Origin of the sequence: Mycolicibacterium llatzerense (assembly GCF_025331195.1) — a bacterium.
Taxonomy (GTDB): Bacteria; Actinomycetota; Actinomycetes; order Mycobacteriales; family Mycobacteriaceae; genus Mycobacterium; species Mycobacterium llatzerense.
This window is the reverse complement of record NZ_LXOV01000013.1, coordinates 57672-115342: the sequence shown is the minus strand read 5'-3', so window position 1 is coordinate 115342 and position 57671 is coordinate 57672. Positions and strand designations below refer to the sequence as shown.

Sequence of the window (57671 nt, the reverse complement as noted above, 5' to 3'; positions counted from 1 at the left end):
AGATCGTCTCGGCCGCGGTGCGGTTGCACGAGGCGACCGCCAAGCTCGAGCGTCCGCGCTTCCTGACGCAACCGCCCGCCGTGCCATGGAGCGACGTCGACGTGTTCATCGCCGCCGACCGCGCCGCCTGGGAAGACCGTCCGCTGCAGTCGTTGCCGCCGGGTGCCCAGGCGGTGCCGGGTACCTCGGATGGCCGCCGTTCGGTCGAACTGATCAATCAGCTTGCGTCCCTGCGCAAGCCGACGCGCAACCCGAGCCAGCTGGTGCATGGCGACCTCTACGGCACGGTGCTGTTCGCCGGCACCGCCGCGCCCGGCATCACCGACATCACGCCGTACTGGCGGCCGGCATCGTGGGCCGCGGGTGTGGTCGTGGTGGACGCGCTGTCGTGGGGCGAGGCCGACGACGGTCTCATCGAACGCTGGGCGTCGCTGCCCGAGTGGCCACAGATGCTGTTGCGCGCCTTGATCTTCCGGCTCGCGGTGCATGCCCTGCACCCGCGGTCGACGGCTGCGGCATTCCCCGGTCTGGCCCGTACTGCAGCCTTGGTGCGACTGGTTCTCTAGCCGGCTCGCCGGCATTCGAATGGCAGCGTGCCCCGTTCGGTGAGAAAGTTACCTCGCATGACGGCTGTTGAACCCACCACCGGCGGAACCTACCAAGACAGGATCGTTGCGGTCGAACCCGGCGGCAACGAGTTCATCGCCGAGGCGGACCGGCACGGCAAGCCGAGTCAGCTGTTCTGGACGTGGACGTCACCCAACATGGAATTCGCGACGGTGTTCGTCGGCATGCTGGCCGTCCTCGCGTTCGGCATGAGCTTCTGGCAGGCGGTCGCCGGGATCATCATCGGTACCGGCCTGGGTGCCATCGCGCACTATTTCCTGTCCGCGCGTGGACCCCTGCACGGCGTGCCGCAGATGGTGCTGGGACGAATGGCGTTCGGGTTCAAGGGAAACGCACTGCCCGCGACGTTGATGTCGATCACCGCGGGCGTCGGCTGGTTTGCCACCAACAGTGTCAGCGGTGCGTTTGCCCTGTCCACCCTGTTCGGCTTCGGACCACTGATCGGCCTGATCATCATCGTGTTGTTGCAGACCGCGTTCGCGTTCTTCGGCCACAATCTGGTGCAGGCGTTCGAGCGCTGGTCGTTCCCGGCGCTCGTCATCGTCTTCGGCGCGGCATCGGTGGGAATTTTCGCGCACGCGGATCTGGGTGCGCCGGCGCCGTCGGGCGGGGTCGGCGGACTCGGGGGCTTCCTGCTCACCGTCGGTACCGCGTTCGGTTACGCGGCCGGCTGGACCCCGTACGCCGCGGACTACACCCGCTATTTGCCGTCGGCGGTGTCCACATTCGCGACGGGGTTCTTCGCCTCCACCGGGTTGTTCGTCTCATGTGTGGCCCTGGAGATCGTCGGGGCGGCATCGACGACGGTCGGCGCGGCGAGCCTGGGCAATCCGACCGGGTCGTTCACCGCCGAGCTTGCGCCGTGGCTGGCCAAGGCAACCCTGTTGGCCATCGCGGTCGGTGCGATCGCCGCCAATGCGCTCAATGTCTATTCTGGGGCAATGGCTTTCGTGACCATCGGGATCACGCTGCCGCCACACATCGCGCGGGCGCTGGTGACCGTCTTCTTCGGCGTGGCCGGTTTCCTGATCGCCTGGTGGGCGTTGCCCGATGCCGCGCACAGCTATGAAGCGTTCCTGCTGGTGATCGCCTACTGGATCGGCCCCTGGCTCGGCGTTGTCTTCGCCGATCAATATCTGCGCCGCGGGCAACAGATCGCCGGGTATCTGTACGACCGCTCGTACTCGAACTGGCCGGGGTTGTTGTCCTTCGCGCTGGGGCTGGGACTGTCGGTGCTGTTGTTCTCCAACCAGGAGAAGTTCGTCGGCTATATCGCCCAGGCGGTGCCGAAACTCGGCGACATCACCTTCTTCGTCGGCTTCGTCATCGCGGGTGCCGCGTACCTGGTGCTGTGTCGAAAGAAAATCTCCGCGGAACGCGCCGCCATATGACCCCTGAGCAGATGCTCGACGTCGCGGTCGCTGAAGCGCGAACTGGGTTGGCCGAGGGTGGTATTCCGATCGGTGCGGCGTTGTTTCGAGCCGATGGCGAACTCCTGGGTGCCGGCCACAACCGTCGGGTGCAGAACGATGATCCCTCGGTGCACGCCGAGACCGACGCGTTCCGTGCGGCCGGACGTCAGCGCGGCTACCGCTCGACCATCATGGTGACGACGCTCTCGCCGTGCTGGTATTGCAGCGGCCTGGTGCGGCAGTTCGGCATCGGCGCGGTGGTGATCGGGGAGGCCCGCACGTTCCACGGAGGTCATGATTGGCTGGCCGAACATGGTGTGACGGTCACGGTTTTGGACGACGAGCGGTGCGTGGCGATGATGGCAGAGTTCATCAGCGCCAGTCCCGAATTGTGGGCGGAGGATATCGGCGAATGAGTGTCATTGCGACAGTGGACATTTCCCGCTGGTATGCCGGCGGAGCCGAGGCTGATGCGTTGGCCGCCGAAGTCGACGGGGGTTTGCAGCGAGCCGGTTTCATCGTGGTCACCGGTCACGGGGTGGACCAGGGATTGGCGGCTGCGGTCCGCGCGGCCAGCCGGGAATTCTTCGCGTTGTCCGACGAGGTGAAGCGGCGGTACTCGGTGCCGGTCGGCGGACACGGCTGGATCGGCCCGGGCGCCGAGGCCAACGGTTACGCCGAGGGCACCGAGACGCCCCCGGATCTCAAAGAGAGTTTCAGTCTGGGCGCGGAGACATCGACCGGGGATCCGGAGGTGGATCGAATCTGGTTCGCCCCCAACGTATGGCCCGCGGAGGTGCCCGCGTTGCAGACGTTGGTGGATGAATACACCGCCCAGATGCGCCGGCTGTCCGACGATCTACTGGCTCTTTTTGCACACGCGCTGGGGTTGCCGGCGAATCCTTTTGCCGCGCTGGCAGATCGGCCGACGTGGACGATGAACATCAACCACTACCCGCCGGTGAGCGTGGTGGGTGAACCCGAGCCCGGGCAGTTCCGGATCGGCCCGCACACCGATTTCGGCACCGTCACGGTGCTCGACCGGGAGCCGGGCGCCGGCGGGCTACAGGTGTATTCCGACGCCGGGGGCTGGGAGGACGCCCCCTGGGAACCCGGAGCGCTGACGGTGAATATCGGGGACCTGCTGGAGTATTGGAGTGGACGACGCTGGCCGTCCGGCCGGCATCGCGTGCTGCCGCCGCAACCGCACGCACCGGAAGAAGACCTGGTGTCGCTGATCTACTTCTACGAAGCCAACCACGATGCGCTGATCACCCCGTTGCGGCCGCCCATCGGTGCGGTGCCCGGGCTGGCGCCGGTGGTCTCCTCGGAGTTCATCAAGGAACGGTTGGACGCCATCACCGTCGGGTGAGTCAGGCCTGGGACTGCTGGAGGTCAGGCGTCTCGAGCATCAGAACTCGTGCCGATACTCCCGCAGCGGAACCCGACCGTCGACCGCCAAAACCCCCTCGGCACGCAGTCTTTCGAGTTGCCGCGTTGCGAGATGGGGCGCCGGCCGGCCCGCCGCGGTGATCACCCGGTGCCACGGCAGGTCCGAGGAATCCGTCCGCATGATCCAGCCGACGATCCGCGGGCTGGAAAGCCCTGCGGCATCCGCGATATCGCCGTAGGTCGACACCCGACCGGACGGTATCGAGGCGACGAGGTCTCGCACCACCTCCACCTGCTCCTCCGTGACCGCGGCCATGATCAGACCAGGTGTCGCCGGATCACATCGGCGGTTTCGGCGGGCATGGCGTGCGGCACCATGTGGTCGCAGTCGAATTCGGCCAGCTCGAAGTCGGCGCCCAGCCGTGCCTGCAACGCGGACACCAGCTCACCGGTCACGTACGCCGGGTGGGTCTGCTTCGCCAGCACCAGCGTCGTCGGTGTGCCCTGCTGCGGCAACACAATCGGGCGGGCCAGCTCACTCCAGTACGACATCATGGCGGGCAGGCTGATCCGCCAGCCGACGCGTCCGCCGGGCAGGGCGACCAGGTGCTCGTCCAGGTCGCGTTCGAGTTCCCCGGGGTACTTCGCCGAGACCTCGCCCCACGATCCGTTCACCTTCTCGGCGTGCGCCTCCTGCCGGTCCGGGTAGTCGGGGGACCCGAGCATGGCGTCGGCGATCTCGCTCATCCAGCTGCCGTCCAGCCCGGTCGCGGGGTCCAGCAGCACCAGGCCCGACACCAGATTGGGGTGGGCGGCAGCGAGATTGAGCGCTATCGCGCCGCCGAACGAATGGGCCACCACGACCACCGGACCGTCGGCCTCGTCGTGGAGCAGAGCAGCCAGGGCCGCCACGTTCTCGTCGATGTTCCACGGCGCCGCCCACGACGAGTGACCATGTCCCAGGAGATCCGGTGCCAGCACGGCATATTCGGGCAGGTACCCGTCCGCCAGGGTCTGCCACCGCTTTCCGTGGCCGGTCAGGCCGTGCAGGGCCAGAATCTGTGCCGGCCGCGCCGGTCCGTAGCGATACACCTGCAAGCTCACCGCAATGATGCTGCCAGACGCTGGGCCCCACTGTCGCCGGACACTGTCTTCGGCGCAACTTGTCGTACCCCCGTGGTTGCATTCCGTGCATGGCCGCCCCGCACTCCGCACTCACCGCGCCCAGCTCGGTTAATGCCCTGACCGAGCCCGGGCAACGTGGTGTGGTGCGGGTGCTGGGCGGCCCCGGAACGGGCAAGACCGAACTGCTGATCCGCACTGCCGCAACGCATATCGCGGCTGGGACCGATCCGGAGTCGGTGCTGCTGCTCACTGGTTCGGCGCGCCTCGGCAGCCGGGTCCGCGGCGCCATCACCTCGGCCCTGCTCGGCGATTCCGGCCAAGTCACCAGGGAGCCGCTGGTCCGCACCCTGCACTCCTACGCGTTCGCCGTGTTGCGGCAGGCCGCGCAGCGCGCCGGCGACCCGCCGCCGCGGCTGATCACCAGCGCCGAGCAGGACGGCATCATCCGCGAGCTCCTCGCCGGTGATCTCGAGGACGGCGACGATGCCGGGGTGGACTGGCCGCTGCACCTGCGTCCGGCATTGGCCACCGCCGGGTTCGCGACCGAATTGCGGGACCTGTTGGCCCGCTGCACCGAACGTGGCGTCGACCCCGCGGACCTGCGCCGGATCGGCCGCAGGGCCGGACGCCCGGAGTGGGTGGCCGCGGCCCGGTTCGCGCAGGTCTACGAGCAGGTGATGCTGCTGCGCAGCGCCGTCGGCATGGCCGCCCCGCAGGCGACGGTGCCCGCGCTGGGCGCGGCTGAACTGGTCGGCGCCGCACTCGAGACCTTCGCCGTCGATCCCGCGCTGCTGGACGCCGAGCGCTCCCGCATCAAGCTGCTGCTCGTCGACGACGCGCAGCACCTCGATCCGCAGGCCGCGCTGCTGGTGCGGGTGCTGGCGGCCGGCGCCCAGCTGACCGTGATCGCCGGGGATCCGAGCCAGACGGTGTTCGGTTACCGCGGCGCCGAACCGACGCTGCTGTACGGCCCCGAGGACCAGCCGCAGGTGGTTCTGACCGAGTCGCATCGGTGTGCACCCGCGGTGGCCGGCGCGGTCACGGCCGTGGCGCGGCGGCTGCCCGGCGTGGACGCGTCACGGACCCTGACGTCGGCGACGACGGACGACCTCGGCTCGCTGACGGTGCGCGTGGCGGGTTCGCCGCACGCCGAATCCGCTCTGATCGCGGACGCGCTGCGCCGCGCGCACCTGGTCGACGGGGTGCCCTGGTCGCAGATGGCCGTCATCGTGCGCTCAGTGCCGCGGGCCGGGACGGCGCTGGCCCGGGCGCTGACCGCTGCCGGGGTGCCGGTGCAGCAGCAGGCCGACACCACGCCGCCGGCACTGCATCCGGCGGTGGGCGCACTGCTCACGGTGCTGGACTGCGTCGCCGACCAGCTGACCGGCGACCGGGCACTGGCCTTGCTGACGGGGCCCATCGGCCGGGTCGACCCGGTGTCGCTGCGCCAGCTGCGGCGCGTCCTGCGCCGCGCCGACGGCAGTGGCCGTGAGTTCGGCGAGCTGCTGACCGAGGCGCTCACCGCCGGCACCGAACGCACGTTGCCGGATCAGCTGGCCCGGCCGGTGCGCCGGGTCCGCGCGGTCCTCGACGCGGCGCGCCGGGCGGCGACGGCCGGCCAGGACCCGCGGTTCGTGCTGTGGCAGGCCTGGCACACCAGCGGATTGTCGCGCCGGTGGCAGGCTGCGGCTGGGCGCCCGGGTGCGGCCGGGGTCGCCGCCGGCGTCGATCTGGACGCCGTCACCGCGCTGTTCGACACCGCCGACCAGTACGTGGCCCGCACCGCGGCGGCCTCCCTCACCGGTTTGATCGACCACGTCCGGGCCCTGTCATGGTCGGGTTCGACGCCGGAGCGCGCGGAGGCCGACGAGGTGGCCGTAGTCAGTGCGCATGCCGCGCTGGGGCGGGAATGGGATTTCGTGGTCATCGCGGGCCTGCAGGAAGGGTTGTGGCCCAACACCGTTCCGCGTGGGGGCGTGCTCGGGACCCAGCAGCTGCTCGACGTTGTCGACGGCGTGGGTGACGTTCGTGGCATGTCGGCCACCGCGCCGCTGCTGGCCGAGGAACGGCGGCTGCTGGTCGCCGCGCTGGGCCGGGCCCGCAACCGGGTGCTGGTGACGGCCGTCGACAGCGACAACGGTGATGAAGCGCTGCTGCCGTCGACCTTCTTCGAAGAGCTGGCGGCGCTGGCCGGCGGTACCGACCCCGACACCGACGAGCTCCCGGTGCACGCGCCCGCCGTGCTGTCCCCGTCGGCACTGGTCGGCCGTCTGCGGTCGGTGGTCTGCGCCCCCGACGGCGCGGTCGAGGAGTCCGACCGGCTCTGTGCGGCAGCACAATTGGCGCGGCTGGCCGAGGCCGGGGTGCCGGGCGCCGACCCGGCGCAGTGGTACGCCAGCACGGAGCTGTCCACTGCCGAGCCACTGTGGTCCGGGGACGACCACGTCGTCACGGTGTCGCCGTCGACCGCGCAGACCCTGACCGACTGCCCGCTGCGCTGGATGCTGGAGCGGCACGGCGGCAGCGACGGCCGCGATCTGCGGTCGGCACTGGGCTCCCTGGTGCACGCCCTGGTCGCCGACTCCGGTCGCAGCGAGGCCCAGCTGCGCGGCGAACTCGAAAAGGTTTGGCAGCACCTACCTTTCGACTCGAACTGGTACGCCGACAACGAGCTGGAGCGGTACCGCGCCATGCTGGACACCTTCACGACGTGGCGGCAGGAGAGCCGCGCCGAGCTCACCGAGGTCGGCACCGAACTCGAGGTCGCCGGGGTGATCGCCGATGCGGGTCCGCAGGTGCAGGTGAAGGGGCGCATCGACCGGCTCGAACGCGACCGCGACGGACGCCTCGTGGTGGTCGACGTCAAGACCGGCAAGAGCCCGGCCACCAAGGCCGATGCCCAGCAGCATGCCCAGCTCGCGCTGTATCAGCTGGCCATCGCGGAAGGCATTGTGCCGCAGGGTGATCAGCCGGGCGGCGGCCGATTGGTGTATCCGGCCAAACCTGCCAAGGCGGGCGCCACCGAACGCGAGCAGGATCCGATGGGGGAGACGGCGCAGGCGCAGTGGCGGCAGCGGGTCACCGACGCCGCGGCGGCCACTGCCGGGCCGCAGTTCGTCGCGCGTGCCGGCGCCGGCTGTGCCACCTGCCCGGTGCGGGCCATGTGCCCGGCGCAAGGTACGAAGGGTGGATGCCCGTGACGTACAGCCCCGCCGACCTTGCCGAGACGCTCGGGCTGTTCACCCCCACCGACGAGCAGGCCGCGGTCATCGCCGCCCCGCCGGGACCGCTGGTGGTGATCGCCGGCGCCGGCGCGGGGAAAACCGAGACCATGGCCGCGCGGGTGGTCTGGCTGGTGGCCAACGGCTATGCGACCCCGTCGCAGGTGCTGGGGCTGACCTTCACCCGCAAGGCGGCCGGGCAGTTGCTGCGCCGCGTGCGTACCCGGCTGGCCCGCCTCGCCGGTTCGGGCCTGTTGCCCGGCGTTTCGCTGGCCGACGAGCACGCCACCGTCAGCACCTATCACGCCTTCGCGGGCACCCTGCTCCGCGAGTACGGGCTGCTGCTGCCCATCGAGCCGGCCACCCGGCTGGTCACCGAAACCGAGATGTGGCAGTTGGCTTTTCGGGTGGTGTCCGATTTCCCGGGGCAGCTGCACACCGACAAGTCCCCGGCCGCGATCACCCAGATGGTGCTGCGCCTGGCCGGTCAGCTGTCCGAGCATCTCGTCGACACCGACGCCGTGCGCGACACCCATCACGAGCTGGAACGGCTCATCCTCACGCTCCCGGCGGGACCGGGTCAGCGCGGTGGGCCCACGCAGTGGCTGCTGAATCTGCTGGCCACCCAGACCGAGCGGGCCGAGCTGGTGCCGCTCATCGACGCGGTGCACCAGCGGATGCGGGCTGCGCAGGTGATGGACTTCGGTACGCAGATGTCCGCGGCGGCCCGCTTGGCCGAGGGTTTCCCGCAGGTCGGCGCGCAGCTGCGGGAGCGGTATCGCGTGGTCCTGCTGGACGAATATCAGGACACCGGGCATGCCCAGCGAGTGGCGCTGTCGTCGCTGTTCGGTGGCGGCGTCGACGACCGCCTGGCGCTGACGGCGGTGGGGGACCCGATCCAATCGATCTACGGCTGGCGCGGCGCGTCGGCCACCAACCTGCCCCGGTTCACCACCGACTTCCGGCTCTCGGACGGCTCGCCGGCCCCGACCCTGGAATTGCGGACCAGCTGGCGCAACCCACCGCGGGCGCTGAAACTGGCCAACGAGGTGTCCGCCGAGGCCCGCCGCCGCAGCGTGAGCGTGCGCGAACTGCTGCCGCGGCCCGGTGCCGAGCCGGGAACCATCCAGTGTGCGTTGTTGGATGACGTTGTCGCCGAGCGTGATTGGGTCGCCGATCACCTGGCTCGCCGGTACCACGGTGCCGCCGCCGCGGGTGACCCGGTGCCGACGGCCGCGGTCCTGGTGCGCCGCAACGCCGACGCCGCGCCCATCGCCGAGGCGCTGAACGCACGCGGGATCCCCGTCGAGGTGGTCGGTCTGGCCGGGCTGCTGGCCATCCCGGAGGTCGCCGACGTGGTCGCGATGCTGCGTTTGGTCGCCGAGCCGACCGCCGGGGTCGCCGCGATGCGGGTACTGACGAGCGCGCGGTGGCGGTTCGGTGCCGCCGACCTGGCCGCGCTGTGGCGCCGCGCCTCGGAACTGGATGTGCCCGACGCCGCGCGTACGTCCGGGTCGGCCGCCGAGCAGGCCGTCGCCCACGTCGCCCCCGACGCCGACCACGCCTGCCTGGCCGACGCCATCAGCGACCCAGGTCCGGCCGACCGCTACTCACCCGAAGGACACCGTCGGCTGCTGGCCCTGGCTGCCGAGCTGAGCCAGCTGCGCGCGCACCTGCATCAGCCGCTGCCCGACCTGGTCGCCGAAACGCGTCGGGTCCTGGGCATCGACGCCGAAACCCGTGCGGCCAGTGGGGTTTCCGAGGGCTGGCGGGGTACCGAGCATCTCGATGCGTTCGCCGATGTGGTCGCTGGCTACGCCTCGCGACCGGTCACCGACGCCGATGCGTCCGCACCCATCGCCGGACTGCTGGCGTATCTGACCGCGGCCGCCGAGGTCGAGAACGGGCTGGCGCCGGCACAGGTGACGGTGGCCTCGGACCGCGTGCAGATCCTGACGGTGCACGCCGCCAAGGGGCTGGAGTGGCAGATCGTCGCGGTTCCGCACCTGGTTGCCCGGGTGTTCCCGTCCACCGCGTCGCAGCGCACCTGGCTGACCGACGCGGGCGACCTGCCGCCGTTGCTGCGCGGCGACCGCGCCGAGTTGTCCGAACACGGGGTGCCGGTGCTCGACACATCTGACGTCAACGACCGGAAGATGTTGGCGGACAAGATCGCCGGGCACAAGGCCCTGCTCGATCAGCGGCGCACCGATGAGGAACGCCGCCTGCTCTACGTGGCCCTCACTCGCGCCGAGGACACCCTGCTGCTCTCCGGGTACCAGTGGGGGACGACGGCCGCGAAGCCGGCCGGGCCATCCGACTTCCTCACCGAGATGCGCGACATCATCGAACGCGCGGCCAATGACGGCGACCCCTGCGGCGAGATCGAGCAGTGGGCACCCGCACCGCCCGAGAGCGCCGTGAATCCGTTGCGCGACAGCGTCGTCGAATGCGCATGGCCCATCGACCCGGCTGGTGCCCGCCGCGGTGACGTCGACCGGGGCGCGGCCCTGGTCGCGCAGGCGCTCACCGCCACTGCCGATGAGGACTTCGACGACCGCCATGGGTGGTCCGCCGATGTCGATGCCCTGCTGGCCGAACGCGCACGGATCCAGGAGCGCGGTCCGGTCGAGCTGCCGCCGCAGCTGTCGGTCAGCACGCTGGTCGATCTGGGCAGCGACCGATCCGGCGCGCTGCAACGGCTGCAGCGCCGGCTGCCGTCGCGCCCGGACCCGCAGGCACTGTTGGGCACCGCGTTTCACGACTGGGTGCAGCGGTACTTCTCCGCCGAGCGGCTGTTCGACCTCGACGACCTACCCGGTGCGGTCGACGCCGAGCTGGGGCAGGCCGTCGCCGACGAACTGGCCGACCTGCAGGCCGCGTTCGCCCTGTCGGACTGGGCCGCCCGCACCCCGATCGACATCGAGGTGCCGTTCGACATGGTGATCGGCGACCGCGTGATCCGGGGCCGCATCGACGCGGTGTTCGCCGACGCCGATGGGGGCTACACCGTGCTGGACTGGAAGACCGGCGATCCGCCGACCACCCCGGAAACCATGCGCAACAAGGCGATTCAGCTGGCGGTGTACCGGCTGGCCTGGTCGTCGATCCAGGGCGTACCCGTCGATTCGGTGCGGGCAGTCTTCCATTACGTGCGGGCCGGGCAGACGGTGGCACCCACCGACCTGCCCGGCGCCGACGAACTGGCGGCGCTAGTGCGCGTCGGGTGAGTTGCGGTAGACCTTGAGCGCCTGGGTCACCATCGGCACCTGCAGCGGCAACCGGGCCAGGGCGGCGATGCGGGCCGGCCAGCCCTTCGGCCACCACAGCCGAACCATGTTCACGTTTCCGGGGAACACCGCGACGAACAGCGCGGCAGCAGCCAACGCGCCCAGCCGGCGGGTGCGCGGAACCAGCAGTGCGGTACCGACGGCGACTTCGGCCACGCCGGAGCCGTACGTGTAGAGCCGGGGACTGCCGGGCAGTTCCTCCGGAATGATCCCGTCGAAGGGCTTGGGCGCGAGGAAATGCAGTGTGCCCACGCCGAGCAGCAGCGCGCCCAATCGATACGCGGGGGCCTGGCTGTGGGTGGTGTTATCCGAAGTGCTGGGGGCGGTCATGGTTACATAGTGCTGTGCTGAGCCGTCCCGTGGTGAGCCTCTGCCAGATATTGGCTCGTCGTGGCTCGCGTTAGATTGTCGCGGCGCATGGCCGCCATGGAGCAGAACCTCACCAGCCGTCAGAACGCGGATCTGGTTGACGTACTGCAAATCCCGGAGCCGTTCGTCAGCCCGGCCCGCCGGATCGCGCGCCGCGTCATCTATGCGCTGGTGGTGCTCGGCGCGGCGGTACTCGTCGTGTACATCGATCGCGACGGCTACCGCGATGTCCAAGACAACGAGATGTCGCTCCTGGACTGCATCTACTACGCGACAGTGTCGTTGTCGACCACCGGCTACGGCGACATCACGCCGTTCACCCCGAGCGCGCGGCTGGTCAACGTCCTGGTGATCACCCCGATGCGGATTGCGTTCCTGATCGTGCTGATCGGTACGACCGTCGAGACGCTGACCACGCAGTCGCGTCAAGCCCTGAAGATTCAGCGATGGAGGAGCAGCGTGCGCAATCACACCATCGTCGTCGGTTATGGAACCAAGGGCCGCACCGCGGTCCAGGCCATGGTCGGCGACGAGGTCGCACCCGGAGACATCGTCGTCGTCGACGAGAACCCGGCGGCACTGGACCGGGCGCGGGCTGCCGGACTGGTCACCGTGGTCGGCGACGCCACCAAATCGGAGGTGCTGCGCCTGGCCGGGGCACAGCACGCCAAATCCATCGTGGTCGCGACGGACAAGGACGCCACCGCCGTGCTGGTCACGCTGACCGCCCGCGAGGTGGCGCCCAAAGCCAAGATCATCGCGTCGGCCCGCGAGGCCGAGAACCAGCATCTGCTGCGGCAGTCCGGCGCGGACTCGACCGTGGTGTCCTCGGAGACCGCCGGCCGGCTGCTGGGCATCGCGACCCAGACCCCGAGCGTGGTCGAGATGGTCGAAGACCTGCTCACCCCTGACGCGGGCTTTGCGATCTCCGAGCGTGAGGTCGAGGCCAAGGAACTCGGCGGCTCGCCGCGGCACCTGTCCGACATCGTGCTCGGCGTGGTGCGGGGCGGGAAGTTGCTCAGGGTCGATGCCCCTGAGGTCGACGCCCTCGCCGCCGGGGACCGCCTGCTCTACATCCGCAACGCCGAAGTCGAACGGTAGGCGCGGCGATGAGCGATTTCACCCTGCGTAATGTCCCGCTGCTGTCTCGGGTCGGTGCGGACCGTGCCGACACGCTGCGCACCGACGTCGACGCCGCCATTGCAGGCTGGAAAGACGCGCTGCTGCTGCGCGTCGACCGGCGCAACCAGGTGCTGATCTCCGGCGGCCAGGTGGTGCTGGGTCGTGCGGCGGAACTCGGGGACAAGCCCGACGAGCATGCGGTGTTCCTGGGCCGGATGCCCGACGGCCGGCATGTATGGGGTGTGCGCGGCGCACTCGAAGAACCGGCGGAGCCGTCCGGTGAGCCGGTCGAGGTGCTCGACCTGCGCCGGGCCGGGACCATCTTCGACGACATCAGCGCGCAGCTCGTCTCGACCGCGACGGCACTGCTGAACTGGCACGACAGCGCCCGTTTCAGCGCCATCGACGGCGCACCCACCAAAGCGATCAAGGGCGGCTGGGCGCGCGTCAACAGCATCGGTGGCCACGAGGAATTCCCGCGCATCGACCCGGCGATCATCTGCCTGGTGCACGACGGCCACGACCGCGCCGTACTGGCCCGGCAGACGAATTGGCCGGAGCGACTGTTCTCGCTGCTGGCCGGGTTCGTGGAAGCCGGTGAGTCGTTCGAGTCCTGCGTGGTCCGCGAGATCGCCGAGGAGATCGGCCTCGCCGTCACCGACGTCAAGTACCTGGGCAGTCAGCCCTGGCCGTTCCCGCGTTCGCTGATGGTCGGCTTCCACGCCATCGGCGATCCGGAGCAGCCGTTCGCGTTCAATGACGGCGAGATCGCCGAGGCCGACTGGTTCACCCGGGCCGAGGTGCGCGAGGCGCTCGAGCACGGCGACTGGAACAGCACGTCGGATTCCCGGCTGCTGCTGCCCGGCTCGATCTCGATCGCCCGGGAGATCATCGAATCCTGGGCAGCCCTGTGATTTGTGCACGTTCTGTATCGCTCAGCGAGACAGAACGTGCACAAATCGCTAGTTCAGCTTGGCTTTGACGTCTTTGATGCTGGGGTTCGTCAGCGCGCTGCCGTCCGGGAACTTCACCGTCGGCACCGTCTGGTTGCCGCCGTTGACCGACATCACGAACTTGGCTGCGTCCATGTCCTGCTCGATGTCGATCTCGGTGTACGGGATGCCTTCGGCCTTCAGCGCGGTCTTGAGCCGCTTGCAGTAGCCGCACCAGGTCGTGCTGTACATGATCAGTGCACTCATAACGCGACTCAACGTATCCGATCGCCGCGTCATGCCGCCCAGCGGTGCCACGTGTGTCACACCCAGCTGCCATGATGTAGGCCATGCCAGCCGAGGCCCCGCCGTCCACGCTCCTCGAGGACCTCGACGACGAACAGCGCGAGGCTGTCCTCGCGCCCCGCGGCCCCGTATGTGTGCTGGCCGGTGCCGGCACCGGCAAGACGCGGACCATCACCCGCCGCATCGCGTATCTGGTGGCCTCCGGCCATGTCGCGCCGAGTCAGGTGCTGGCCGTGACGTTCACCCAGCGCGCCGCAGGTGAGATGCGCAGCCGCTTGCGCAGCCTGGAGCAGGAGATCGACGGCGCCGCCGGCTCCGGGGCCGTGCAGGCCATGACATTCCACGCCGCGGCGCTGCGGCAACTGCGGTACTTCTGGCCGCGGGTGGTCGGCGATACCGGCTGGGAACTGCTCGACAGCAAGTTCGCGGTCGTGGCGCAGGCGGCGAACCGGGCGGGTATCCAGGCCAGCACCGACGACGTGCGCGACCTGGCCGGCGAGATCGAATGGGCCAAGTCGTCCCTGATCAGTCCCGAGCAGTACCCGCAGCAGGTCGCCGCGATCGAGCGGGACATCCCGCTCGACGCCGCCAAGGTCGCCGCCGTGTACGCCGGGTACGAGGGACTCAAGGCCCGCCGCGACGGCTCGGCCCTGCTGGACTTCGACGATCTGCTGCTGCACACCGCCGCCGCCATCGAGAACGACGCCGCCGTCGCCGGCGAGTTCCGTGACCGCTACCGCTGCTTCGTCGTCGACGAATACCAGGACGTCACCCCGCTGCAGCAGCGGGTGCTCAACGCCTGGGTGGGGGAGCGGGACGACCTGACCGTGGTCGGCGACGCCAACCAGACCATCTACTCCTTCACCGGTGCCACCCCGCAGTACCTCCTCGACTTTTCGCGAAGGTTCCCCGATGCGGCGCTGATCCGGCTCGAGCGCGACTACCGCAGCACGCCCCAGGTGGTGTCGTTGGCCAATCAGGTGATCTCGGCGGCTTCCGGCCGGATGGCGGCCAGCCGGTTGCAACTCATCGGTCAGCGCGATCCCGGTCCCAAACCGGTGTTCCGGGAACATCCCGATGAGGTCGCCGAGGCCAACGCGGTCGCCGCCGCCATCAAGAAGCTCATCCAATCCGGCACCGCCCCTTCGGAAATCGCGGTGCTGTACCGCATCAACGCGCAGTCCGAGGTGTATGAGGAGGCACTCACCGCGGCCGGTGTGGCGTTCCAGGTGCGCGGTGGTGAAGGCTTCTTCAGCCGCCAGGAGATCCGGCAGGCGCTGCTGGCGCTGCAGCGCGCCGCGGGACACCAGGGGGATGTCGCCGGCGTCGAGCTGCCGCAGCTGGTCCGGGATCTGCTGGAACCGCTGGGCCTGACGGCCGAGCCGCCGGCGGGTACCAAGGCCCGGGAACGCTGGGATGCGTTGCTGGCCTTGGTCGAATTGGTCGAACAGGAAGTCGCGGTACGCGCCAACCTGGACCTGCAGGGGCTGCTCGTCGAGCTGCGTCAGCGCGCCGATTCCCGGCACCCACCGGTGGTGCAAGGTGTGACGCTGGCGTCGCTGCACGCGGCCAAGGGTCTCGAGTGGGATGCGGTGTTCCTGGTCGGTCTGGTCGACGGCACGTTGCCCATCTCGCACGCGTTGTCGCACGGTGCGGACAGCGAACCCGTCGAGGAGGAGCGGCGTCTCTTCTACGTCGGAATCACCAGGGCCAGAGTGCATTTGACCATCTCGTGGGCGCTGGCCCGGGCCGCCGGCGGACGGCAGAGTCGCAAGCCGTCGCGGTTCCTCAACGGGCTGACGCCGCAGAGCCGGCGTGAACCCCAACAGCCGCAACGCAAACGGGGGCCGGCGCCGCGCTGCCGGGTCTGCAATTCGGCGCTGACGACGTCGACCGCGATCTTGCTGCGGCGTTGCGAGTCGTGCCCGTCGAACCTCGACGAGGAGCTGCTCGGCCGGCTCAAGGAGTGGCGCCTGCGCACCTCGCAGGAGATGAAGGTGCCTGCCTATGTGGTGTTCACCGACAACACCTTGATCGCGATCGCCGAGGCCCTGCCGGCCGACAACGCCGCGCTGGTGGCCATTCCCGGGATCGGGGCGCGCAAGCTCGAGCAATACGGCCCGGATGTCCTGGCATTGGTGAACGCGTCCCGTTAGCCCACCTAAATTGCGCCAAACATGACGCAAATTGCGCCAAAACCGCTGGTCAAAAAATCGCTTGTCATATTTCGGTGGTAACGTCTAGCCTCGAAGCCGCAACGAAATCCCGCGAATTCATGACCTGTGAATCCGCAATCGACCGCTGAGGAGGTGGCCCAGATGATCAATTTTGATGCGTCCCGAGGCGCTGTCCTCGCTGTCTCTGGCCTCCGTGCGCCGTTGACCGATGCTGCCTATGAGGCGGTATCGCGCGTCGGCGTCAGCTGGCATCAGATCGTTGACGTCCCCGCCGTTCCCGCTGCCGCTGCAGCCGCCGCTATGTCGGCGGCACGTCTCGCGACGGCTGGGCATGTCGCCGACATCCCGCAGCGCAAGCGCAACAGCAAGACCTTCGCGTCCGTGAAGCGGGGCACTACTTAGGTAGAGCCCACACAAGCCATCTGGCCACGGACCCGAAACCACCGGATCCGTGGCCATTGTTTTTGGGGCACAACCTCAAAACCACCACCTGGTCACCGATCCATCAGACAGATGAGACGCAAGAAGACCAGGAAGTAGGTGATGAGGACATGACTAGCCAGACTTGCCGACAAAGGCTGGCGGTGCCATGTCATGTCGGCGACCCCGATATGTGGTTCGCGGACAGCCCCACTCAGCTGGAACAGGCCAAGGCGCTGTGCGCCGACTGCCCGATCCGCCGCCAGTGCCTCAGCGAGGCACTGGAACGTGAAGAGCCGTGGGGTGTTTGGGGTGGGGAGATCCTCGAGCGGGGTGCCGTCATCGCACGCAAGCGTCCGCGCGGTCGTCCGCGCAAGGACGTCGTCGCGGCTTAGGTTCAGCCGCGAGCAGACGTAAAACTGTCCGAAAACCGGTGATTCAGGACAGTTTTTCGTCTGCTCGCGAGAGAAACCTACGGCGTGAAGCCCGGAACCAGTTCCGTGGCAATGGCTTTCACTGGCACGTGGGCGTCCAGCTGACAGCAGATCGCCACGGTTGACGCGATCACGCGCAGTGGGATGACCAGGTTCGGCGGCAGATCGAGCTGCCGGGCCATCTTGATCTGGGCCACACCGTTGTCGAGCTGGCCCGCGGCCATTCTCATGATCCACCGGCGCGTGTAGTGGAAGACGTCGGTCTGGATCGGCTCGACGTACTGGCGCAGCATGTCGTCGACCTCGTCGATCGGGACCTGCTCGCCCTTCTGGATGAACCCGGCGTCCTCCATGACCGGAAACAGCTTGTCGTAGTTCTTGTCCCGCGCCAGGCTGATCATTTCGCCGATCGCGATCGGCAGCCCACCCGGCAGCGGCGCCACCGCGCCGAAGTCGATGACGCCCATCCGGCCGTCGGGCAGCAGCATGAAGTTTCCGGGGTGGGTGTCGCCGTGCATGATCTGCAGGCGGGCCGGCGCGTCGAACGTCAGCTCGGACAGCCGGGTCCCCATCAGGTCACGCTGCTCGACGGTGCCTTCCCGGATGATGACCGACATCGGGATGCCGTCCATCCACTCCGCGATGACGACCTTCGGGGCGCTGGCGACGATCCCCGGCACCTTGAAGTGCGGGTGACCCTGGTAGGCCTTGGCGAACGCCCGCTGGTTGTCGGCTTCCAGCCGGTAGTCGAGCTCCATCTCGGTGCGGTCGATCAACTCGTCGACGACGCCCTGGACATCGGCGCCGGGTGCCAGCTGCTTGAAGACGCTGACCAGACGCTGGATGGTCTTCAGGTCGGCGCGCAGCGCCTCGTCGGCGCCCGGGTACTGGATCTTGACCGCGACCTCGCGGCCGTCGGACCAGACGGCCTTGTGGACCTGCCCGATGCTGGCTGACGCCACGGGGGTGTCGTCGAAGGACTGGAACCGGTCGCGCCACTTGGTGCCCAGCTGGCCGTCGAGCATCCGGTGCACCTTGGCTGCCGGCAGCGGCGGGGCGTCCTTCTGCAGTTTGGTGAGGGCCTCGCGGTACGGCTTGCCGTACTGCTCGGGAATGGCGGCTTCCATCACCGACAGGGCCTGGCCGACCTTCATCGCACCGCCCTTGAGCTCACCGAGCACGGTGAAGAGCTGGTGTGCGGCCTTGTCCATCAGTTCGGCGGTGACCTCGTCCTTGGGCTTGCCCGCCAGGCGCTTGCCGAAGCCGAGCGCGGCCCGTCCCGCCATGCCGCCGGCCAAGCCGGCGAGTTTCGCGTTGCGTGCCACACTGCCCCGTTTGATATCAGCCACGTTCAACATCATCCACGACGTTGCTGAGTGCACGGCGGCGACATGGCAACGCGTGTTGTCACGGTTTCCGGTCGCACCAGTCACACAGGGGATGACGGGACCATCGGCGCACCACGGTGGTCCGCGAGCCGATGTCGAATTCGAGGGTGGCATCCAGCGTGGGCGGCGGTTTTGCGCGGCATCCGCCGCCGCGAATCGCGTCGATCACCTGGTCCACCTGATTGAGCGCCACCGCCGCGGTGGCGAGCACGGTCGCCCGGTCCGCGCTGCCGACGGTGCCCTCGAGTTGGGCGGCCAGCACCGGCCACGACGCGTCGCGGTCACTGCGGTGGAGGTCAGCGCAATTGAGGCAGCTGGTCGCGCCAGGCAGCACGAGCGGGCCGATCAACCCGGTGCCGTCCCGGATTCGCACCGGCAGATGCGGTACCCCGGCGCGGTGCAGGTCGCGCACCAGGCGTCGGTCGGCCACCAGGAAATCCGACAGCACCACCAGATCAGCGCCTTCGCGAGCCACATGCCCGAAGCGACTGGTCCGCACCCGGGCGCCGGAACAGGTCAAGGCGCCGGCCAGCAGGTCCGACAGGGGACCGCTGCCGTGCACGCGCACCGATACCGGTCGGCGGTCAGGGTCCGGCTCCGGCCGCAACAGGCCTGCCGTGCTCAGCGCGCCGAGCAGCCCGGCCCAGCCGTCGATGTCGGTCAGCCCGGCCGCCATCGCGAGCGACTGGCTGCTCTCGACGTCGACGCCGCTCTGCATGCCGCGCAGCAGATCGGCCAGAGCTCCGCCCGACAGCCCGGCCGGTGGCCGAATACCGATGGCGCGCCGTGGGTCCCACCCCAGCTGCACCGTGCCGTCGGGACGTTGCAACACCGGCATGGCCGGGTTCAAGGTCTGACGGGCCGCGATCATGGCCCAACTGTGCCAATGGCACACCGATTCGGCGAATTAGTTATCCACAGGCTCGCCGAAGCCGCTGCTCCGGGTCGCCTACTCCTCGTCGGTGTCCCGCTTCAGGTCCTTCTCGAGGTCTGCCAGCGCCTGGTCGAGCCCCGTGGTGTCGCCGCCGAGCGCGCGGTCGATGAAGGCCGCGGGCTCATCGAGATCGGCTGCGCCGGGCAGCAGGTCGGGGTGCTGCCAGACGGCGTCGCGCTGGTCGGCGCCGACGGCCTCGGTCAGCTTCTCCCACAGCGTGGCGGCCTCGCGCATCTTGCGCGGCCGCAGCTCCAGGCCGACGAGGGTCGCGAACGTCTGTTCAGCCGGTCCGCCGGTGGCGCGACGACGACGCAGCGTCTCGCTCAGCGCCGATGTGCCCGGCAGGCGGTCGCCGAGCGCCGCGGTGACGACGGTCTGCACCCAGCCCTCGATGAGCGCCAGCAGCGTCTCGAGGCGTTCGAGGGCCGCGGCCTGCTCGGGGGTGGCCTTCGGCTCGAACATGCCCTGGCTCAGCAGCTTCTCCATGGCGCCGGGGTCACCCATCAGCGACGCCGGGTCCAGGCCGGACGCCATCTCTTCGAACCCGCTCATGTCGATCTTCATGCCCTTGGCGAAGGCTTCGACGGCGCTGAGCAGCTGCGTGGCCAGCCACGGCACGTGACTGAACAACCGGTGATGGGCCGCTTCGCGGGCCGCGAGGAAGGTCAGCACCTCGCTGCGCGGCTGCTCGAGACCTTCGCCGAAGGCCTCGACGGCCTCGGGCATCAGCGCGGCAACGCCGGACGGACCCAACGGCAGGCCGATGTCCGTGGAGGTCAGCACCTCTTTGGACAGCGTGCCCAGGGCCTGGCCCAGCTGCGAGCCGAATGCCATGCCGCCCATCTGCGACATCATCGCCATCAGCGGGCCGGCCATGGCCTTGGCCTCTTCGGGGAGCGCCGACACCCAGACGCTCGACAACTGTTCGGCGACCGGGTCACACAGCCGCTTCCAGGTGTTCAGGGTGTTGTCGAGCCAGTCGCTCGGGGTCCAGGCCATCGCGCGGGTGGTGCCGGCCGGCAGGGGAGTGACACCGTCGAGCCACGTCTCCGCCAGATGCACCGCATCCGAAATGGCTGTCGCGGTCTGCTCGGGCACCGGCTTGACGAACCCGATCGAGTTGGACGCCAGCTTGCGGGCCAGGTCGTAGTTGACCGGACCCGCCTGCGGGTTGTTCATCGACGCGCCCGCGCCGCTGAACATCGCGCCGAGCTGCGTGAAGATCTGGCCGAGGTCGGGCATGCCGGCGCCGCCGGGACCGCCGAACGCACCGCCGAACCCGAACGGATCCGACGACCCACCGGACGAACCTCCGGAAGAGCTTCCGGAGGAGCCTGGTCCAGGCTCTTTGTTCGATTTGTCGCGGTCGGGGTCTTCGCCGCTGGAGAAGCCGAAAGGCAGGTCAGCCATACCGTCAACCGTACTGCCAGCACGGCCCGCCGGTGGCTTCGCGGGTCATGCTGTCAGCGAACCGAGCCGCGAGCTTTACTGTTGGCGGCGTGAACAGGCGGATTTCTACGCTCGTGGTCGCTCTGGCGCCGATCATCGTGTTCGTCGTGCTGGTGTCGGTCGTGACCGTGCCGTTCGTGTCGCTGGGTCCCGGCCCGACGTTCGACACGCTCGGTGAGGTCGACGGCAAGAAGGTCGTCGACATCAAGGGCGACGTCAAGGTGCACCCGACGTCGGGGCATCTCAACATGACGACGGTGTCGCAGAGCGACGGGCTGACGCTGGGGCAGGCGCTGGCGCTGTGGATGTCGGGCCGCGAGCAGTTGGTGCCGCGCGATCTGGTGTATCCGCCGGACAAGTCCAAGGACCAGGTGGACAAGGCCAACAACGCCGACTTCAAGAACTCCGAGGAAGACGCAGAGTACGCGGCGCTGAGCTACCTGAAGTACCCGAAGGCGGTGACGGTCCAGGCCGTCGCCGATCCGGGGCCGTCGGCCGGCCAGCTGCGCCCGGGCGATGCCATCGACATGGTCAACGGCGTTCCGGTGGCCAACGTCGAAGAGTTCACGTCACTGCTGAAGAAAACCAAGCCGGGCGACCACGTCGTGCTCGACTACCGGCGCAAGAACGCCGGCATCGGCGTCACGACCATCACCCTGGGTTCCAACAAGGACCGCGATTACGGCTACCTCGGCACCACGGTGCTCAACGCGCCGTGGGCGCCGTTCGCCATCGACTTCAACCTGGCCAACATCGGTGGCCCGTCAGCCGGCCTGATGTTCAGCCTGGCCGTCGTTGACAAGCTGACCGACGGAAATCTCAACGGCGGCAAGTTCGTTGCGGGCACCGGCACCATCGGCGACGATGGCAAGGTGGGCCCGATCGGCGGCATCACGCACAAGATGCTGGCCGCGCGGGAGGCCGGTGCGACGGTGTTCATGGTGCCCGCCGAGAACTGCGCCGAAGCGGTCTCGGCCCATCTCGACGGGCTGGGGTTGATCAAGGTCGAGAACCTGGGCGGAGCGGTCGACGCACTGCATGCCGTGTCCGCTGGTGGCGAACCTCCCCGCTGTTGAGCGTGCGGCCACCCCAGAATGCGTAGAGTCGTGGCACAAGCTGGCCTTACTGATTTTCAAACGGACTTTCAACAGACTGGAGCTGACGAGTGGGGATGCGGCCTGCGGCGAGGATGCCGAAGCTGACACGACGAAGCCGGATTCTGGTCGGGATCGCGTTGCTGATCGTCGGTTTGTTGATGGTCGGCCCGCGGCTGGTCGACGCCTACGTGGACTGGCTGTGGTTCGGCGAGATCGGTTTCCGTTCGGTGTTCAGCACCGTCCTGGTGACGCGGCTGGTGGTCTTCCTGGTGGCCGGCGTGTTCATCGGCGCCGTGACGTTCGGCGGAATGGCACTGGCGTACAGGTCGCGGCCGGTGTTCGTGCCCGCGTCCGGGCCCAACGATCCGGTCGCCCGTTACCGCGCGACGGTCCTGTCGAGGCTGCGGTTGTTCGCCATCGGTGTTCCCGCCTTCATCGGATTGCTGGCCGGATTCGTGGCACAGACCTACTGGGTGCGGGTGCAGCTGTTCCTGCACGGCGGCACGTTCGGCATCAACGACCCCGAATTCGGCAAGGATTTGGGCTTCTACGCGTTCGATCTGCCGTTCTACCGACTGGTGCTCGGGTATCTGTTCGTCGGGGTTTTCCTGATGCTGGTCGGGAACCTGTTGGGCCACTACGTGTTCGGCGGTATCCGGCTGTCGGGCCGCCAGGGCGCGCTCAGCCGCGCGGCGCGGATGCAGTTGGTGGCGCTGGTGGGAATCCTGGTGCTGCTCAAGGCCGTTGCGTACTGGTTCGACCGGTACGAGCTGCTCAGCCACACCCGTGCCGGCAAGCCGTTCACCGGTGCCGGCTACACGGACATCAACGCGGTGCTACCGGCGAAGCTGATCCTGCTGGCCATCGCGGTGATCTGCGCCGTGGCGGTGTTCTCGGCGCTCGTGTTGCGGGACTTGCGGATTCCGGCGATCGGTCTGGTGCTGCTGCTCCTGAGCTCGGTGATCATCGGCGCCGGCTGGCCCATGCTGGTCGAGCAGTTCAGCGTCAAGCCCAATGCGGCGGCGAAGGAACGCGACTACATCAGTCGCAGCATCACGGCGACCCGAGATGCGTACGGGCTGACCGGTGATTCGGTGACCTATCGCGACTACAGCGGCAACGCGCCGGCCACCGCCGAGCAGGTCGCCGCTGACCGGGCCACGACCTCGAACATCCGGCTGCTCGATCCGACCATCGTCGGACCGGCCTTCACCCAGTTCCAGCAGGGCAAGAACTTCTACAGCTTCCCGGACCAGCTGTCCATCGACCGTTACAACGGGCCCGACGGCAAGCTGCGCGACTTCGTCGTGGCGGCACGGGAATTGAACCCGGACCGGCTGATCGACAACCAGCGCGACTGGATCAACAAGCACTCCGTCTACACCCACGGCAACGGGTTCATCGCGTCGCCGGCCAACACGGTGCGCGGAATTGCCAACGACCCCAACCAGAACGGCGGTTACCCCGAGTTCCTGGCCAGCGTGGTCGGTGCCAACGGCGCCGCGGTGTCGCCCGGCCCGGCTCCGCTGGATCAGCCCCGGGTGTACTTCGGTCCGGTGATCGCAAGTGCCGCGTCGGATTACGCGATCGTCGGCAAGAACGGCGCCGACCGGGAGTACGACTACGAGACCAACACCGAGACCAAGAACTACACCTACGGCGGTACCGGCGGTGTCGATATCGGCAACTGGCTGACGCGGTCGGTCTTCGCCGCGAAGTTCGCCGAGCGAAACTTCTTGTTCTCCAACGTGATCGGACCGAACAGCAAGATTCTGTTCAACCGGGACCCGGCCCACCGGGTCGAGGCGGTGGCGCCGTGGCTGACCACCGATTCGACGGTGTACCCGGCGATCGTCAACAAGCGCATGGTGTGGATCGTCGACGGCTACACCACTCTGGACAACTACCCGTACTCGGAGCTGACGTCGCTGTCGAGTGCGACCGCCGACTCCAATGAGGTTGCGGTCAACCGGATGTTGCCCGACAAGCAGGTGTCCTACATCCGCAACTCGGTGAAGGCCACCGTCGACGCCTACGACGGCACCGTCACGCTGTACGAGCAGGACGAGCACGACCCGGTGCTGCAGGCGTGGATGAAGGTCTTCCCGGACACGGTGAAGCCGAAGTCGGCGATCTCCCATGAGCTGGCTGAACATCTGCGCTACCCCGAGGACCTGTTCAAGGTCCAGCGCATGCTGCTGGCCAAGTACCACGTCAACGATCCGGTGACCTTCTTCTCGACGTCGGACTTCTGGGACGTGCCGCTTGACCCGAACCCGACGGCCAGCAGTTTCCAGCCGCCGTACTACATCGTGGCGAAAGACCTTGCCACCGGCGGTGATTCATCGTCGTTCCAGCTGACCACGGCGATGAACCGGTTCCGGCGGGACTTCCTGGCCGCGTACATCAGCGCCAGCTCCGACCCGGCCACGTACGGCAAGATCACCGTGCTGACCATTCCGGGCCAGGTGAACGGCCCCAAGCTGGCGTTCAACGCGATCAGCACCGACACCGCGGTCAGTCAGGATCTTGGTGTCATCGGTCGGGACAACCAGAACCGGATCCGCTGGGGCAACCTCCTGACGCTGCCCGTGGGGCAGGGTGGGTTGCTTTATGTCGCACCGGTTTACGCCTCGCCGGGGGCCAGTGACGCGGCGTCGTCGTACCCACGGTTGATCCGGGTGGCGATGCTGTACAACGACAAGATCGGTTACGGCCCGACGGTGCGGGACGCCCTCAACGGCATCTTCGGGCCCGGTGCGGGGGCGACCGCCACCGGTCCGGCCCCGACTGACGTGCCGGCCGGTACGCCGCCTGCTGTGGCCGTGCCTGGTGCCGTCCAGCCGCCCGCTGCGGGGCCGCAGCCGCCCCTGCCGGCAGCGGTGCTGCCACCGGGCGTCCCGGTGACGCTGTCGCCCGCGAAAGCCGCTGCCCTGCAAGATGTCAATGCGGCGCTCGACGGCATGCGTGCGGCCCAGCAGAGTGGCAATTTCGCCCAGTTCGGTACGGCGCTGCAGAAGCTGGACGACGCCATGGCCAAGTACCGCGAGGCGAAGTAGTCGAATCACCGCGCGAAAGACACAAAGCTGCCCAATTCCTCCGGGAGTTGGGCAGTTTTGTGTTTACCGGCCATCGGGCACGCGGCCCAAAAACCCTGTCTGACCATACGATTTGGTTCATTCGGCAGCGTTGGGTAACGTTGTATTCACCAACGCGGGGTGGAGCAGCTCGGTAGCTCGCTGGGCTCATAACCCAGAGGTCGCAGGTTCGAATCCTGTCCCCGCTACTAGCGAAAACGGCCCCCGGACGACTCTCCGGGAGCCGTTTTCTATTCGGTTGTGAACGGATTTGTGAACGTTAGCATTGCTAATAATTGATCGGCGGCTCAGCGCAGATCCTGCGGTCTAGCCCTGTCGACGAATTGATGGCCGTAGTCGACTCGAACCTGTTCGCTCCGAAACTTCGCTGCTGGGAGGTATACGACCGCGAGAACGAGGTCGAGCTATCGACCGCGTTCGACTACATGATCGACCTGCTCGTCGAGCGCAACGTCGACCCGTACGAAGCGGTAGGCGACGGCACCATACGATGCTCCGGAGTTCGGCGCGCATGTGCGCAGTGTGGACCTCGATGGCGGCTCTACTGCGGTCGCGTGGTCAGTCAGTCACGCGGTGCTGCCATCGATTCTGTTGCGCCCTGCCGCTCTGTCATTTCGGCCAATGGCCTGTCATACCGGCCAATCGTCGCCGATGAGGAATGCTGCCGCCTGTTCTGCCGCTTCGCGGTCGTCGTTTTTGATCACGTGGGCATAGGTCTGGAGGAAGAATCCGACGTCGGCGTGGCCGATTCGTTCGCTGATGACTTTGGGATTGACGCCGGCTTTCAGGGCCCCCGTTGCGTAGGAATGCCTGAGGTCGTGGAAAGTGATCCGTGACAGGCCTGCGGCTGCAGCCAGACGATCGAACCTTTGCCTGATGGTGTCAGGGTGTGGAGGTCGGCCGTCTTCGAATGTGAACACGTAGCCGCCCGGGTGATAATCGGCCCCATAGAACTCGCGCTCTTTGTCTTGATGTTCGCGCCAACTTTGGAGTGCGGAGAGGGTGGCGCGGTCCAGTGAGATGGTCTTGTCGGCGTTGCGCGTTTTGCCGCCGGCTTTGTCTTTTGCATGGCCGTCGATGACGACGCGGTTGTTATGGACGGTGATTTCCCCCGCGACCAGGTCGACCTCGGACCATCGGAGACCGCAGATTTGGCCGCGGCGGACACCGGTGGTCAGCTCGAGGAGAAACAGCGCGGAGAATCTGTCATGACGGATGGAACGGAGGAACATCCGGATCTGATCGGGATTCCATACGGTTCGTAGGGCTCGCGGTTTCTTAGGGGGCTTGATGTTGCTCGCAGGGTTGTACGCCATATATTTCCAGGCGACAGCATCGCTGAGTGCACGGTGAATCATCGCGTGAATATTGCGAACTGTCTTCGGCGCCAATCCTGTTGGCTGCGGTATCGGCGTGATCCCAGACTGGTACCGCCGTACTGCCTTGCGGGCGGCATGGATTGTGGTTCCACATGCTTCCGAAATTTGGCGGGGTGTGGCGGCGCAACCTCGCGCAACACTCGCCGTCCAGTACGCGAACATCTCGCTGTTGTGATCCAGCTTGATTCGCCCGTCGGTGCGAAGTGCGGCGTACAACTTCAGCAGCTGCGGTTCATCGAGGCGTTGTAGCTTCTCCTCGCCGATGCGTGGGATGACATACACGCGGGCATAGTCTTTCCAGTTTTGCCATGTGGTGCCGTCGAACGTTGCCTCGACAGCGCTAAACCACTCGTCGAGGAATTGCGACACCGTCCGTGCGGATGGCTTGACGACTCGCCCTGTGTCCGCTTGCCGCATGGCTTCGCGGCAAGCCTTCCATGCCTCCTTCTCGGTATCGAACCCGCCTTTCGAAATGGTGGGGTATTCCCCTGTGGCGGGGTCCTTTTGGGGACCGCGAAACCGGTAGGTCCAGGTTTTCCCGCGCTGATAGACGGACCCTTTCATGACGCTATCAGGTCGCGAATGCCTGCCGTGACGACGTAGATTCGGCCGCCGAGACGGCGGACTGGCAGCTCGCCCAAGTTCACGAGCCTGTATGCGGCGCCTCGGCCGATCCCAAGCAGTGCCGCTGCATCGGGCACTGTGAGGAGTAGCGGGAGGTCTTTAAATACGTTGTTTTCCAATTTGATTCACCTCGATTCGTTGAACAGTAGGTGGGACTGGCGTTGAGCCTGTGGGCTGCATTGTGGGCAGAAGGCGGCGGCCTCTGTTCCGTCTGGGTGGGTGATGGTGACGGTGCGGGCGGTTGGGTCTTCGCACTACCCGCACCACGGCTTGGATCTGAGGTGCGGAAATGGTGGGCTTGGTAGTTGAGCCAGGCGATGTAGCAGGACTTTTTCAGGGTGTCGTACTCCACGCGGGTTGCAGGCGAGGTGCGCCGTCAGGCTTTCTTGAGTCCAGCCCCGCGCGAGAGCCGCTTGCAAGCCGGATGTCAGTTCTGGTCCTGCCGGGCGGTGAAGTCTCCACGTTGGCGACAGCAAGTCCAAAATTCCTGTGACGGTGGGTGGTTCGGTTGAGGGTTCTGATGAGGGGTTCGAGGAGTCTCGATTTGACACCCCCGGAGGGTGTCCCTTTAGGACCCGGGGGGTGTCACTGTGAGACGAGGGGAGTGCCAAATCGGGACGGGGGAGTGTCGGATTGCGACCGGGGTCGAGATGAGGTGCGGGCGGGTGATTCAGGTAGTAGCGAGTCGATCTTTGTGCACCGGAATCGTGGAATCGTGGTTGGCGCGTAACGTATCCCCAGGCTTCGAGCTCGTCGATTGCCCGGAATACCGTGCTTCGTCCAGCTCCGGATTCCTCCATGAGCGTCTGGATGGAGGGATAGCAGGAGAAGTTTTCATCTGCCTTGTTCGCGAGCAGGATAAGGATGAACTTAGTGGTCGATTTGGAGATCTTCAGGTCAGTTGCCCAGTCCACTGCTTTCCAACTCATGCGTATGCACCGGCTGATCGTGTTGCGACGTTGGGGACGTCAATCGGCCGCTCCATAGTTCGGCTCCCTGAGTTCTGTGGGGTCTCTGGCATCGCCTGTAGCACCACCGCGTACCGCCGGGTCGCGAGCTGTCTGACGCGTTGCGTGGTGTCTCTCATGGCGCTGAACGTAGGTCGGTGTTCTGCGTCCAGTCCATCAACTCGACCACATTCACGCGAAATTGGAAGTCGATGAGGTCCAACATGTTTCATCACCGGGTGAAGAAACATGTTGAATTAAGCGGGTGAGCGGCCGACTGGGCTCGGTGGCTTCTTGAGCGGTAGCTCCTGCGTCCAACAGCTCCCTACACCCCGAACTGGATCGATCTGATCTGGGGCTACGCGTTCGACGCCTCTATTGGCGATGGTGTCGTCATGTTCTGATGCCTGCTGCAGGTGCCATGGAGAACGGCTCTTGCTGGGGGCTGGAACAGTCCAAGAATTCGGAAAGCTGCTGGTAGGCAACAGCATTCTGCCGAATATGGAACTCGTTCAGTAATAAAGGCCCGGGCGACAAAACCTCCGAGGAGGCCAGTGGTCCACGCGGGGCTTGACATGACACAGGCAATATGCGGAATCCGCGGACTGTCGCCTCATACAACGTCAAGACAGTCTTGACATTGCATGGGGGGCGACCATACTGTCAAGGCAGTCTTGACGCTATGGAGGGTTGTCGTGTGAACGTCTATGAATCTGCAGATGCGGAATGTGGACTCAGGGTTTGGGTCGGACCTGAAGGCACGCCGATGCGGGTGAGGTTGAGTTCAGCCGCGGCGGAAGTTTCGGCCGTCGAGTTGGTCGCTCAGATAATGCGACTGCACACGTTGGCGTATCTGCGACGCCAGCAGTCGACTGCCGAGGCATTCGATGGTCAGTGCAATTCACGATTTACGCCGACCTTTGGTCAGGTTGAGGCATACGCGCAAACGATCGACTTCTAGCGGGAGTACAGCGATGAAGACTCACGAACTACCGATTGCAGCGGTGCTTGACCAGGTGAACCGGGTTCGGGAGACGACCATTGCTCTTGAGCGGTGCGCACGGGGCAGATGGTTCTGTGCATCCAGTGAATTGGATGAGGTCACCGTGTGGGTAGATGATCGGGGACGGCTGCGATCTATTGAGCTGGCTGAAGAATGGTCCTCCCATTGTGAGTGGGCAGTGTTGGAACGCCTCATCAATGACACTGTGCGCCGCGCGGTGAAAGTCGCTGCGTCCGGAGGGGAACGAGCGACCTCATAGCCCCCATCGTGTTTCGCGACAGTCTGGAATGATTCGAGGCTTGTCATTGGAATTGGGGCAGGATTAGACCGGTGAACGATGAACACGGCGAGCTGCTGGAGCTTTTGGCAGCTCACGCGGAGCTGAACCGCCTGACTAATGAACTCGCCGATGCGCGGGAGCGGAGGCGAGTTGCAGCACAGCGGTTGGTCGACCGAGGCCGCAGCCTTGGGTGGATTGGTCGACAGCTGGGAGTCTCCAGGCAGGCCGTGGACTCGTTTCTGAAGTATCAAGACCGTCGGTCAGATCGCACATGAATTATCACCGTGTCGGCAGTCTGGATGGCCATGGCCGATGCGTACCGGACCGCCGAGCGGTACCTTCAATGGTGGAACACGCCAAGGGCTGTCAAGAATTTCGTTCACAGCATGGCACGCACTCCGATTAGTAAGCGCTCCGACTGGGCCGCGCACTGTTGGCCGAGCTAGCGCGGGGGACTATCGGTGGCGGTTGGCAGAATCGCGTGGGTGAGTTTTATTACGCCGCGGGAGTCCGATGGTGCTTCACGGGGAGATCGACGAGTTGCACCGCCAGGTCGACTACGTCGTCGCCAAATACTGAGTCGTCAGGTTTATAAGCGCCAAAGTCACTCATAATCACTCATCAAGTCACTCATATTCACGCAATCTCACCTATCCGCAGCTCCGAATATCAACGAGCGCTGCGGAATCCGGTTGAATCTGGGCCTACTGCTGGCGTGATGTCGGTGCCCCCGGCTACCGTAAAAATATGTCTATCGGGGGAGAAGAAATCCGAGCGGGAATCGAAGCCGCCGAACAGTGGCCGGAAGTTGTCCGGACATCCACAGCTCTTGAATTCGAATCGGTCCGGCAGCTACTTGCAAAAACGGAGCTTATAGCGGATGCCGACCAGTCGGCCCCTCAGCCGGAATCGATGTGGACTGACGTTGTCACAGCCACGACAGCGACCTCGGCCCGGTCTGTGATGGTCGACCGCGCCCTGACCGTAGCCGTCGTGGATGAGGTGATCCGCACCGCCGAGCACCTCGGGGTATCGGTTCCGGACGATATTGCCCGTGCTCAGACCGAGCATCACGAGAACCGGTGAAGGAGCCAATGATGGCCGATACCCGCTTACTACGGATCGACTCAACGGCACCGAGCGTGACGGCGGCCGCTGGCGCTGAGGCATGCCGGGCACCTTTGTCAGCCGGTGCGCCCGCCTTGCCAGCGCCAAAGACTGTATTCGACATTGCTGCCCTCGGGTTTGATGCCTGGTCACGGTTGGTGCATGAGGCGATTGGCGGTGAAGCACTCGGGGGCGATACGACAGTCAGTGCTGTCAGCGCAACGGGATTCACCGTGCTCGACGGCATCAACGAGAAGAATGCAGGGGACCTGAGTGCGGTGAGGACCGAATGACGAAGCCTTACTCGCCGCCCAGTTTTCGGGCGCCAGGGCCGCTCACGGGCCAGCTGGGGAACGTCCCGGCGCCGCGTTCGCGTGGCAGCTGGGCGTTGGCCGCGACGGGTCTTGTCGTTGCGGTGGCCAGCGCGGTGACGGGCGGGTTTGCGCTCGGCCGGCACACCCCGACGACTTCTCCGGCATCGGTCACGTCGTCGACCGCTACCTCGTCGGCGGCGCAGGCCCCGGACCCGGCCGCTGTAGCGGCGGCGAAATCGGAAGCATGCACCGCGTGGGCGGCGGCTTCGAGCGCAATGGTTGCCGCCCGGCAACCATTTCTCGATAGGACGCAGGGCGCCTGGGAGTGGAGCGATCCAGCGATCGTGGATGCTTTCAACGCTGCGCAGGCGGGCATTCTGACGCAGGTCCAATACCTGCGACAACACTTGGTGCCCGTCACTCCACCTGCGGTCGCAGATGAGGTCCGTGACTTTATCGCCGCGAATGTCGACATGATTGCAGCAGATGGCCAACGCCAGCGTGCCGCAGTGTCAAACGATGCCGCTGGCCGGGTCAATGCAGCGGCGGACAAAATACGAACGGCTTGCGGGGTGTCGTGACATATGTCTGATGTCGGTGGGGGTAGTGGCGCCTATCCAGAACTTCGGGCTACCGGACTCGATGCCATCGAGGCTCAAGGTAACGAATTCGCCTACGCTGCAACGTATTACGAGGAGCGAGCAAGGACTTACCGCAGGGCAGCCGCCGAACTCGAATCGACGAACTCCGGTGCGACCATCGATGAAATGGTGATCGCGCACCACATACGCGCCCGGAAGCACGATATGCGCGTCGAGGTGCAACACGAGTTAGCCAAGGGCCAGAAAAAGGTTGTCGGGCTGGGGCGTGCGCTCAACTCGAAGCTGGACCAGATACACCACGAGACACAACAGGAGATCGAGGCGGCGGGTCCGGTGCTGCCTGCTGTCCGGGCAGCGATCATCGCGGCTGGCTATACCCGGGCTGTAGCTGCGCACAGCATGTTCGCGGCCGCGGTCGAAAGCACCCACAGCCGGGCCGTAGCGCAGCTCAGTCAGCCGCTGACGGCCATTCTCGGTAGAGACATCCCTAAAGACGAAAACAACAGCGCTCAGGCACTCGATAATTCTGGCAGCCACAAAGATCCGAAACCAGAAGGGTCACAACAAGAAGATACGAGCACAGAAACCGCCGGTTCGCACTCGGACCCAACGACGAAGGGTACGAAGCAAGAAGCCATCCAGCCGCACACGGGAATGCACGGCGACACCAGCGGGAATTCGGCAGTCGCAGGAAGCGGACCAACAGCAGCAGGCACTCACTCCGACGCTGAGATGCCGGCTGTTATCCAAGCTGTGTCGCCGCGGCCATCGGTCAGTGCACCCCCTTTTGCCGGGGGTGGAGCGCCGAGTGGCGTGCCCGGTGGTGGACTATTGGGCGGCGGTAATCCCTTGTCGTCGTTGACATCTGGTTTGGGCCAGCCGGGGGCTGGGTTGGGCGGTTTGGCCAACGGTGCATCGATGCCGAATGCGGCCGCACAGGCGGCTCAGGCAGCGCAAATGGGGCAGTCGCCGGGGGCTGCGATCGCGAAGTCGTTGGCTGCGAGTGTCGGTGGCGGCGCGGCACCGCTGGCGCCATTGTCGCCAGCGACAACAACTGGGGTGAGCTCGCTCGGTTCGGCGGGTGGTGCTGCAAAGGTGCCCGCGGCTGGAGCGTCCAGTATCGCGCCGTCGTCGGGGCTTGGCGCTGCAGGCGCACATGTTGCACCGGTCGCATCCGCGCCCGCGCCAGTCAGTGTGCCAACAGGTGCCGCGGCACCTGGTCCGGCGATGATGGTTCCGCCGCCAGGGATGGGGGCTCCCGCGGCTGCGGGTTCTATTGGGGCGCCGGTGGTTCCTGCGTCCGGTGGTAGCAGTTCGTCAGGTAGTGCCGGTGGTGCGGGTTCGGCTGGGGGTGGGGTACCTAATACGCCGACGATGGTTCCGGCCGGTGTGTTGACGCCGGTGGCGGCTGCGGGCGCTGCACGCACTGAGTCTGCGGAGCTGCGGACGGCACGGGCGTTAGCGGCGAAGCTTCGGCGAGACAGCGACTTTGTCCATTACCCGGTCGTCGAATGGGCCGTGGGAGTGTTCCGGGCTGACAGTTCGGCGACACCCGAGACGGTGGTGATGTCCAGCGAGGGGTTCGGATACATCCCGTGGGGGGTGTTTCTGCCGCGCGGTGTCCGGCTCCTGGCGAGCGATCCCATCGTGAAAACGGGGTTTGAGAAGCGGTGGACAGGCTGGTCGGACCCGTCCCGGGTTTTGGTCGAATACGCCGCTCTGCGAGCCCAGCTTGGGGGCGGTCGGCTTGTCGCAGCGGCAGCCACGAACCGCATCGAACCGTTTAAGCCAGCTGGTATCGAGCATGCACTATGCAAACGCGAAGACTATGCGCAGTCACCGCCGACAGGCCCGGTGCTCGACGCGGTGCATGTAGACCGCTTCGAAGCGACCTATCCCGACTTGTCGGCTCGGGTGCAGCGCCTCCGTGCGGCTGATCATCAGGGAGTCCTCGATGAGGTGGTACAGGTTTTGGCTGGCCAGATGATGCAGGGAGTATTCGGTGGCCAGCAGATGTGCCCGGTCTCGTTGCGGGACATGTGGGAGCGTCTGCTATCGAATGAAGCTGTAAGCCAAGAGATTTGGCAAGAATTTAACACGACGGCGAACAATCAGTACTGGACCGCAGCGGTATATCGACCGGGTGCTAAAGATGTAGACCCCGGCGATGACGCAACACCTCGGGACGTATACGAGCAGCAGTGGCTGATCGCTCGCACGATGGAGGTGCTGCGGGGATTTCAGTTTCAGCCTGAGCCGTTGGGGAACATGATTTATGCGGCGGGAGTGGCTTATCCGGGCGATTTTGTCGAGTTCATCAGCCCAATGCTGCGGGTTTTGGAGATGCGGCTGTGAGTGACGCTAAGCAGCGGTGTTTCGAGCTGGTGCAGGCGGCCGGGGAGCAGCAGCGGTCGATCGCGGCCGTGTTGTGCGCCGCGGAGTTGTGGGCGGCGCAGGTGGACATGATGCCGCCCATACGAGCAAGGTACGCCGACTTGTTGGTGGAGATTTTCGCTGAGTTTCGCGCAGCATCGGACCGGTGGCGGGACACCATGCGCTGGATCATCGGTGAACGCTGGGCCGGCACGTTCGATCTGCGCGCAGCGACCGAACTCGATGACGTCTTTTCCGACATCTGCATGGCAAGTCGTGACCGGATTCTTGAGGGGTCACTTTCTGAAGGCGTTGTGTTACAACTGGATTTGATCCACGCATCACATGCGTCGTGCCTGCATGACGTTGCGCGATGCGTGGCACAGCACGACGCGGGTGTGGAGCCGAATGTCAATCTCAGCGTCGCGCTGGTGACGGTTGCTGTGATGAAGGCCTGGCGTGCTGTTCACGATGCGTACCGTGATCTGGCGCGGTGTGAGCACGAATCATGCCTGCTGGTGGGCCTTTCCGCTGAGGAGCCGACCATTGATGCGGCTGCCCTGGCGGGCTCCTACACCATCGCTCGGTGGATGGACGCTCTGGAGCAGGCCAGGTTCTCCCTCTGTGAGCGTGATGCGGTGTTGGGTGAACGTGAGCGTGCGTACGCGGCGCCCGGGTATGCGCATGGTGCCGAGGCGGGCCGCATTCGATCGGCGAGTATTGCGGCGTTTCGGGCGCGAACGGGTACATATTCGCCAGTCCGGGACGAGACCAATCCTTTTCGGCCAGTGTGGTGATCCCAACGAAACATTGTTCGTCTGGCTGGACGCATCGACGCCACCATCGTCATCAGAAACCCCGGCGACCTCAAGCTCCCCATCGACGAAGCCTGAAGCGCATCCCCGTCGGCAAGGGATTCCGTCCGTACGCTCCTGCCGGTTGTATAGTGATCAAATACCACCCGTTCCCCGGCAGGGGGCGGGTTTTTCATTTCCGAAGCGCGCTGTGTGCGCCCCCGAAAACCGCCGTTGAGCTAGCGACGTCTCTCTGCCCTACCCGCGTTCTTCGACCACGAGTGCGTCCAGAACTGCGCTGATCGCGTCCCACAACGCGCTGGTTATCTGGGGTTGAATTCGGCCGTGTATTGCTGTTCCCGCTGAGGTGATGGTGGTGGGTTTGAGGTAGGCGGGAACAGTCGTGGTTGGGGGTGTTCCCGCTTTCGTCTGCGGCGGTTGTGGTCGCTGGCGCGTGCGGGTTGTGTTGGCGTTGTGTGGTGGCGGTTGGCGCTTCGGGGTTGTGATGTTTAGAGCCGGTACATTTCGCGTTCCATGGCTGCTTCTCGGAATAGTTTTTCGTGCTCGCCGTGGAAGTAGGGGTACTTGCCGTGTAGGAGGCGGGGCCAGTGGATCGGGCAGCGGCGGCGGCCCTTGGTGTTGTCCGGTGCGGTGGTGTTGGTGCTCGTTGGTGCGCGGGTGGGTTGGTCGGCGGGGGCGCTGTCGATGGTGGGCTGGGTTCGGGTCGTGGCGGCTTGATGCCGGTGTGGGAGTAGCGTTTTCATGGCCGGGGCCGTGTGGGTTGTTTTTGGGGCCACCAGCTGGCTTCGCGCAGGAGGGTGGCGATGGCCGGAACGGTGAGGGTGCGCACGAGGAAGGTGTCCAGCAGTAGTCCGCAGCCGACGATGAGGCCGACTTGGATCATGATGGCGATGGAGCCGGCCATCAGTCCGAACATGCTGGCAGCGAAGATGAGGCCGGCTGAGGTGATGACCGAGCCGGTTTTGGCGACGGTGCGTAGGACTCCGACGCGGATGTTGTGTTCGGATTCTTCGCGTAGTCGTGATACCAGCAGCATGTTGTAGTCGGCGCCGACCGCGACGAGGATGATGAACGCCAATAGTGGTACGGGCCAGGCGATTTGGTAGCCGAGTATCCATTGGAACACCACGACGCCGAGGCCGATGGAGGCCAGGTAGTTCAGCACGACGGTGCCCAGGAGGTAGAGCGGGGCCAGCGCGGCGCGCAGCAGCAGGACCAGGATGAGTCCGACGACGACGAGGGTGGCGACGGCGAGTTGGATGAAGTCGGCTTGGAGTAGGTGCTGGATGTCGGCGTTGACGGCGGGGAATCCGGCTACGGAGATGGTGGCGTTGGTCAGGGAGGTGTTGGGTCGGGCGGCTTCGGCGACGGTGACCATGTGGTGGGCCAGTTCCATGGCGGCGCTGCTGTAGGGGTCGAAGGTTGATTCGATGATGAAGCGGGCGGTTTTGCCGTCGGGGGCGATGAATTGTTTGGCGACGTCGGCGAATTGGCGGTTGTCGAAGGCGGTTGGGGGTAGGTAGAAGCCGCTGGCGGTGTCGGAGTTGGCGCTGGCGCGGGCGGAGTTTTGTAGTTGTGCGGCGATCTGACTCATCCCGGTGAGCATTTGAATGTTGCTGTCGGCCAGGGCGTGCACGCCGGTTGCCAGTGCTTGTGCGCCGGAGGCGAGTTGGCTGATGCCGTGTTGCAGGCGGGCGATGTTGGTGGCCATGTCGGCGGGGTCACCCAGGGTGCCCAGGGCGTGTTGCAGGGTGGTGATGGAGGTTTGGACGTCGGTGAGGGTGGCGGTGACGGTGGCGTTGGTGGTGGGGTTGTAGTGGTCGCCCAACTCGGCGATGTGGTCGAAGAATCCGTTGGTGCGCAGGGCGTCGAGGACCCGCATCTGGTCGCGCAGTTCGGTGCATTGCGGTGTGGTGGTGCACCAGGGTGCGGTGTCGAGGATGTCGCGCAGTGGTGAGACGGCGGCGATGGCGTTGCGGGCTTGTTCGGCCTCGGGGCGCAGTCCGGGTCCGGCTTGGATGGCGTGGTCGATGTCGGGGGCGGTGGCCGACAGTTGGTGCAGCAGCGGGGTGAATCGCTGCATTTGGCTGTTGGCGGTGTGCGCTTGGTTGAGCAGGGCGCTCAGGGGTGTCAGCGCGGTGCGTAGGGTGCGGTCGAGTTGGGCGAGGCCGTTGGCGAGTTGGTCGGCGCCGCCGGTGAGTTGGGCCAGGTCGGTTTTGCGGGCGTTGCCGTCGGCGGCTGCGGTGGCCATCTTGTCGCCGATCTGCCCGTTCTGCCAGGACAATTGGGCTTGTTCGAGTCGGGTGCCGGCGGGGCGGGTGACGCCGGATACTTTGCTCACGCCGGGTAGTTGGGCGATGCGGGAGGCGATTTCGTCGAGGTCGGCGAGGCCTTTGCCGGTGCGCATGTCGGTCGGGTTTTCCACGACGAGGAATTGGGTGAAGACCATGTCGGTGGGGAAATGCCGGTTGAGCAGCTGGTAGCCCAGGTTGCTTGCGGTGTCGGCGGGTTGGCCTTTGCGGTCGTCGTAGCTGATTTTGATGGTGGTGGCGGCCGCGGCCAGGGCCAGCAGGATGATCAGGCTGACGGTGAGCAGCGGGACGGGTTTACGCACGACGGCGACGGCGATGCGGTTCCAGTAGCGGCGGGTGCGGTCGGGTCGGGGGTCTCCGATGCCGCGGCGGGCGGCCAGCGCCAGTACCGGTGGCAGCAGGGTGACGGTGGCCAGGAATCCGACCATCACGGCCACGGCGCAGGCGGGGCCGAGCGCGGCGAACACGCTGAGTTTGGCGAAGGTCATGGCCAGGAAGGCCAGCGCGACGGTGGCGGCGGAGGCCAGGATGACCCGTCCGATGCTGGCGGTGGCGTAGATCGCGGCCTGCGGCGGGGCGATGTCGGCGCGGCGCTGTTCGTGATAGCGGCTGATCAGGAACACCGTGTAGTCGGTGCCGGCGCCCAGCAGGATCGCGGTCATGAACGCCACGGTGAATTCCGATACCGGTAGGCCGCATTCACCGAGGGCGGAGAGCACCCCCCGTCCGACCGCCAAACTCAGCGCGATGACCAGCAGGGGCAGGAGCGCGGTGAACGCTGACCGGTAGACCAGCAGCAGGATCAGGGCGATGAGGCCGGCGGTGGCCAGGGAGATGAACAGCAGATCGTGTTCGGCGCTGGCGATCTGATCGCTGAACGTGGCGGCGGGCCCGGTGACGCGCACGGTGGTGGTGCTGGCGGCGAAGACGCGGTCAGCGATGGCGCGCACGGCGCTGACCGATTCGGCGGCGGTCGGATCGCCCAGGGTGCCGGCGACGCCGACCGGCAGGTACCACGCGCGGCGGTCGGCGCTGATGGCGTGCGGTGCGGTGACCGGGTCGGCCAGCAGGTCCTGCACGAGCAGGACATGGCCGGGGTCGGCGCGCAGCGCCGAGACCAGCTGCGCGTATTTCTGGCGGGTGGGCGGGGTGAGGCCGGCGGGGTCCTCGAACGCGACGAACAGCACGGTCTTGGACCCCTGTTCGCCGAATGCTGCACTCATCCGGTCGACGGTCAGAAACGACGGCGCGTCGTGGGGCACCAAGTCCACCGACTGTTGGCGCACCACGGTTTCCAGTTGCGGAAAAAGCACCGCCAGCACCACCGCGGTCCCGATCCACAGTCCGATCACCAGCGCCTTGTGGCGCAGGGTGAACGCCCCCAGGCGGGCCAGCGCGGGACTGTATTCACTCGACGGCGCGGTCTGGGCGCGTGCGCGCCGGCGGCGCGGTGGCCCGGGTGCGGCGGTGAGGGTCGGTCCCCCGTGCAGCGGATCGCTCACGGGCTGGCCGGGGCCGTGTCGTAGTCGGCGTTGTCCGCGGCGGGCAGATCATGACGGACCATCCGCACCTGGCCTCCGGGCATGCAGGCCATGTATCCGTGGCGCTTTCCGTACAGTTCCCACGCCGCCACATGCGCGTCGGGCTCCACGTCGATGGAGTGACCGTCCGAGAACTGCAGGTGCAGGGCCCCATCGTCGTCGCTGTGCGCTCGCACGCACATCGACCCGGCCAGGTCCAAAAGGGCGCGGTGCGCCGGCGCGATGTTCAGCGGGTCCAGCACCACCACCTCGGCCGGGTACGGACCCACCGGCGGCAACCCCAGGCGCAGCGGCCGGGAGATGACCACCTCGTTGTAGTCCTCGAAGCTGAGCACCAGGCCTTCATGCAGCGATACCCGCTGCAGGGTGCACCGTTCAATCCACTGATCGAGCATGATCGCGTCCCCTGTCTCCGCCCCAGCAAATCGATACTAAGCAGTATCGCAACGCTACACCGTGTAGCGTTTCGGGGCAATGGTGTCGGGCTAGACGCGCAGGATGAGGGCCATGGCCCGGTCGATGCTGTCCCGGGCTGCGGCGGCGGGCACCCGGCCGCTGATGAAGGCGGCCAGGTTGGCCAGCCACACGTCGCCGAGTAGGCAGGCCAGTTGCTGGTCGCGCAGCGATGGGGACGGGCCGCCCAGTGCGGCCGCGAGCAGCCGGTTGAGCACCGTCATGGTTCGCTCGACCTCGGCGGCCGCGGCGCTGTCGGCAACGACGAGCGCCCGGGTCAGCGCCTCGGTCAGCGGCAGATCACGCTGCCACTGCTCATGCAGGCAGTCACTGAGCGCGACAAGTCGCTGCTGGGGGCCACCGGGCACCGCCGACCAATCGCGCAGGGCCTCGACCTGCTCGACCTCGCGGGTGAGTGCGCAGACCAGCAAATACGCCTTGGAGGGAAAGCGGCGGTAGATGGAGCCGACGGCGATACCCGCGCGCTCGGCGACCGCGCGCATGCGTACTGCCTCGTAGCCGCCGACCGAGGCGACCGACACGGCGGCATCGAGGATCGCGATGTCCCGGCCATCACGAGCAGCCAGGCCCGGCGCACCTGTCATCGCTGCGCCCCGAGCCGGCGCCGATGCGATGACCGCCATCCCCACCGGATCGGGGTGTGCTGCGCCAAAAACACTGACAGCCAGGTGCGATCAGACAAATCCCACATCTCCTGGTATAGGCGGTTTCGCTGCGCTACACGCGGTAGCATAACTGCCCTGGGGTGTGGAGAATCGACGATTGGCCACACCGGAGGCGGCGGACAATAAAGTGAGTGACTGTGAGTGAGTGGCCCGACGTCAACGCCGACGGCACTGATGATGACGACGACGTCGATCCGCGACGTATCCGCTCGCGCAACCGGCTGCTGGAGGCGGCCGCGGCCCTGCTGAACGCCGGCGGCGTGGAAGCGGTCACCGTCGACTCGGTCACCAAAGCCTCCAAGGTGGCCCGCACCACGCTGTATCGCCACTTCAAGACCTCCTCGCACCTGCTGGCCGCGACCTTCGAGCGGCTGCTGCCCCAGGTGACCCCACCGGCACCACGCAGTGGACCCCTGCGTGAGCAGCTCATCGAATTGCTCTCCCGGCAGGCAACGCTGTTCAACGACGCCCCGCTGCACATCACCACACTGGCCTGGCTTGCCCTGGGCCCCACCACCACCAAACCCGACACCGAGGACCAGTACCCGGCCGGCGCCGTCCGGACCCTGGTCATCGACCAGTACCGCCAACCGTTCGACGCCCTGCTGCACAGCGACCAAGCCCGCGCCGAACTGGGCGACTTCGACCTCGAACGGGTGCTCTGCCAACTGATCGGCCCCTTGGCATTCGCCCGCATGACCGGGTTTCGCGTCATGAGCCACGACGACTGCGCCGCCATCGTCGATGACTTCCTCACCGCCCACCGCCGCACCTCGCCGGCACCCACCGAAAGTCCCGACGCCACACGTGCCTGACCTGCGTCGGCGCGGTCACGCTCAGGGAGTCCCGTAGTGGCGGTCCTTTGTGTGCGGGTGAGTCTGATTTTGGGTGGGCCTCGGTGGTTGATGTTCTTGTGGCCGAATGTTTTTCGTGGGAATTTGGTGGCGGCGGCTCGTTTGGTGACGCGGGGGTAGGTGCAGTGGCGCCGGGCCGGGTTGGGTCGCTCGAGCATTTCGGCGATGGCGTGACGCAGGCATGTCGCCAGCCGGTCAGGGGGAAATTCCTGCCTGCCCGGTGACGTGGCGGCGGACGGTGCGCAGGGTTCGGATGAACGACATCCGCAGTGGATCGAGCCCGTCGGGGTCAGTGGCCTCGACCATCAACGCCCGGATCGCGTAGTGGGTGAGCAGCAGTGCCCAGATCTCTTGGCGCACCCTGTCGGGACTGTGCGAACGCAACACTCGGTAGCTGCCGCGTTGGCGGGTTTCTATCTCGGCCAGGCTGGATTCGAACTCCCAGCGCTGGTGATAGACCGCAGCAAGTTCGGCGGCCGACGCCCGCTCAGGGTCGCAGATGGTGGTGATCAACCGGATCGGCGACCGGTCGTCGGTGTCGCGGTTGGCGATGTCGTACTCGATAACCCGCACCATCGGGCCTTGCGGCACCGTGGCCAGCCCGCGGGCCTGGTGGCGGCGGATGCGTTGGCGTTCGATGGTGGTCAGCAGCACGCTCACATACGAGCCGTCGGCCAGTTCCGTCACCGGGTGCAGGAGCAGTGTCGACTGCACCCGCCCCAACAGTTCGGCACCGGTCGCTGCGGCCTCTTGCCGGAACTGGCGGCTGTAGAACCGGGGTCAGCCAGCACGAGCATTCCGGGTTCGATGCTGGCTAGCAGTGGGCGGGCCAGGTCGCGTTCATCGACATGGACACCACCGAGGTGTGCGTCGATCACGGCGTGGGTGCCGCATTCACCCAAGCCGAGGACTTTCACCTTCGGGTAGGGACCGTCGAGTCCCTTGCTGGCGCTGCGACCGAACTCGTCATCGTTGTCGGCGGTGTCGGGGACATCGAGTTGAACGCCGTCGATGGCCATCACGCGCAAATCGGCCAGCCAGGCACCCGGGGTGCCGGCACCGGCCAGCGGCCGGGCCACCCGTTCATAGAGCTCGCGCAGCGGCTCGGCGCCGAGTCGGGCCCGGGCCTGACACAGCGCCGATGACGTGGGCACCTGCCAATCGTCATTCCGCGCGCGCAGGAATCGCAGACCATCGACGAGTTTGCGCATCACTTCTTCGTAGGCGTCATCGAAGAACGGGGTCACCGCCAGCACGAAGTACACGACCACCCGAGCCGGCAGCAGGCGACGACGGCGCTCGACCTTGCCTGTGTCAGCGAGCACCTCGTCGACCAGGTCGCGGTGCACCAGCCGCGTCAGCACACCCAGACCGATCCGGTCGGTCAACTGGTCTGACCGACCACATTCGCCACCTGAATTCGCGTCGGCCACAGGTAATAAGAAATACGTGTAATCCATTGCTGCACAATACTTCTCAAAGCCAATCTGAGGAACGAAAACTGGCGCGGCCACCACATCACCTTCGCTGAATCAGCCCATCAACGCTCATCAAAGTAGAGCAGGCGCAACAGCTTTCGCCACAACATCGCCTTGACCTGCAACAACGCCAAAGTTAACGACATTGGCATCAAACCCGGGGCGATTCACCCTTCGGCTCAGTCGTGTGTCCGACGGGGGACTTGTCCGCCTGCGACACGGGTCGAGGTCTTTGATTTGATCGGCTTACCAGGTAGTGTGAAGAGTCGGGCGCGCAATCGGCACTAGTGGTGTTCTATGTCAGCTGGCAGCTCCCCATAAGTTCCTATTTGCGGCAGCAGTAGATGGTCTGGCCGGTTCCTCGATGGATGTCGTGAGCAAAAGTCAAGCAAACTGACTGCGCGAAACCCCGGGGCCCATCAGTCTCTAGAATTATAGGGAGCGTGCGTTTCGACGACATGGTCCTCATTCGTATCAGTCCAAGCTCGAGCATTGGTGCGTGGTGATCCCAGGATGTCGAAAGCGCTCGCGCGCAAGGCTTCGTCGGTCAAGAATCGTTGTGCGCGGTAGCGGTCGATCCTGAAATGGTCGGCGACCAGGTAAAGGTACTCGACGACGATTCCACGTGCGATCGCTCGAGGTAGGTGTATTCGGTAGTGCTCGTTCAGGTACTTCACGACGAACGTCGTGCGATTGCCCATCCAGGGTGAGCGCCAGGTCACGGTTTGATGGGCTAGTTCTACGCGCTCTAGGTGCGTCGCTGGCTGGGGGCACTCCCGGGGCGGGGTTTCGTGTCTCAGATGCGGACCACCATATTTGCGGTGGGAGGGGTAGCGGTCGGTCCGTGATCGAGGCTGAATTCTGCAACAGCGATTCCAGCCATGGAAATCTTCGGTCTGAGCGAAGTCATCCGTAGTCATCCGTCACCATCTATCTGTTTCATCGGTTCGGGCGGTGCTGAACTCTGACTAGGAGCTGTCATTCTTCAGCAGGACGTCAGTCGAATTGACCGTTCAGAAACTCTGCCCGCGAGGCGGTGCGGGCCAGCTTTCCCGACGTCGTGCGCGGGATCCGTCCGGCCGCAACGAGTCGCACTTCGGCGACGCGAACCTGGTGATGCCGCGCCACCGCGGCCCGTACGGCCTCGGCGACAGGCTCCAATTCCGCGCGGCCCGCTCCGACCGCGCGCTCGGCGATGACGACCAGTTGTTCACCCGAATCACCAGGTACAGCAAAGGCTGTCGCATAGCCCGAGCGCACCGCGGACGAGGCACGGCTGACCGTCGCCTCGATGTCCTGCGGGTAGTGGTTGCGCCCGTCGACGATCACCAGGTCCTTGATCCGGCCGGTGACGAACAGCTCGTCGCCCACGTAAACGCCCAGATCGCCTGTGGCCAACCACAATGCGTTGTCCTCGGCGCCGTCGGCGTGGCTGACGGTCTGCCGGGTCTGCAGCTTGTTGCCGAACACCCGCTCGGACTCCTCGGGCCGGCCGAAGTAGCCCTGCCCGATGTTGTTGCCGTGCAACCAGATTTCGCCGACCGTGCCGTCGGCGGCTTCGTCGCCGTCGGGGGTCACGATGGCCACCCACTGGTCGGGGATGGCCCGCCCGCACGACACGTGGGGGACTGCGCCGTCGGCATGGCGGCCCACGACGACGGCTCGGCCTGCCGCGAGTTCCTCACGGTCCAGATAAGTGGCGCTTGGCTTTTCGTCGGCGCCGATGCTGGCCACTGACAGTGTGGCCTCGGCCATGCCGTACGACGGCTTGACCACCGTCTCGGGCAGTCCGTACGGCTTGAAGGCCTCCATGAACAGCTCGATGGACGGCAGCGTCACCGGCTCGGACCCGTTGAGCAGGGTCACCACGTTGCTGAGGTCGAGCGGCTCGCCGGCCGGCGGCAGCCCGCGCTGTGCGCACAACTCGAAGGCGAAATTCGGTGCGGCGGCGAAAGTCCGGCCGTGTGCGGCTTCGTCGGCCAGCCGCCGGATCCAGCGGTAGGGCCTGCGGACGAACGCCATCGGGTCCATCAGGCTGATCTGGCCGCCGCACAGCGCGGGGAACATGATCATGATCAGACCCATGTCGTGGTACAGCGGCAGCCAGCTCACGCTGCGGATGTCGGTGTCCAGGCCACCGGCCAGGATCATCTGAATGACGTTGGTGCACACGTTGCGATGCGTGATCTCGACACCGGCGGGGGTGCGGGTGGAGCCCGAGGTGTACTGCAGGTAGGCGACGTCGTCGGTGCGAGAATCGGGGTCGACGTGCATCTCGGCGAGCGTGCCGGGGACGGCGTCGACGGCGATGACCCGCGGACGCTCGGCGGCGGGCAGTGTCTTGATGAACGCGCGGACCGCTTCGGCGGCCGCGGTCGTGGTGAGCACCGCGGACGGTTTGGTGTCCGACAGCACAGCGGCCAGTCGTTCGGTGTGCCCGGCGAGGGCCGGCGCGAACAGCGGCACGGCGACGTTTCCGGCGTGGACGGCGGCGAAGAACGCCGCGACGTAGTCGACGCCCTGGGGCGCGAGGATGGCCACGCGGTCGCGTGGCTGGGTCACCTGTTGGAGCCGGGCGGCGACGGCGTTGACCTGAGCCCAGAGCCCGTTCCAGCTGAGTTCGATGATCTCGCCGTCGGGGTTCTGCGCGTAGTCGATGAACCGGTACGACGGCTCTTCGCCCATCGCTGCGCGGTTGCGTTCAAGGAACGACGTCAGCGTGATGCCGTCCGGTATGACAATGCTGCCATCGGAGTGAAGGGAATTTTCGGCTGACGCTGTATGTCCAATAGCATTGTCGCTCAACGCTTTGCGTGTCCTCGAAGTCATGTTGACCCTTGGCCTTTCTCGCCGTTGGCCCCAAAGGAAACAGCGTCACAGTGTCTGCGCTCCTACTGTCTAGACGTGCCGTGCTGCAGACTGATCAGCTGCGGGTGCGCGTCCGGTCGACTGCTGGCGTTTGGGCGGTAAGCAAACACCGTATGGCCACCAGAAGTACGCCCCGATGACTGCCGCGATCGGCCGCTTTGGGGCGACCAACATGTCGAGCAGGCGATTCAGGCGTAACGAAATGGTCTGAATGATTCGCACATCGGCTCCAACGGGACTGAGTGCTGCTTTCTAGCCGCGATAACAAATTTAACTTGCCAACTAGCAGGTTAATTTAGCTTCCATGGCTAACTATGTGCAACCCGGTCGGAGGTGAGTGACATCACATCCGCCGATGTAGCATCATTCATCCAGTGCGCACGCAGCCCGCATAAACTCCCCGAAAGGTTGGCAGAGGAAACTTGACGTCATCACGTGGCTTCCTACGTCACCGTATCGTTCAGGCGGCTTTGGAATTGTTTGCTGAGTACGGCGTCAAGGGCACTACCCTGCAGATGATCGCCGATCGGCTTGAGGTGACCAAAGCCGCTGTGTACTACCACTTTCACACCAAAGACGAGATCGTGAGGGCTGTCGCGCAGCCGTTACTCGAGGACATCGCTCGCGTAATACGTATCGCCGACGCGCTTCCCGACCCCAATTCGCGGCGCGAAGTCGCCGTCAGTGGCTTTGTCGAACTGGCGGTGCGTCATAGGGGCCTCAGCGCAATTGTGCAGAACGACCCGGCGATGAGCACGCTGGCGAAGACGCATGTCGAGTTGGAGAACGCCGTCGTGAAGCTGATCACGTTGCTAGATGGCCCCGACGCGGACGTCGCCCACCATATCGGGACGTCGATGATCATCGGCGGAGTTTCCGGCGTTGTAACCGATGCGCGGTTGCTGGACGTGCCCGACGAGCTGCTCCATCGTGTGCTTCTCGACTACGCGCAGCATCTGCTAAATACTCCCAACTTGCTGTCGGCAGTTGTGAAGCCGTCGGGAAGTGTGTAGCCGCCGAGGAGTGAGGTGCAGAAACGAGAATTCGTGACGCGGTGGTGCACTTGCGGCGCCGGGCAGATTCGGGAGCTCCTACGGATATCGAAGATGGTGTGGGGTTTACGAAACCCGTAGTGGCATTACGGCCGACTAGCGGCGGCAGTGGAGGCCGCGCCTTCGGCGCTAGCGCGGACTGATCTGGGAACTTGGCGAGCAGCGGCCGTACATGGCTCTCGCTGTCAGACAATTGATAGCGCTGAGCGCTAGGCGGCATGGCAATGGCACTGTCCCGGTGCGCCGTCAACCCGATGTTGAAAATCAACAGGATCTCCTGACTCGAGCGCGGCAGTGGGTGTAGTCGTAATGACCTATGAGGCCGATCTCGAGAATGCATAGAGGCACCTCATCTCATTGCGGAAATGAAGTCTCCGGGTACGATCGTGAGATTGTTTTGATGTCAGTCAAACCGGGGCAAGGCCGCCGACAGTCGCCGCGCGATCTCGCCGTACCGTTCGAAACGGTCTGACCCGCCGAGGGCGTTGTAGAGCACGATGCGAGTGGCGACGCCGCCATATTTGGCAATGAGCTTGTCCGCCAGCTCATCCCAGGTGGATTCAGTGGCGAACGCGGCGATGTGGTCGTCGGTGATCTGCGCCATCATGCCGGCCATGTCGCCGGCCTTCTGCTTCTCCCGCAGGCGTGCGGTGGTGCCCTCGAATCCGGCCTCGTCCCAGATGAATGCGTAGTTCGGGGTGCTGCCGTAGAAGCTCATGCTGGCCCGGACGAATTCACGCTCGTTGTGCCGTTCCTCGTCGCTGTCGCCGACGATCGTCATGGCCGGGATGATCGTGTCGATGTCGGCAGGGGAGCGGCCCGCCTTCTCGGCACCGGCGGCGACGTTCGGCAGCACGTGGCGGGCGATGTAGCCCGGCTCACCGAGCGGGTGAATGTGCACGCCGTCGGCCACCTCGCCGGCCATGCGCAGCATCCACGGATTCACCGCCGCGATATCGACTTTGGGATCGGGGGCGTCGATGGGACCGGGGCTCCATTGCGGCGTGATGAAATCCAGGTCGTAGAAGTCGCCGTGATGGTCGAGCTTGCCGGTCCGGAACGCCGTGAAGCACGCTTTCACGGCGCGAACATAGTCGCGCAGCCGTGGTCCAGGCTGTTCGAAGGGCATGCCGTAGCGCCGCACCACGTGCGTGCGTACCTGGGTGCCGATCCCGAGCCGGAATTTGCCCCCGGTGGCTTCCTGCAGTTCCCACGCTGATGCCGCGGTGATGAATGGACTTCGCGGGAAAGCTACTGCGACACCGGTCGACAGCTCGAGCCCGGGCGCGGCCTGGGATGCGACCGCTGCGCTCAGATAGGCGGTTCGGCCGGTCTCGGTCAGCAGGAGGCCGGAGAAACCGGCCGCCTGGGTGCGCTGGGCAAGCGTGCCCATCTGGGCCAAAGGCTGCGGAACGGTCATCACGTCGACATGCACACCGGGAGCCTACGCGTTGGATGTTAGCGACGATGGGAAGTGCCGAGCGCCAATCTCCTTGTCGCGCAGTTCTGCCCGCACCCCCGGCATTTCGACCCGCAAGTGATGGCACCTCACCATGGGACCGATCACATCTCATTTATGACAGTTCCGGTGGTCTTGATGGTGACACTTCAGTCCCGAGGGTCGCCTCGAACGGGTCTCGTTCACGGCGTCGTTGGCGCGCATCGTCCACGAGTCTGGCGTGTGGCGCGTACTGAGTCGAAGACCCGCTCGGCGTGGCGGGCGGTCCGTGGGCGCATTAGATGGACTGTGTAAATCCTCTTAACGGAAGGATCGCAGGACGTGACGACATGAAAGGGCAATGGATGCGGCGCTGGTTGCCGCCAGCCCTACGGTCGAGATGGCCGACGCGCTTCGTGCTTCGGGGGTCAGTGTATGAACTGCTGGCGCCGATCGATAACTGCGAGGTGGCGCTGACCGGTGATGGCGGGCTGCTGCCGGGGTTGATCAAGCTCGTCCTTCAACGTGGGCTGGCGCCGAACTCACCGCTCACCTTGGTGACGAGAACGGCGATCTGATCAGGCGGGTGAAACGGCGGCCCACTCAAGACGGTGCTCACCAGGCCGGCCCGTTACCCTTGGAGGTGCCGCGAGACCGCAGCGGTTCGTTGACCCCGACGCTGGTACCCATCGGCCAGCGTGGTGAAGGCAGGCTCGATGACATGGCCATCTCCCGATATGCGGTGCGGAATCAATTTGCGGGACATCCGATTTCGGATTTAGTTCGGCGATCGGGACGCAGGCATCGCGAGAGACGATCCCCAATACCGTCGACGAGATCTCCGACGGGGTCCTGGCATGGCAGCGCCGACCGCTGGAACCGTCGTATCCGGTGATCTACCTCGACGCGATGATTGTGAAGGTCAAAGACGGCGGCCACACCCCCAACAAGGCCGCGCCACATCGCTGTGGGCGTCGATATGACCGGGATCAAGCGCGTTCGGGGGATCTGGGATCAGCCGAACGAAGGCGCTTCGTTCTAGGTGTTGGTATCCGCCGATTTGGCCAATCGCGGGGTCAAGGATGTGTTGACCGTGTGCTGCGGCGGGCTCACTGGGTTCCCGGACGCGATCGCGACCATGCGGTCACACACCGCGGTGCAGACGTGCGCGGCGAAGCTGAGCCGCAACTCGATGCGGTTTTGTGTCGGTGCCCCGGTTGAATAAGCGATTGCATTCCCTATGCTACTCAATGTAGCGTAGGGAAACTAACTGTACGGATTGTGCTGCTCGGAATGTGAACATTGACTGTCAGGTAGCCAGCGTTCCGGCACTCTCGTGAGTACTGGTGGATTACGCTGCTGGCTACGCTGAATACAGCATGTTGCTTCCGGCTTAGTGAGGATTCGCAGGTCGCGAGGCGGGCGTTCGCGTTCGACAGACGCGTCGATGAGTCTCCGCTGGAAGTAACGAGGAGTTTTCGTGCCCGGTTGTGCGACAAGGGAATCCCATTCGGCGTCATCGGTGCGGTGCCCTTGCCCGTCTTCGGGATAGCGAGCAGAGCAGCCGGCCCGCATTCGAGCGCCAGCGATCGTGGTACTTACCACCAGTGACGAGAAGAGGTCTTTGTGAGCATTTCGAATCCACCGGACGTGCAGCGGTTACCGTCGCACACTCCGACGTGTATGGGCTGTGGGCCAGACAATCCGCATGGACTGCACCTTTCGGTCTTCCGTCGAGGGGAGGAGGTGTACGCGGACGTCACATTCGATGAACGGCACGTCGGCGCGCCAGGTCTCGCCCACGGCGGGGCCATCGCCGCCGCGTGCGATGACTTGTTTGGCTTCACGTTGTGGATCGCCGGAACGCCGGCTGTCACACGCAGGCTGACCGTCGAGTACTTGCAGCCGGTTCCGCTGCATGATGCCCATAGGATCGCCGCGCGTATTACTGAACGCAATGGCCGTGCCATCCACGTCACCGGCGCCGGAATTGGTGCTGACGGCGTTATGCGCTTCACTGCTGAAGCGGTCTTCATAGCAGTGGAAGTAGGGCACTTCGCTGCGCATGGGGACATCAAGGGATTCGGCGAACTATTCGCGGAACTCGTTCGCCGTGCAGACAACGGGGCTCATCAACAGGAAGTGCAGTGAACCTGTTTGCGGCAGGCCGCGTTCGTGCCTTCCGCACCCGATCACAGACAGCCGTAATCGGTATGAGTTGAAACCATCGATGCGATCGCCTCGTCGTTCTTCTGGCAGCTGCGGCGCTCTAGAGTCCCGAGGGACAACCGCTGATTGGACTGGGACGATGAACAGGTCCGCGCACTTCGGCTCGAACGGCCGATTCGCCGACTATGGGTGGAGACTGAATAACCCGACGCTCATCAAGGCGAAGACAAGGGCTTTCGTCCCGGTCGACCAATTGGTGAGCGGGGTCGGTTCCCGACTGCGGTGGCGCAGGGCATCGGCGCCAGCCTAGTCAGATTCTCGTCCACCGGGCACCTTCGGTGCTTCGCCCATCGATTGGTGAGGTCTTAATTGTCAACCTCGGCGACCCGTAGCAATACGCACAGTGCTGTCGGTGGATTGCCGCTGGAGTTCGGTGGCAGCGGTCCATCGTACTCGACATCATTCGTGTGATCGCAAAAGCAGACGGTTCCCCAGGCCATGTGTCTGGTGACCCCGTCGCGCACATCGCCTTCGTCGAACTACCTAGTTCGACGGAGCAGAACGAGTCGACCAGCTACATCACCGTGCCATCAATCAGCCAGGTAACGCTGCGCGAGAATCTCGGCTAGTCGGCTCGTATGCACAATCACCTCGTCCTTCGACACATCGAGCAGCCCAGAATGCCACGCGGTGATGACTTCGACGAAACCGCCTACGGCAACCAAGGTATCCATTCGGAGCGCTGCCTCGTCTACGTCATCAAGCAAATGGGGTCGGCTTGCCTCCACGACGAGTTGCGTTGCGTCTTGCAATGCGAGTGCGCGGCGATCCTGAAGTGGAGAACTGCCGACGTGGTGGGCGAGAAGGATGCGGGCTTGGCCTGGATCGGAAGCGATCCGGTCAACCACGATGGAGATCGCCGCGGCAATCGTCTCCATCGCCGGCCGATCGATCCGCTCGTTGAACAGAGTCGAGAGCTCGCCTAGCACCTCACTCCGGACACCGTCCCACGCTGCCACGAGCAAATCGTCGCGCGTCTTGAACTCTTCGTAGAAGTATCGATCATTGAGCCCGGTGGCTGCGCACACGCCGCGCATGGTTACCGCAGCCCAGCCGTTCTCGGTCCATATTTCAGTCGCCGCCTCGATGAACCTCTGGCGCCGCTCTGCCCGCCGTTCCGCGCCTGTGCGCCCACCCCACCGCTTGTTTTGAGACCGCACACCACCATCTTGACAAACGGGACAAGCGACGGACAAACTGGTGTCATCTGCCACCAATGGTGGCAGCCGCCACCAGAAGTGAGTTGCGTCGCAATCGCTCTGCGGCCGCCAAATCAAATAGGGAAAGGTCACATGAAATTGTCGGTTCTTGGCCGAACGCCAGGTCGGAGTTACGGAGCCGACGCTGTCGTGACGGGGGCGGGCAGTGGCATCGGGCGCGCCTTTGCTGTGGAGCTCGCGCGTCGCGGTGGCCGGGTGATATGTGCGGACAGAAATCTGAGCACAGCGCGGGAGTCGGCCGAACTGGTGCGCCAGGCGGGCGGCGAAGGCCTCGACATCGAATGCGATGTGACCGAACTCGACCAGGTACGGCTGTTGGCAAAGACGGGTGAGAGTTGGTTCGGAAAGCCCGCCAGCTTGGTGATCAATAACGCCGGAATCGGCGCGGGTGGCAACGTTATCGGTGCAACATCGATAAACGACTGGACTGCCGCGATCTCAGTGAACCTTTGGGGTGTTATCTACGGTTGCGAGACTTTTGTCCCTCGGATGCGCGAGAATCGCCGATGCGGTGTAATCAACGTTGCGTCCGCGGCAAGTTTTGGCGCCGCGCCGCGTATGGGCGCCTACAACGTGAGCAAAGCGGGCGTTCTGGCTCTATCAGAGACATTAGCAGCCGAACTTTCTGGTACCGATGTCAATGTCACCGTGCTTTGTCCGACATTTGTGAAAACCAACATCGTAGATAATCCTCAAATCCAAGAGTCTGCTGCCAGACTCGCGGGCACGCTGATGAAGTGGACCGGCGTATCGCCGGAGTCTGTCGCACGGAAAACACTCGACGCACATGACCGGGGGCAAATCTACGTCGTGCCTCAGATCGATGCAAAAGTGCTGTGGCAGATTAAAAGAACACTACCGAGCACTTTCACACGTGCATTGGGATTGATGGATCAAGTGGCTTCCTGGAAACAGATCGTCTAGAGAAAGCGCGTAAGGAAATGTCTTTCGCATATAGCGATATGCTCGAAACTATAAAAAGTAAGCAATGGGCGCTGGCGGATATCGATTGGGATGCTCCGGGTGCTGAGCTCATCACGGATGAGCAGCGTCCCAAGCTCAAGCAGTTCATGGCTGACGTAGTATGGATTGAACATGTCGGAGCGCGGGCATTCGCGGCGATGGCACCAAAAGCTCCGTTCGAAGCTCTGGGTGACATTTACCGGTACTTTCACGCTGAAGAGCAGCGCCACGCCAACGTTGAGCTAGCACTCATGCGGCGGTGGGGGATGCTGGAAAGGGACGAAAAGCCCGTTCCGAACAAAAATATCCGGCTGGTGATAGAATGGCTAGATCGATATGCTGAAGCTCTACCATTAACGGTGATTGGTGCCGCGATTCCCGCTCTGGAAACCGCCCTCGACGGAGCTTTGCTCAAATTTCTATTGGACGAGGTCGCGGACCCGCTTTGTGCCGAGGTTTTCAATAAAGTGAACAGCGACGAGTCGAGGCATCTAGCCGTAGGTTTTCAGGTCCTCAATGATCTGGGTGCCAGCCCGATGCGAGTCCACGCAATCCAAACAGCTGGCGCGCTGATTGATCCAAGAATCCTGGCTGGCGGGTTACTCTATGTACCTCTCCTAACGCGAATGCTGATGAATCTCAATGCCATGGGCTTGTCGGAAGAAAAACTATACAACGCCGTAACACGTTACGCGAATGTCGGTGATCGCAGTGAACACACTCGGAGGGTTCCCGGATATCACATTCTGAAGGCTCACATGTCGTCTTCGATTAAACGATCCCAACCCCTGCATTTCATATCACAGCGCCTGGGCGACGCAATCGATGTTTTCCCCGTTCGAGTTCTAGGTCGACCACCTTCATGGACTGACGAGCTGACTTATGAGCCGGTAGCGAAATGACAGGAGTAAAGACCACTCTAATAATTGGCGCCGGATTCGCTGGTATCGGCACGGCTGTTCGGCTGATTCAGGAGGGCATGGACGAATTCGTTATACTGGAGCGTTCCGATAGCATCGGAGGAACCTGGCGGGATAACAGCTACCCCGGAGCGGCTTGCGACATTCCTTCATTGCTCTATTCTTACTCCTTTGAACAGAACCCTTCCTGGTCGCAAGCGTACTCGGGTAGCGCCGAGATACTGCAATATATTGAAAGAATCGTTGCAAAGTATGATCTTACTCGATTCATCAATTTTAGTTCTGAAGTGAGTTCGATTGAATTCGATGAAGAAAGCGCTACCTGGTTTGCTGACACAAGGGATGGCCGGCGATACGCGGGTCGGTCGATCGTCATTGCGAGTGGGCCACTTGCGAATGTGAGTCTCCCGGACATCAGGGGTATTGATTCATACGAAGGCAAAAAGATGCACAGCGCTCGCTGGGATCACGCCTATGACTTGTCAGGCAAACGTGTTGCCGTGGTCGGAACAGGTGCGAGTGCAGTCCAGATTGTGCCAGAATTGGTGAAATGCGCTAAATCAGTCAAGGTCTTTCAGCGAACGCCCGGTTGGGTTCTACCAAGGGCGAATTTCACGCACCCGGGCTGGTTGCGATCCATGTTCCGTCGTTCGTCTTCATTCGAACAAGCTGGGCGACAAATATGGTTTTGGGCGCACGAGGTCATGGCTGTCGGCATGGTGTGGGATACGGCTGCAACGACAGTCATCGAAATAGCGGCGAAATCTAATCTGCGTCGGCAGGTGAAGGACGGCTGGCTTCGACGCCAGTTGACCCCTAGCTTCAGGCCGGGGTGCAAACGGATGCTGATGACCAGCGAGTACTACCCAGCCCTGCAAGCTAGTAATTGCAAGCTCATTAGTTGGCCAATTGCTACTCTGGCTCCTAACGGTATTCGGACAGCCGATGGTGTCGAGCATGAGGTCGACTGTATAGTTTTTGCAACCGGATTCGATGTCTGTAAGCAGGGCACACCCTTCCCGGTGCGAGGTCTAAACGGGCGAAAGCTAGACGATGAATGGTCTCGGGGAACGTATGCCTATAAAAGTGTGAACGTCGCCGGCTATCCGAACCTATTCTTCACTTTTGGACCGAATTCCGGTCCGGGCCATAATTCAGCTCTTATCTATATGGAAGCGGCCATCGACTACATCGTCCAGGCGATCAAAGTGCTCCAAGCTCAAGGTGTGCGCACGCTGGATGTTCGAAATGACCGGCAAAGTGCCTACCACGCGGACATCCAACGTCGCCTTAAGCGGACGACTTGGAATTCAGGATGCACAAGTTGGTACCTAACCGAGGACGGATACAACGGTACGATGTATCCGGGTTTTGCCACCCAATTCAGAAGAGAACTCTCTCAATTCGACATGCATGACTATATCGTCACTGGTAATGATGGATAGAAGCCGATCATTCGGCGCTTCTCAAAAAGCGTCGGATGACAATGCCCATAGATCAGTCTTAGGAAGCGATGAATTTATATGCAGGTCTTTGATAGTGAGATAATAATCGTGGGAGCGGGCTTCTCGGGTATCGGCACCGCGATCAGCCTGCAAAAGTCGGGATTTTCCGACTTCTTAATCGTAGATGATGCTGGCGGTGTAGGTGGCACTTGGCATTGGAACACTTATCCCGGTATCGCGGTGGATATTCCGTCGTATAGCTATCAATTTTCCTACGAAAAACGGGCTGATTGGTCGCGCACATATGCACACGGAAATGAGCTTAAGGACTATGCGGTCGAGTGTGTAGAGAAGTATGGGCTTGCCGAAAGAATTCGCTTCAATACGACCATTATTGAAGCTTGTTATGATGAGTCTGTAAATCTATGGCAATTGCGGACTGCGGCTGGAGAGAAGCTAGCCGCACGTTTCGTCATCAACTGTTCAGGTGTTTTGAGTCGCCCGAAATGGCCGCAGATACCGGGCATCGCAAGCTTTGCTGGTGTCACCCTGCACACCGCTCGATGGGATCATTCTAAGGACGTCGCGGGCAAGAGAGTGGCAGTCATCGGTACGGGAGCTTCAGCGGTACAGCTGATTCCTGAAGTCGCCAAAACTGCGGCAAGTTTGACGGTGTTTCAACGTACGCCCATCTATTGTTTGCCCAAGCCGGATTTTCGGGTACCTAGGTGGGCTCGCGCTGCATTACGCCATTTTCCGGGCGTGCAGTTTGCGACGCGCATAGGTAGTCAAGCATTTGTCGAGCTGACGTTTCCGATCGCGGCTCACTTTCACACGATTCTTCCCATGTCGACTGCGATGGAGGACCTCGCGAAGCGCTATATGCGCAATCAAGTAGATGACGCACGCACGAGGGAAAGTCTTATTCCAAAATATGCTCTCGGATGTAAGAGGCCTAGCTTCCACAATTCATATCTAGCGACTTACAATAGACGCAATGTTTCGCTCGAAACGGATGGAATCTCATGCATAGATGGCCAATCAATTCACACGATCAACGGTGAAACCTATCCGATTGATGTTCTAGTACTCGCGACGGGTTTCAAGGTGATGGAGCCGGGCAACATGCCGACATATATGCTTAAAGGCCTCGGTGGACTCGAACAGGCGGCTTGGTGGGACGAGCACCGCCTCCAGGCTTTTGAGGGCGTGAGCGTCCCGGGATTTCCGAATCATTTCAACATCTTTGGTCCATATGGTTACAACGGTTCTTCTTATTTCGCCCTAATCGAAGCGCAGAGTCGGCACATTGTCCGATGCCTTCGGCATGCTCGCGCGTCGGGATCGAATTATATAGAGGTCACTGATGAGGCCAATGATCGGTATTTTGCTGATGTGCTCCGGCGACGCCACCGACAAGTTTTCTGGCAACCCACCTGTTCGGCGGCAAATAGTTACTATTTCGACCAACATGGAGATGTGCCGCTCCGCCCGTCGACGACACTCGAGACATCTCTGCGAAGCCGAACCTTTCCATTGTCTAGTTACCGATTTGACAGGCGAGGGTCGGTGGCCTCGTCGTGACGGATATGAAGGCGCCGGACTGGCGGCCCAGTATTGCGAGCTACTTGCTCGCTCTCTCGTCGCAGATTACGATTCGCCCGCTGGCCAGAGTTCTCCCTCCGAATGCCTATGGAATTGCTGTCTTGGATCGAGTGCTGCGTATCGCACTTGCCACCTCGTGGCCACGCCGTGGGGTGACAGTCGAACAGGTGGATGCCCAGTTTGCTGGAAGTCGGATTTGCGGGGAATGGGTCACATCGTCCGCTGTTGATCCTCACGCACCGCCTGTGCTCTATATTCACGGCGGCGCCTATTCGATGTGTTCTCCAGGTACGCATCGCGGACTTCTCGGTGAGCTGGCCTCAGCTAGCGGTCGGCCGATCTTCGCCGTCAAGTACCGACTAGCGCCGCGCTACCCGTACCCGGCCGCAGCTGACGACGCATTGAATGCGTACCGCTGGCTTGCGCATCGGTCGAGTTCATCTGGAGGGCGAGATTCTGTGGCTTTGGCTGGAGATTCCGCAGGAGGGCAGCTCTCGATGGCGACTGCGCTAAGCGCGCGAGACGAGATGCTGCCAGTCCCGGATTCGTTGCTCCTGATGTCCCCGGTGCTGGACCTCAGCTGCAAACTAGCGCGAGCACGCGAAGTCCGGCGCTCAGACCCTTTCGCGTCTGCACGGTCGGCGGCACGGGCGCTCCAGTTGTACGTAGCTGGGGCAGATCCCAGCGATCCTCGAGTTAGCGTGCTTACTGCCGACCTTTGCGGCATGCCACCGACCTTGATTCAAGTCGGTGGTCGAGAAATGCTGATCGATGATTCGCGGACGCTCGGAAAGTATCTTCGAGCCGACGGCTCATCGGTCGAAATCCAGGTGTATCGAGGACAAATTCACGTTTTCCAGGCTATGTTCAGAGTTTTGCCCGAGGCGCGCGAAGCAATTGAATGTGCAGGTAGATTCCTCAAAGAAGCTGCATCGAAATGAAAAGCGCCGAACTAGTGATTTGATGTCAATTTCAGTGACCTTTTGGTCTCTGTCGAAATATGGTGAAAATTTTCTTTCTAAACGGCATGGATACGATCCGGTGCAGATTGTGGTGGGTGTCGGCGTTGCCGGTGTAGCTATACCTCGTCCTTCGGAAAGTGTCGGTTGCGAAATTTTGCCACCGTGGATAATGCTGGGCGTATCTGTAGTGTTTGTCGGAATAACGTCTAATCTCGTGGCGGTCAGCGATATGGCATCAGTGCATTGTTCGTCGTCGTATCTGTCGAAATCTCCGATGGGCGAGGGACTACCGCGACTAATCAGGGATGAAGGCATATAGCAACGCGTCTTTGATGTGCGGTGGGCTTGATCGCCGTCGTCGTTTGGAGACTGAGATTGCGGCGCTGTCGATTGCCGGCAGGCTGGTCGGTGGTATTTCGCCACCAGATCAGGAGGCAGGCTTAGCTGCGAAATTGCGCATCAGTGCTACTACGCGATGCCAGATACATCGGTAGGTAGCCATCCCATTGTTGCGGCAAACTGACGCCCGACGATGAGTCTGGCTATGCAAAGGTTTGAGGGAACTATTGCCGTGGTCAGCTTGGGCACTCTGTGCCCAGTCGGCGCCGCGCACCGAGCGGTGAAATTCCGGCGCGCGCAGGCCGGGATCGACGTTCGTGTAACGGATCCTGACTCGGAAACCAGGCGAGCGTTGGCACTCTTGCTGGAGCGTGAGCTCGTTGGTCTGAAGTCCAGCCTGGCGGTGTCAGTCGAACGGCATGTGACGAGGCCGAGATTCAGCCGCTGCTGATGACAAAATATCACATCTGTCTAGATATTGACATTTACATCCAATATGTAAAAACTGGTGGCGAGTGCGGTCAAGGTACGCCGTGACTGGGAGGAGCTGTTGTGAACCCGCTTGTTGAGCCTGTGATTGAAGCCAGAAAGAGTCTGTCGTCCGTCCTGCTTGCGCCCGCGCCGCGTGTCGTTGACGAGAGTTGGCGTCGATGGTGCCGAGGCTGGCCGGTCTGTGAACTCGCTGTTGTGCCGTCCGGAAGTGGCTTGAAACCGGTGCTCGGCGATTCAGGCCTGCCTCTTGTCGGTCATACGCTCGACTACATCCGATTCGGGTCGGATTTCAGCCGAGAGCGCTACGACCGTCTGGGTTCTGTGTCGTGGATGGGCGCGTTCGGCACCAAGTTGGTGGTCATCGCCGGTCCGGAGGCCACCCGGCAGGCTTTCACGAGCGAAGCGAAGGCATTTTCTCAGGATGGCTGGTCCTTTTTGATCGACGCCTTCTTTCATCGCGGATTGATGCTCATGAGCTTTGATGAGCACTTGATGCACCGACGCATCATGCAGGAGGCGTTTACGCGTCCGCGCCTGACCGGATATGTCGAGCAAGTAACCCCATGCGTTCGCTCAG

45 protein-coding genes, 1 tRNA gene and 2 pseudogenes (2 of these 48 cut by a window edge) are annotated in these 57671 nt (G+C 64.3%); 29 read left to right on the top strand and 19 right to left on the bottom strand.

The genetic code is table 11. From position 1 onward, the window contains the following. The 4 genes in view from A7G45_RS20440 to A7G45_RS20425 are tightly spaced (at most 57 nt apart) and all read left to right on the top strand, a layout consistent with a single transcriptional unit that may run on beyond the window. Nucleotides 1-566: the 3' portion of a TIGR02569 family protein gene (locus A7G45_RS20440; RefSeq protein ID WP_043392475.1), read on the top strand. 289 nt of this gene lie to the left of the window's left edge; 566 of the gene's 855 nt are visible here — the last part of the coding sequence; the start codon falls outside the window, past its left edge; its stop codon occupies nt 564-566. A gap of 57 nt (nt 567-623) precedes the next feature. Continuing rightward, a complete protein-coding gene (locus A7G45_RS20435; protein WP_260939926.1) occupies nt 624-2018 on the top strand; it encodes a purine-cytosine permease family protein in 1395 nt (464 codons plus the stop codon). Further along, the gene (locus tag A7G45_RS20430) at nt 2015-2455 is read left to right on the top strand and encodes a nucleoside deaminase (protein WP_260939925.1); all 441 of its coding nucleotides are present in this window, start codon (nt 2015-2017) and stop codon (nt 2453-2455) included. Before A7G45_RS20435 ends, A7G45_RS20430 begins: the two co-directional genes overlap by 4 nt. Then, entirely contained in the window at nt 2452-3411 is a 960-nt protein-coding gene (locus A7G45_RS20425; protein ID WP_260939923.1) for an isopenicillin N synthase family dioxygenase, read from the top strand. Before A7G45_RS20430 ends, A7G45_RS20425 begins: the two co-directional genes overlap by 4 nt. A gap of 39 nt (nt 3412-3450) precedes the next feature. Here A7G45_RS20425 and A7G45_RS20420 read toward each other — a convergent pair whose 3' ends face one another. Both A7G45_RS20420 and A7G45_RS20415 read right to left on the bottom strand, forming a co-directional pair. After that, entirely contained in the window at nt 3451-3747 is a 297-nt protein-coding gene (locus tag A7G45_RS20420) for an MGMT family protein (RefSeq protein WP_260939915.1), read from the bottom strand. A gap of 2 nt (nt 3748-3749) precedes the next feature. Then, nucleotides 3750-4535, bottom strand: coding sequence for an alpha/beta fold hydrolase (locus A7G45_RS20415; protein WP_377042011.1), 786 nt, complete (start codon nt 4533-4535; stop codon nt 3750-3752). An 89-nt stretch (nt 4536-4624) separates the two neighbouring features. On the opposite strand from A7G45_RS20415, the gene A7G45_RS20410 reads away from it, so the two are divergent. Both A7G45_RS20410 and A7G45_RS20405 read left to right on the top strand, forming a co-directional pair. Further along, nucleotides 4625-7756, top strand: a complete 3132-nt coding sequence (locus tag A7G45_RS20410) for an ATP-dependent helicase (protein WP_260939913.1) — start codon at nt 4625-4627, stop codon at nt 7754-7756. Continuing rightward, a complete protein-coding gene (locus tag A7G45_RS20405) occupies nt 7747-11007 on the top strand; it encodes an ATP-dependent helicase (protein ID WP_260939911.1) in 3261 nt (1086 codons plus the stop codon). The genes A7G45_RS20410 and A7G45_RS20405 overlap by 10 nt, the downstream gene beginning before the upstream one ends. On the opposite strand, the gene A7G45_RS20400 is transcribed toward A7G45_RS20405, so the two are convergent. Next, complete coding sequence (locus A7G45_RS20400) at nt 10990-11397, bottom strand: DoxX family protein (protein WP_260939909.1); 408 nt, start codon at nt 11395-11397, stop codon at nt 10990-10992. The genes A7G45_RS20405 and A7G45_RS20400 overlap by 18 nt on opposite strands. Nucleotides 11398-11457: 60 nt before the next feature. Here A7G45_RS20400 and A7G45_RS20395 point away from each other — a divergent pair, with 60 nt between their 5' ends. Then, nucleotides 11458-12537 carry a potassium channel family protein gene (locus A7G45_RS20395; protein ID WP_043392491.1) on the top strand — a complete coding sequence of 360 codons (1080 nt, stop codon included), beginning with the start codon at nt 11458-11460 and terminating at the stop codon, nt 12535-12537. Nucleotides 12538-12545: 8 nt separating this feature from the next. After that, the gene (gene nudC / locus A7G45_RS20390; RefSeq protein WP_260939907.1) at nt 12546-13472 is read left to right on the top strand and encodes an NAD(+) diphosphatase; all 927 of its coding nucleotides are present in this window, start codon (nt 12546-12548) and stop codon (nt 13470-13472) included. A gap of 48 nt (nt 13473-13520) precedes the next feature. Here the strand turns inward: nudC and A7G45_RS20385 are convergent, their stop codons facing one another. After that, nucleotides 13521-13757 (bottom strand): mycoredoxin, encoded by a 237-nt coding sequence (locus A7G45_RS20385; RefSeq protein ID WP_043392495.1) that lies wholly within the window; start codon nt 13755-13757, stop codon nt 13521-13523. A gap of 83 nt (nt 13758-13840) precedes the next feature. Between A7G45_RS20385 and A7G45_RS20380 the strand changes: the two genes are divergently transcribed. The 3 genes from A7G45_RS20380 (at nt 13841) to A7G45_RS20370 (ending at nt 16788) form a co-directional block, all read left to right on the top strand. Then, the gene (locus A7G45_RS20380) at nt 13841-15952 is read left to right on the top strand and encodes an ATP-dependent DNA helicase UvrD2 (RefSeq protein ID WP_043985263.1); all 2112 of its coding nucleotides are present in this window, start codon (nt 13841-13843) and stop codon (nt 15950-15952) included. A gap of 162 nt (nt 15953-16114) precedes the next feature. After that, a complete protein-coding gene (locus tag A7G45_RS20375; protein ID WP_260939900.1) occupies nt 16115-16375 on the top strand; it encodes a hypothetical protein in 261 nt (86 codons plus the stop codon). Between the two features lie 149 nt (nt 16376-16524). Continuing rightward, a complete protein-coding gene (locus A7G45_RS20370; protein WP_043392947.1) occupies nt 16525-16788 on the top strand; it encodes a WhiB family transcriptional regulator in 264 nt (87 codons plus the stop codon). 77 nt (nt 16789-16865) lie between these two features. Here the strand turns inward: A7G45_RS20370 and A7G45_RS20365 are convergent, their stop codons facing one another. The 3 genes from A7G45_RS20365 to A7G45_RS20355 all read right to left on the bottom strand — a co-directional run bounded on the left by A7G45_RS20365 (nt 16866) and on the right by A7G45_RS20355 (nt 20559). Beyond that, nucleotides 16866-18185 carry a macrolide-binding ATPase MABP-1 gene (locus A7G45_RS20365; RefSeq protein ID WP_260939899.1) on the bottom strand — a complete coding sequence of 440 codons (1320 nt, stop codon included), beginning with the start codon at nt 18183-18185 and terminating at the stop codon, nt 16866-16868. A 49-nt stretch (nt 18186-18234) separates the two neighbouring features. Continuing rightward, nucleotides 18235-19086, bottom strand: coding sequence for a bacteriocin biosynthesis cyclodehydratase domain-containing protein (locus A7G45_RS20360; RefSeq protein WP_260939898.1), 852 nt, complete (start codon nt 19084-19086; stop codon nt 18235-18237). 78 nt (nt 19087-19164) lie between these two features. Then, entirely contained in the window at nt 19165-20559 is a 1395-nt protein-coding gene (locus A7G45_RS20355; RefSeq protein WP_260939897.1) for a zinc-dependent metalloprotease, read from the bottom strand. Nucleotides 20560-20648: 89 nt separating this feature from the next. Here A7G45_RS20355 and A7G45_RS20350 point away from each other — a divergent pair, with 89 nt between their 5' ends. From A7G45_RS20350 to A7G45_RS20340, 3 genes are all read left to right on the top strand, one after another. Then, nucleotides 20649-21674, top strand: coding sequence for a YlbL family protein (locus A7G45_RS20350; protein ID WP_260939896.1), 1026 nt, complete (start codon nt 20649-20651; stop codon nt 21672-21674). Between the two features lie 89 nt (nt 21675-21763). After that, entirely contained in the window at nt 21764-24754 is a 2991-nt protein-coding gene (locus A7G45_RS20345; protein ID WP_260939895.1) for a UPF0182 family protein, read from the top strand. A gap of 153 nt (nt 24755-24907) precedes the next feature. After that, a tRNA-Met gene (locus A7G45_RS20340) sits at nt 24908-24981 on the top strand. A 441-nt stretch (nt 24982-25422) separates the two neighbouring features. Here A7G45_RS20340 and A7G45_RS20335 read toward each other — a convergent pair. The 3 genes from A7G45_RS20335 to A7G45_RS32740 form a co-directional block, all read right to left on the bottom strand. Then, a complete protein-coding gene (locus A7G45_RS20335; RefSeq protein WP_083420344.1) occupies nt 25423-26736 on the bottom strand; it encodes a site-specific integrase in 1314 nt (437 codons plus the stop codon). After that, nucleotides 26733-26873, bottom strand: coding sequence for a helix-turn-helix domain-containing protein (locus A7G45_RS20330; RefSeq protein WP_260940102.1), 141 nt, complete (start codon nt 26871-26873; stop codon nt 26733-26735). Before A7G45_RS20330 ends, A7G45_RS20335 begins: the two co-directional genes overlap by 4 nt. A gap of 177 nt (nt 26874-27050) precedes the next feature. Next, nucleotides 27051-27725, bottom strand: a complete 675-nt coding sequence (locus tag A7G45_RS32740) for a helix-turn-helix domain-containing protein (RefSeq protein ID WP_083420346.1) — start codon at nt 27723-27725, stop codon at nt 27051-27053. A gap of 2048 nt (nt 27726-29773) precedes the next feature. Here A7G45_RS32740 and A7G45_RS20325 point away from each other — a divergent pair. Together A7G45_RS20325 and A7G45_RS20320 are read left to right on the top strand one after the other, a co-directional pair. Then, the gene (locus A7G45_RS20325) at nt 29774-30112 is read left to right on the top strand and encodes a hypothetical protein (RefSeq protein WP_061005082.1); all 339 of its coding nucleotides are present in this window, start codon (nt 29774-29776) and stop codon (nt 30110-30112) included. Between the two features lie 11 nt (nt 30113-30123). Beyond that, nucleotides 30124-30426, top strand: a complete 303-nt coding sequence (locus tag A7G45_RS20320; RefSeq protein WP_162563561.1) for a hypothetical protein — start codon at nt 30124-30126, stop codon at nt 30424-30426. A gap of 7 nt (nt 30427-30433) precedes the next feature. Here A7G45_RS20320 and A7G45_RS20315 read toward each other — a convergent pair whose 3' ends face one another. Then, entirely contained in the window at nt 30434-30697 is a 264-nt protein-coding gene (locus A7G45_RS20315) for a hypothetical protein (RefSeq protein WP_061005084.1), read from the bottom strand. A 94-nt stretch (nt 30698-30791) separates the two neighbouring features. Here A7G45_RS20315 and A7G45_RS20310 point away from each other — a divergent pair, with 94 nt between their 5' ends. From A7G45_RS20310 to A7G45_RS20300, 3 genes are read left to right on the top strand one after another with little or no spacing between them, the layout of a single operon-like run. After that, the gene (locus A7G45_RS20310) at nt 30792-31028 is read left to right on the top strand and encodes an Rv2240c family protein (RefSeq protein WP_162563562.1); all 237 of its coding nucleotides are present in this window, start codon (nt 30792-30794) and stop codon (nt 31026-31028) included. A gap of 3 nt (nt 31029-31031) precedes the next feature. Beyond that, entirely contained in the window at nt 31032-33404 is a 2373-nt protein-coding gene (locus tag A7G45_RS20305; protein WP_162563563.1) for an EspK C-terminal domain-containing protein, read from the top strand. Next, on the top strand, nt 33401-34219 hold the full coding sequence (locus A7G45_RS20300; protein ID WP_061005090.1) for a hypothetical protein: 819 nt from the start codon (nt 33401-33403) through the stop codon (nt 34217-34219). The genes A7G45_RS20305 and A7G45_RS20300 overlap by 4 nt, the downstream gene beginning before the upstream one ends. 506 nt (nt 34220-34725) lie before the next feature. Here the strand turns inward: A7G45_RS20300 and A7G45_RS20295 are convergent. From A7G45_RS20295 to A7G45_RS20280, 4 genes are all read right to left on the bottom strand, one after another. Continuing rightward, nucleotides 34726-34980: a hypothetical protein gene (locus tag A7G45_RS20295; protein ID WP_071286865.1), complete on the bottom strand. Its 255-nt coding sequence runs from the start codon at nt 34978-34980 to the stop codon at nt 34726-34728. Then, nucleotides 34977-38051, bottom strand: coding sequence for an MMPL/RND family transporter (locus A7G45_RS20290; protein WP_204354752.1), 3075 nt, complete (start codon nt 38049-38051; stop codon nt 34977-34979). Before A7G45_RS20290 ends, A7G45_RS20295 begins: the two co-directional genes overlap by 4 nt. Then, nucleotides 38048-38485 carry a DUF6188 family protein gene (locus A7G45_RS20285; RefSeq protein ID WP_061000993.1) on the bottom strand — a complete coding sequence of 146 codons (438 nt, stop codon included), beginning with the start codon at nt 38483-38485 and terminating at the stop codon, nt 38048-38050. Before A7G45_RS20285 ends, A7G45_RS20290 begins: the two co-directional genes overlap by 4 nt. A 90-nt stretch (nt 38486-38575) precedes the next feature. Next, on the bottom strand, nt 38576-39148 hold the full coding sequence (locus A7G45_RS20280; protein WP_061000995.1) for a TetR/AcrR family transcriptional regulator: 573 nt from the start codon (nt 39146-39148) through the stop codon (nt 38576-38578). Nucleotides 39149-39366: 218 nt separating this feature from the next. Between A7G45_RS20280 and A7G45_RS20275 the strand changes: the two genes are divergently transcribed. Next, the gene (locus A7G45_RS20275; RefSeq protein ID WP_071286876.1) at nt 39367-40044 is read left to right on the top strand and encodes a TetR/AcrR family transcriptional regulator; all 678 of its coding nucleotides are present in this window, start codon (nt 39367-39369) and stop codon (nt 40042-40044) included. 234 nt (nt 40045-40278) lie between these two features. On the opposite strand, the pseudogene A7G45_RS20270 reads toward A7G45_RS20275, so the two are convergent. Both A7G45_RS20270 and A7G45_RS20265 read right to left on the bottom strand, forming a co-directional pair. Continuing rightward, nucleotides 40279-41516: pseudogene (locus A7G45_RS20270) on the bottom strand (IS4 family transposase). A gap of 1041 nt (nt 41517-42557) precedes the next feature. Further along, nucleotides 42558-44390 carry a fatty acyl-AMP ligase gene (locus tag A7G45_RS20265; protein ID WP_260939885.1) on the bottom strand — a complete coding sequence of 611 codons (1833 nt, stop codon included), beginning with the start codon at nt 44388-44390 and terminating at the stop codon, nt 42558-42560. A gap of 461 nt (nt 44391-44851) precedes the next feature. Between A7G45_RS20265 and A7G45_RS20260 the strand changes: the two genes are divergently transcribed. Next, nucleotides 44852-45442 (top strand): TetR/AcrR family transcriptional regulator, encoded by a 591-nt coding sequence (locus A7G45_RS20260; protein WP_061004411.1) that lies wholly within the window; start codon nt 44852-44854, stop codon nt 45440-45442. Between the two features lie 442 nt (nt 45443-45884). Here the strand turns inward: A7G45_RS20260 and A7G45_RS20255 are convergent, their stop codons facing one another. After that, a complete protein-coding gene (locus A7G45_RS20255) occupies nt 45885-46916 on the bottom strand; it encodes a TIGR03617 family F420-dependent LLM class oxidoreductase (RefSeq protein WP_260939884.1) in 1032 nt (343 codons plus the stop codon). A 364-nt stretch (nt 46917-47280) separates the two neighbouring features. Between A7G45_RS20255 and A7G45_RS20250 the strand changes: the two are divergent. Beyond that, nucleotides 47281-48120, top strand: a pseudogene (locus A7G45_RS20250) (IS256 family transposase); the annotation flags it as partial. Nucleotides 48121-48602: 482 nt separating this feature from the next. Next, the gene (locus tag A7G45_RS20245) at nt 48603-49070 is read left to right on the top strand and encodes a PaaI family thioesterase (protein WP_060999849.1); all 468 of its coding nucleotides are present in this window, start codon (nt 48603-48605) and stop codon (nt 49068-49070) included. A gap of 608 nt (nt 49071-49678) precedes the next feature. Here the strand turns inward: A7G45_RS20245 and A7G45_RS20240 are convergent. Next, nucleotides 49679-50308: a TetR/AcrR family transcriptional regulator gene (locus tag A7G45_RS20240; RefSeq protein WP_110783688.1), complete on the bottom strand. Its 630-nt coding sequence runs from the start codon at nt 50306-50308 to the stop codon at nt 49679-49681. Nucleotides 50309-50440: 132 nt separating this feature from the next. Here A7G45_RS20240 and A7G45_RS20235 point away from each other — a divergent pair, with 132 nt between their 5' ends. The 6 genes from A7G45_RS20235 to A7G45_RS20210 form a co-directional block, all read left to right on the top strand. Continuing rightward, nucleotides 50441-51292 carry an SDR family NAD(P)-dependent oxidoreductase gene (locus A7G45_RS20235; RefSeq protein ID WP_071289556.1) on the top strand — a complete coding sequence of 284 codons (852 nt, stop codon included), beginning with the start codon at nt 50441-50443 and terminating at the stop codon, nt 51290-51292. A gap of 17 nt (nt 51293-51309) precedes the next feature. Continuing rightward, nucleotides 51310-52233: a reductase gene (locus tag A7G45_RS20230; protein ID WP_071289557.1), complete on the top strand. Its 924-nt coding sequence runs from the start codon at nt 51310-51312 to the stop codon at nt 52231-52233. Beyond that, nucleotides 52230-53696: a flavin-containing monooxygenase gene (locus A7G45_RS20225; RefSeq protein ID WP_083420676.1), complete on the top strand. Its 1467-nt coding sequence runs from the start codon at nt 52230-52232 to the stop codon at nt 53694-53696. Before A7G45_RS20230 ends, A7G45_RS20225 begins: the two co-directional genes overlap by 4 nt. Nucleotides 53697-53774: 78 nt before the next feature. After that, the gene (locus A7G45_RS20220; RefSeq protein ID WP_083420677.1) at nt 53775-55280 is read left to right on the top strand and encodes a flavin-containing monooxygenase; all 1506 of its coding nucleotides are present in this window, start codon (nt 53775-53777) and stop codon (nt 55278-55280) included. Between the two features lie 5 nt (nt 55281-55285). Continuing rightward, the gene (locus A7G45_RS20215) at nt 55286-56242 is read left to right on the top strand and encodes an alpha/beta hydrolase (RefSeq protein WP_083420679.1); all 957 of its coding nucleotides are present in this window, start codon (nt 55286-55288) and stop codon (nt 56240-56242) included. Between the two features lie 912 nt (nt 56243-57154). Continuing rightward, nucleotides 57155-57671: the 5' end (the start) of a cytochrome P450 gene (locus A7G45_RS20210; protein WP_061001200.1), read on the top strand. It continues 938 nt past the right edge of the window; 517 of the gene's 1455 nt are visible here — the first part of the coding sequence; it begins with the start codon at nt 57155-57157; its stop codon lies beyond the right edge, outside the window.

Excerpts from the sequence above, each read along its gene's own strand:
- A7G45_RS20325 (WP_061005082.1), top strand. The coding sequence starts at position 29,774 with ATGTCTATCGGGGGAGAAGAAATCCGAGCGGGAATCGAAGCCGCCGAA.
- A7G45_RS20320 (WP_162563561.1), top strand. The coding sequence starts at position 30,124 with ATGGCCGATACCCGCTTACTACGGATCGACTCAACGGCACCGAGCGTG.
- A7G45_RS20425 (WP_260939923.1), top strand. The coding sequence starts at position 2,452 with ATGAGTGTCATTGCGACAGTGGACATTTCCCGCTGGTATGCCGGCGGA.
- A7G45_RS20225 (WP_083420676.1), top strand. The coding sequence starts at position 52,230 with ATGACAGGAGTAAAGACCACTCTAATAATTGGCGCCGGATTCGCTGGT.
- A7G45_RS20280 (WP_061000995.1), bottom strand. The coding sequence starts at position 39,148 with ATGACAGGTGCGCCGGGCCTGGCTGCTCGTGATGGCCGGGACATCGCG.
- A7G45_RS20420 (WP_260939915.1), bottom strand. The coding sequence starts at position 3,747 with ATGGCCGCGGTCACGGAGGAGCAGGTGGAGGTGGTGCGAGACCTCGTC.
- nudC (WP_260939907.1), top strand. The coding sequence starts at position 12,546 with ATGAGCGATTTCACCCTGCGTAATGTCCCGCTGCTGTCTCGGGTCGGT.
- A7G45_RS32740 (WP_083420346.1), bottom strand. The coding sequence starts at position 27,725 with ATGAGTTGGAAAGCAGTGGACTGGGCAACTGACCTGAAGATCTCCAAA.
- A7G45_RS20265 (WP_260939885.1), bottom strand. The coding sequence starts at position 44,390 with ATGACTTCGAGGACACGCAAAGCGTTGAGCGACAATGCTATTGGACAT.
- A7G45_RS20435 (WP_260939926.1), top strand. The coding sequence starts at position 624 with ATGACGGCTGTTGAACCCACCACCGGCGGAACCTACCAAGACAGGATC.
- A7G45_RS20370 (WP_043392947.1), top strand. The coding sequence starts at position 16,525 with ATGACTAGCCAGACTTGCCGACAAAGGCTGGCGGTGCCATGTCATGTC.
- A7G45_RS20230 (WP_071289557.1), top strand. The coding sequence starts at position 51,310 with ATGTCTTTCGCATATAGCGATATGCTCGAAACTATAAAAAGTAAGCAA.
- A7G45_RS20295 (WP_071286865.1), bottom strand. The coding sequence starts at position 34,980 with ATGAAAACGCTACTCCCACACCGGCATCAAGCCGCCACGACCCGAACC.
- A7G45_RS20380 (WP_043985263.1), top strand. The coding sequence starts at position 13,841 with ATGCCAGCCGAGGCCCCGCCGTCCACGCTCCTCGAGGACCTCGACGAC.
- A7G45_RS20215 (WP_083420679.1), top strand. The coding sequence starts at position 55,286 with ATGAAGGCGCCGGACTGGCGGCCCAGTATTGCGAGCTACTTGCTCGCT.
- A7G45_RS20235 (WP_071289556.1), top strand. The coding sequence starts at position 50,441 with ATGAAATTGTCGGTTCTTGGCCGAACGCCAGGTCGGAGTTACGGAGCC.
- A7G45_RS20375 (WP_260939900.1), top strand. The coding sequence starts at position 16,115 with ATGATCAATTTTGATGCGTCCCGAGGCGCTGTCCTCGCTGTCTCTGGC.
- A7G45_RS20335 (WP_083420344.1), bottom strand. The coding sequence starts at position 26,736 with ATGAAAGGGTCCGTCTATCAGCGCGGGAAAACCTGGACCTACCGGTTT.
- A7G45_RS20400 (WP_260939909.1), bottom strand. The coding sequence starts at position 11,397 with ATGACCGCCCCCAGCACTTCGGATAACACCACCCACAGCCAGGCCCCC.
- A7G45_RS20410 (WP_260939913.1), top strand. The coding sequence starts at position 4,625 with ATGGCCGCCCCGCACTCCGCACTCACCGCGCCCAGCTCGGTTAATGCC.
- A7G45_RS20430 (WP_260939925.1), top strand. The coding sequence starts at position 2,015 with ATGACCCCTGAGCAGATGCTCGACGTCGCGGTCGCTGAAGCGCGAACT.
- A7G45_RS20365 (WP_260939899.1), bottom strand. The coding sequence starts at position 18,185 with ATGTTGAACGTGGCTGATATCAAACGGGGCAGTGTGGCACGCAACGCG.
- A7G45_RS20305 (WP_162563563.1), top strand. The coding sequence starts at position 31,032 with ATGTCTGATGTCGGTGGGGGTAGTGGCGCCTATCCAGAACTTCGGGCT.
- A7G45_RS20360 (WP_260939898.1), bottom strand. The coding sequence starts at position 19,086 with ATGATCGCGGCCCGTCAGACCTTGAACCCGGCCATGCCGGTGTTGCAA.
- A7G45_RS20405 (WP_260939911.1), top strand. The coding sequence starts at position 7,747 with ATGCCCGTGACGTACAGCCCCGCCGACCTTGCCGAGACGCTCGGGCTG.
- A7G45_RS20220 (WP_083420677.1), top strand. The coding sequence starts at position 53,775 with ATGCAGGTCTTTGATAGTGAGATAATAATCGTGGGAGCGGGCTTCTCG.
- A7G45_RS20355 (WP_260939897.1), bottom strand. The coding sequence starts at position 20,559 with ATGGCTGACCTGCCTTTCGGCTTCTCCAGCGGCGAAGACCCCGACCGC.
- A7G45_RS20285 (WP_061000993.1), bottom strand. The coding sequence starts at position 38,485 with ATGCTCGATCAGTGGATTGAACGGTGCACCCTGCAGCGGGTATCGCTG.
- A7G45_RS20245 (WP_060999849.1), top strand. The coding sequence starts at position 48,603 with ATGGGCTGTGGGCCAGACAATCCGCATGGACTGCACCTTTCGGTCTTC.
- A7G45_RS20385 (WP_043392495.1), bottom strand. The coding sequence starts at position 13,757 with ATGAGTGCACTGATCATGTACAGCACGACCTGGTGCGGCTACTGCAAG.